The sequence below is a fragment of the Gallibacterium anatis DSM 16844 = F 149 genome (genome assembly GCF_000379785.1).
Lineage (GTDB): Bacteria > Pseudomonadota > Gammaproteobacteria > Enterobacterales > Pasteurellaceae > Gallibacterium > Gallibacterium anatis.
Map to the genome: position 1 here is coordinate 1 of NZ_KB903674.1, position 54,149 is coordinate 54,149.

55 protein-coding genes and 2 pseudogenes are annotated in these 54,149 nt (G+C 40.7%); 22 read left to right on the plus strand and 35 right to left on the minus strand.

Going from position 1 to position 54,149, the window contains the following annotated elements:
- Positions 1 to 161: 161 nt before the first annotated feature.
- From pckA to rplU, 4 genes are all read right to left on the minus strand, one after another.
- On the minus strand, positions 162 to 1,775 hold the full coding sequence (pckA, locus tag A3EO_RS0101485; protein WP_018345687.1) for a phosphoenolpyruvate carboxykinase (ATP): 1,614 nt from the start codon (positions 1,773 to 1,775) through the stop codon (positions 162 to 164).
- Between the two features lie 112 nt (positions 1,776 to 1,887).
- Complete coding sequence (gene mutM / locus A3EO_RS0101490; protein WP_018345688.1) at positions 1,888 to 2,745, minus strand: bifunctional DNA-formamidopyrimidine glycosylase/DNA-(apurinic or apyrimidinic site) lyase; 858 nt, start codon at positions 2,743 to 2,745, stop codon at positions 1,888 to 1,890.
- A gap of 89 nt (positions 2,746 to 2,834) precedes the next feature.
- A complete protein-coding gene (gene rpmA, locus A3EO_RS0101495) occupies positions 2,835 to 3,092 on the minus strand; it encodes a 50S ribosomal protein L27 (RefSeq protein ID WP_013745795.1) in 258 nt (85 codons plus the stop codon).
- Between the two features lie 20 nt (positions 3,093 to 3,112).
- A complete protein-coding gene (gene rplU / locus A3EO_RS0101500) occupies positions 3,113 to 3,424 on the minus strand; it encodes a 50S ribosomal protein L21 (protein WP_013745796.1) in 312 nt (103 codons plus the stop codon).
- 253 nt (positions 3,425 to 3,677) lie between these two features.
- Here rplU and ispB point away from each other — a divergent pair, with 253 nt between their 5' ends.
- From ispB to A3EO_RS0101515, 3 genes are read left to right on the plus strand one after another with little or no spacing between them, the layout of a single operon-like run.
- A complete protein-coding gene (gene ispB / locus A3EO_RS0101505; protein ID WP_018345689.1) occupies positions 3,678 to 4,649 on the plus strand; it encodes an octaprenyl diphosphate synthase in 972 nt (323 codons plus the stop codon).
- Positions 4,650 to 4,658: 9 nt separating this feature from the next.
- The gene (locus A3EO_RS0101510; RefSeq protein WP_018345690.1) at positions 4,659 to 5,375 is read left to right on the plus strand and encodes an epoxyqueuosine reductase QueH; all 717 of its coding nucleotides are present in this window, start codon (positions 4,659 to 4,661) and stop codon (positions 5,373 to 5,375) included.
- Between the two features lie 24 nt (positions 5,376 to 5,399).
- Positions 5,400 to 5,879 carry a hypothetical protein gene (locus A3EO_RS0101515; protein ID WP_018345691.1) on the plus strand — a complete coding sequence of 160 codons (480 nt, stop codon included), beginning with the start codon at positions 5,400 to 5,402 and terminating at the stop codon, positions 5,877 to 5,879.
- A gap of 56 nt (positions 5,880 to 5,935) precedes the next feature.
- Here the strand turns inward: A3EO_RS0101515 and rmuC are convergent, their stop codons facing one another.
- On the minus strand, positions 5,936 to 7,375 hold the full coding sequence (rmuC, locus tag A3EO_RS0101520; protein WP_018345692.1) for a DNA recombination protein RmuC: 1,440 nt from the start codon (positions 7,373 to 7,375) through the stop codon (positions 5,936 to 5,938).
- A 103-nt stretch (positions 7,376 to 7,478) separates the two neighbouring features.
- On the opposite strand from rmuC, the gene A3EO_RS0101525 reads away from it, so the two are divergent.
- A complete protein-coding gene (locus A3EO_RS0101525) occupies positions 7,479 to 8,057 on the plus strand; it encodes a Maf family protein (protein WP_018345693.1) in 579 nt (192 codons plus the stop codon).
- 68 nt (positions 8,058 to 8,125) lie between these two features.
- Here A3EO_RS0101525 and A3EO_RS0101530 read toward each other — a convergent pair whose 3' ends face one another.
- The 8 genes from A3EO_RS0101530 to A3EO_RS0101565 all read right to left on the minus strand — a co-directional run bounded on the left by A3EO_RS0101530 (position 8,126) and on the right by A3EO_RS0101565 (position 15,590).
- A complete protein-coding gene (locus A3EO_RS0101530; protein ID WP_018345694.1) occupies positions 8,126 to 8,689 on the minus strand; it encodes a DUF5358 domain-containing protein in 564 nt (187 codons plus the stop codon).
- A 12-nt stretch (positions 8,690 to 8,701) separates the two neighbouring features.
- A complete protein-coding gene (gene rlmB / locus A3EO_RS0101535; RefSeq protein ID WP_018345695.1) occupies positions 8,702 to 9,439 on the minus strand; it encodes a 23S rRNA (guanosine(2251)-2'-O)-methyltransferase RlmB in 738 nt (245 codons plus the stop codon).
- A gap of 13 nt (positions 9,440 to 9,452) precedes the next feature.
- Positions 9,453 to 11,807 (minus strand): ribonuclease R, encoded by a 2,355-nt coding sequence (gene rnr / locus A3EO_RS0101540; RefSeq protein ID WP_018345696.1) that lies wholly within the window; start codon positions 11,805 to 11,807, stop codon positions 9,453 to 9,455.
- Positions 11,808 to 11,841: 34 nt separating this feature from the next.
- Positions 11,842 to 12,630 carry a serine O-acetyltransferase gene (gene cysE, locus A3EO_RS0101545; protein ID WP_018345697.1) on the minus strand — a complete coding sequence of 263 codons (789 nt, stop codon included), beginning with the start codon at positions 12,628 to 12,630 and terminating at the stop codon, positions 11,842 to 11,844.
- 8 nt (positions 12,631 to 12,638) lie between these two features.
- Entirely contained in the window at positions 12,639 to 13,643 is a 1,005-nt protein-coding gene (gene gpsA, locus A3EO_RS0101550) for an NAD(P)H-dependent glycerol-3-phosphate dehydrogenase (protein WP_018345698.1), read from the minus strand.
- Between the two features lie 115 nt (positions 13,644 to 13,758).
- Entirely contained in the window at positions 13,759 to 14,277 is a 519-nt protein-coding gene (gene secB / locus A3EO_RS0101555; protein ID WP_013745810.1) for a protein-export chaperone SecB, read from the minus strand.
- Between the two features lie 23 nt (positions 14,278 to 14,300).
- Positions 14,301 to 14,744 (minus strand): rhodanese-like domain-containing protein, encoded by a 444-nt coding sequence (locus A3EO_RS0101560; RefSeq protein ID WP_018345699.1) that lies wholly within the window; start codon positions 14,742 to 14,744, stop codon positions 14,301 to 14,303.
- A 162-nt stretch (positions 14,745 to 14,906) separates the two neighbouring features.
- A complete protein-coding gene (locus A3EO_RS0101565; RefSeq protein ID WP_013745812.1) occupies positions 14,907 to 15,590 on the minus strand; it encodes a 2,3-diphosphoglycerate-dependent phosphoglycerate mutase in 684 nt (227 codons plus the stop codon).
- A 168-nt stretch (positions 15,591 to 15,758) separates the two neighbouring features.
- Between A3EO_RS0101565 and envC the strand changes: the two genes are divergently transcribed.
- The 5 genes from envC (at position 15,759) to ppx (ending at position 25,195) form a co-directional block, all read left to right on the plus strand.
- On the plus strand, positions 15,759 to 16,982 hold the full coding sequence (gene envC, locus A3EO_RS0101570; protein ID WP_018345700.1) for a murein hydrolase activator EnvC: 1,224 nt from the start codon (positions 15,759 to 15,761) through the stop codon (positions 16,980 to 16,982).
- Between the two features lie 15 nt (positions 16,983 to 16,997).
- On the plus strand, positions 16,998 to 17,819 hold the full coding sequence (locus A3EO_RS0101575) for a divergent polysaccharide deacetylase family protein (RefSeq protein WP_018345701.1): 822 nt from the start codon (positions 16,998 to 17,000) through the stop codon (positions 17,817 to 17,819).
- Between the two features lie 168 nt (positions 17,820 to 17,987).
- Positions 17,988 to 19,727, plus strand: a complete 1,740-nt coding sequence (tamA, locus tag A3EO_RS0101580) for an autotransporter assembly complex protein TamA (protein ID WP_018345702.1) — start codon at positions 17,988 to 17,990, stop codon at positions 19,725 to 19,727.
- On the plus strand, positions 19,724 to 23,698 hold the full coding sequence (tamB, locus tag A3EO_RS0101585; protein WP_018345703.1) for an autotransporter assembly complex protein TamB: 3,975 nt from the start codon (positions 19,724 to 19,726) through the stop codon (positions 23,696 to 23,698). Before tamA ends, tamB begins: the two co-directional genes overlap by 4 nt.
- 12 nt (positions 23,699 to 23,710) lie before the next feature.
- A complete protein-coding gene (ppx, locus tag A3EO_RS0101590) occupies positions 23,711 to 25,195 on the plus strand; it encodes an exopolyphosphatase (protein WP_018345704.1) in 1,485 nt (494 codons plus the stop codon).
- An 83-nt stretch (positions 25,196 to 25,278) separates the two neighbouring features.
- Here the strand turns inward: ppx and A3EO_RS0101595 are convergent, their stop codons facing one another.
- The 16 genes and pseudogenes from A3EO_RS0101595 to recA all read right to left on the minus strand — a co-directional run bounded on the left by A3EO_RS0101595 (position 25,279) and on the right by recA (position 36,694).
- Complete coding sequence (locus A3EO_RS0101595) at positions 25,279 to 26,184, minus strand: pirin family protein (protein ID WP_013745818.1); 906 nt, start codon at positions 26,182 to 26,184, stop codon at positions 25,279 to 25,281.
- Positions 26,181 to 26,702, minus strand: coding sequence for an NADPH-dependent FMN reductase (locus A3EO_RS0101600; RefSeq protein WP_018345705.1), 522 nt, complete (start codon positions 26,700 to 26,702; stop codon positions 26,181 to 26,183). Before A3EO_RS0101600 ends, A3EO_RS0101595 begins: the two co-directional genes overlap by 4 nt.
- A gap of 150 nt (positions 26,703 to 26,852) precedes the next feature.
- Positions 26,853 to 27,179 carry a thiosulfate sulfurtransferase GlpE gene (gene glpE, locus A3EO_RS0101605; protein ID WP_018345706.1) on the minus strand — a complete coding sequence of 109 codons (327 nt, stop codon included), beginning with the start codon at positions 27,177 to 27,179 and terminating at the stop codon, positions 26,853 to 26,855.
- Between the two features lie 59 nt (positions 27,180 to 27,238).
- Complete coding sequence (locus A3EO_RS0101610) at positions 27,239 to 27,535, minus strand: DUF5374 domain-containing protein (protein ID WP_018345707.1); 297 nt, start codon at positions 27,533 to 27,535, stop codon at positions 27,239 to 27,241.
- Entirely contained in the window at positions 27,516 to 28,169 is a 654-nt protein-coding gene (locus A3EO_RS0101615; protein WP_018345708.1) for a DUF2572 family protein, read from the minus strand. Before A3EO_RS0101615 ends, A3EO_RS0101610 begins: the two co-directional genes overlap by 20 nt.
- Positions 28,153 to 28,881: a PulJ/GspJ family protein gene (locus A3EO_RS0101620; protein ID WP_231113204.1), complete on the minus strand. Its 729-nt coding sequence runs from the start codon at positions 28,879 to 28,881 to the stop codon at positions 28,153 to 28,155. The genes A3EO_RS0101615 and A3EO_RS0101620 overlap by 17 nt, the downstream gene beginning before the upstream one ends.
- Positions 28,865 to 29,398 (minus strand): pilus assembly FimT family protein, encoded by a 534-nt coding sequence (locus tag A3EO_RS0101625; protein WP_018345710.1) that lies wholly within the window; start codon positions 29,396 to 29,398, stop codon positions 28,865 to 28,867. The genes A3EO_RS0101620 and A3EO_RS0101625 overlap by 17 nt, the downstream gene beginning before the upstream one ends.
- Positions 29,399 to 29,542: 144 nt before the next feature.
- Positions 29,543 to 30,004 carry a ClpXP protease specificity-enhancing factor gene (locus tag A3EO_RS0101630; RefSeq protein ID WP_018345711.1) on the minus strand — a complete coding sequence of 154 codons (462 nt, stop codon included), beginning with the start codon at positions 30,002 to 30,004 and terminating at the stop codon, positions 29,543 to 29,545.
- A gap of 9 nt (positions 30,005 to 30,013) precedes the next feature.
- Complete coding sequence (gene sspA, locus A3EO_RS0101635; RefSeq protein WP_013745826.1) at positions 30,014 to 30,652, minus strand: stringent starvation protein SspA; 639 nt, start codon at positions 30,650 to 30,652, stop codon at positions 30,014 to 30,016.
- Positions 30,653 to 30,792: 140 nt separating this feature from the next.
- Entirely contained in the window at positions 30,793 to 31,686 is an 894-nt protein-coding gene (locus tag A3EO_RS13600) for a sigma 54-interacting transcriptional regulator (protein ID WP_407919720.1), read from the minus strand.
- A 342-nt stretch (positions 31,687 to 32,028) separates the two neighbouring features.
- Positions 32,029 to 32,370, minus strand: a pseudogene (locus tag A3EO_RS13875) (ACT domain-containing protein); the annotation flags it as partial.
- A gap of 81 nt (positions 32,371 to 32,451) precedes the next feature.
- Positions 32,452 to 33,129: a pyrimidine 5'-nucleotidase gene (gene yjjG, locus A3EO_RS0101645; protein ID WP_018345713.1), complete on the minus strand. Its 678-nt coding sequence runs from the start codon at positions 33,127 to 33,129 to the stop codon at positions 32,452 to 32,454.
- The gene (dusC, locus tag A3EO_RS0101650) at positions 33,119 to 34,063 is read right to left on the minus strand and encodes a tRNA dihydrouridine(16) synthase DusC (protein ID WP_018345714.1); all 945 of its coding nucleotides are present in this window, start codon (positions 34,061 to 34,063) and stop codon (positions 33,119 to 33,121) included. Before dusC ends, yjjG begins: the two co-directional genes overlap by 11 nt.
- Positions 34,064 to 34,069: 6 nt before the next feature.
- Positions 34,070 to 34,942 (minus strand): co-chaperone DjlA, encoded by an 873-nt coding sequence (gene djlA, locus A3EO_RS0101655; protein ID WP_013745830.1) that lies wholly within the window; start codon positions 34,940 to 34,942, stop codon positions 34,070 to 34,072.
- A gap of 83 nt (positions 34,943 to 35,025) precedes the next feature.
- Entirely contained in the window at positions 35,026 to 35,469 is a 444-nt protein-coding gene (gene recX / locus A3EO_RS0101660) for a recombination regulator RecX (RefSeq protein ID WP_018345715.1), read from the minus strand.
- A gap of 157 nt (positions 35,470 to 35,626) precedes the next feature.
- Positions 35,627 to 36,694 carry a recombinase RecA gene (recA, locus tag A3EO_RS0101665; protein ID WP_013745832.1) on the minus strand — a complete coding sequence of 356 codons (1,068 nt, stop codon included), beginning with the start codon at positions 36,692 to 36,694 and terminating at the stop codon, positions 35,627 to 35,629.
- Positions 36,695 to 36,941: 247 nt separating this feature from the next.
- Here recA and mutS point away from each other — a divergent pair, with 247 nt between their 5' ends.
- From mutS to A3EO_RS0101690, 5 genes are all read left to right on the plus strand, one after another.
- Entirely contained in the window at positions 36,942 to 39,488 is a 2,547-nt protein-coding gene (gene mutS / locus A3EO_RS0101670; protein WP_407919721.1) for a DNA mismatch repair protein MutS, read from the plus strand.
- 27 nt (positions 39,489 to 39,515) lie between these two features.
- Positions 39,516 to 40,517 (plus strand): ornithine carbamoyltransferase, encoded by a 1,002-nt coding sequence (gene argF, locus A3EO_RS0101675; protein ID WP_018345717.1) that lies wholly within the window; start codon positions 39,516 to 39,518, stop codon positions 40,515 to 40,517.
- 25 nt (positions 40,518 to 40,542) lie between these two features.
- Positions 40,543 to 41,211, plus strand: a complete 669-nt coding sequence (locus A3EO_RS0101680) for an HAD family hydrolase (protein WP_202898880.1) — start codon at positions 40,543 to 40,545, stop codon at positions 41,209 to 41,211.
- Positions 41,204 to 41,593, plus strand: a complete 390-nt coding sequence (locus A3EO_RS0101685; RefSeq protein WP_018345719.1) for a RidA family protein — start codon at positions 41,204 to 41,206, stop codon at positions 41,591 to 41,593. The genes A3EO_RS0101680 and A3EO_RS0101685 overlap by 8 nt, the downstream gene beginning before the upstream one ends.
- A 188-nt stretch (positions 41,594 to 41,781) precedes the next feature.
- The gene (locus A3EO_RS0101690) at positions 41,782 to 42,939 is read left to right on the plus strand and encodes an iron-containing alcohol dehydrogenase (RefSeq protein WP_018345720.1); all 1,158 of its coding nucleotides are present in this window, start codon (positions 41,782 to 41,784) and stop codon (positions 42,937 to 42,939) included.
- A 67-nt stretch (positions 42,940 to 43,006) separates the two neighbouring features.
- On the opposite strand, the gene A3EO_RS0101695 is transcribed toward A3EO_RS0101690, so the two are convergent.
- Positions 43,007 to 43,924 (minus strand): lactate/malate family dehydrogenase, encoded by a 918-nt coding sequence (locus A3EO_RS0101695; protein WP_230587129.1) that lies wholly within the window; start codon positions 43,922 to 43,924, stop codon positions 43,007 to 43,009.
- Positions 43,925 to 44,108: 184 nt separating this feature from the next.
- On the opposite strand from A3EO_RS0101695, the gene A3EO_RS0101700 reads away from it, so the two are divergent.
- On the plus strand, positions 44,109 to 45,323 hold the full coding sequence (locus A3EO_RS0101700) for a sodium/glutamate symporter (protein WP_018345722.1): 1,215 nt from the start codon (positions 44,109 to 44,111) through the stop codon (positions 45,321 to 45,323).
- A gap of 53 nt (positions 45,324 to 45,376) precedes the next feature.
- Here A3EO_RS0101700 and A3EO_RS0101705 read toward each other — a convergent pair whose 3' ends face one another.
- Positions 45,377 to 46,285 (minus strand): LysR family transcriptional regulator, encoded by a 909-nt coding sequence (locus A3EO_RS0101705; RefSeq protein ID WP_018345723.1) that lies wholly within the window; start codon positions 46,283 to 46,285, stop codon positions 45,377 to 45,379.
- Between the two features lie 136 nt (positions 46,286 to 46,421).
- Between A3EO_RS0101705 and hchA the strand changes: the two genes are divergently transcribed.
- The 4 genes and pseudogenes from hchA (at position 46,422) to A3EO_RS0101725 (ending at position 50,079) form a co-directional block, all read left to right on the plus strand.
- On the plus strand, positions 46,422 to 47,288 hold the full coding sequence (hchA, locus tag A3EO_RS0101710; RefSeq protein ID WP_018345724.1) for a glyoxalase III HchA: 867 nt from the start codon (positions 46,422 to 46,424) through the stop codon (positions 47,286 to 47,288).
- Between the two features lie 113 nt (positions 47,289 to 47,401).
- A pseudogene (locus tag A3EO_RS0101715) lies at positions 47,402 to 48,428 on the plus strand (LLM class flavin-dependent oxidoreductase).
- A gap of 27 nt (positions 48,429 to 48,455) precedes the next feature.
- Positions 48,456 to 49,115, plus strand: coding sequence for an NAD(P)H-binding protein (locus tag A3EO_RS0101720; RefSeq protein ID WP_018345725.1), 660 nt, complete (start codon positions 48,456 to 48,458; stop codon positions 49,113 to 49,115).
- The gene (locus A3EO_RS0101725) at positions 49,102 to 50,079 is read left to right on the plus strand and encodes an NAD(P)H-quinone oxidoreductase (protein WP_018345726.1); all 978 of its coding nucleotides are present in this window, start codon (positions 49,102 to 49,104) and stop codon (positions 50,077 to 50,079) included. The genes A3EO_RS0101720 and A3EO_RS0101725 overlap by 14 nt, the downstream gene beginning before the upstream one ends.
- A gap of 41 nt (positions 50,080 to 50,120) precedes the next feature.
- Here A3EO_RS0101725 and A3EO_RS0101730 read toward each other — a convergent pair whose 3' ends face one another.
- On the minus strand, positions 50,121 to 50,450 hold the full coding sequence (locus A3EO_RS0101730; RefSeq protein ID WP_018345727.1) for a DMT family transporter: 330 nt from the start codon (positions 50,448 to 50,450) through the stop codon (positions 50,121 to 50,123).
- Positions 50,451 to 51,086 (minus strand): cation diffusion facilitator family transporter, encoded by a 636-nt coding sequence (locus tag A3EO_RS0101735; RefSeq protein ID WP_018345728.1) that lies wholly within the window; start codon positions 51,084 to 51,086, stop codon positions 50,451 to 50,453.
- A gap of 96 nt (positions 51,087 to 51,182) precedes the next feature.
- Between A3EO_RS0101735 and A3EO_RS0101740 the strand changes: the two genes are divergently transcribed.
- The 3 genes from A3EO_RS0101740 (at position 51,183) to A3EO_RS0101755 (ending at position 52,826) form a co-directional block, all read left to right on the plus strand.
- On the plus strand, positions 51,183 to 51,593 hold the full coding sequence (locus A3EO_RS0101740; RefSeq protein ID WP_018345729.1) for a MerR family transcriptional regulator: 411 nt from the start codon (positions 51,183 to 51,185) through the stop codon (positions 51,591 to 51,593).
- Between the two features lie 62 nt (positions 51,594 to 51,655).
- Entirely contained in the window at positions 51,656 to 51,835 is a 180-nt protein-coding gene (locus A3EO_RS0101745; RefSeq protein WP_018345730.1) for an ATP-binding cassette domain-containing protein, read from the plus strand.
- Between the two features lie 193 nt (positions 51,836 to 52,028).
- Entirely contained in the window at positions 52,029 to 52,826 is a 798-nt protein-coding gene (locus A3EO_RS0101755; protein WP_018345732.1) for a DUF4198 domain-containing protein, read from the plus strand.
- 173 nt (positions 52,827 to 52,999) lie between these two features.
- Here A3EO_RS0101755 and A3EO_RS12535 read toward each other — a convergent pair whose 3' ends face one another.
- Positions 53,000 to 53,419: an alpha/beta hydrolase gene (locus tag A3EO_RS12535; protein WP_018345733.1), complete on the minus strand. Its 420-nt coding sequence runs from the start codon at positions 53,417 to 53,419 to the stop codon at positions 53,000 to 53,002.
- Positions 53,420 to 53,436: 17 nt separating this feature from the next.
- Positions 53,437 to 54,147 (minus strand): IS3 family transposase, encoded by a 711-nt coding sequence (locus A3EO_RS0101765; protein WP_018345734.1) that lies wholly within the window; start codon positions 54,145 to 54,147, stop codon positions 53,437 to 53,439.
- Positions 54,148 to 54,149: the final 2 nt, after the last annotated feature.

Here is a 54,149-nt window from a genome sequence, read left to right on the forward strand (position 1 = left end):
TTTCCTCGTGTTGAAAGTAGAAATCTACCACTTGTTGTTTAAATGTTTGGTTATATTTAGTCATAAAAAATCTGCACCTTTGTCTGTTGGATAATAAGTCCAACTTTTGGGGTGCAGATCATTATGGCAAGGTGTTTCTCTTATTTCATCATTTAATTAAATTATTTTTTTGGACCTGCTGCAACAAGTGCTTTACCTGCTTCATTACCAGTATATTTCACAAAGTTCTTAGTGAAACGATCTGCTAAATCATCAGCACGTTTTTCCCATTCGCCTTTTTCTGCATAAGTATCACGAGGATCCAAAATTGCAGGATTTACACCAGGTAATTCAGTTGGCACTTCAAAGTTGAACACAGGGATTGTTTTTGTTGGTGCTTTATCAATAGAACCATCAAGAATTGCATTGATAATACCACGAGTATCTTTAATAGAGATACGTTTACCGGAACCGTTCCAACCTGTGTTAACCAAGTATGCTTTCGCACCGTTAGCTTCCATTTTCTTCACTAATTCTTCTGCATATTTAGTTGGGTGTAAACTTAAGAATGCAGCACCGAAACAAGCAGAGAATGTAGGAGTTGGTTCTGTAACACCGCGTTCTGTACCGGCTAATTTTGCAGTAAAGCCTGACAAGAAGTAGTATTTAGTTTGTTCAGGAGTCAAGATAGATACCGGTGGCAATACTCCGAATGCATCCGCTGACAAGAAGATTACTTTATTTGCCGGACCAGCTTTTGAAACCGGTTTAACAATGTTTTCAATATGATAAATCGGATAAGAAACACGAGTATTTTCTGTTACGCTCTTATCTGCGAAATCAATTTTGCCGTTTGCATCAACAGTGACGTTTTCTAACAATGCATCACGACGGATTGCATTATAAATATCAGGTTCATTTTCTTTAGAAAGGTTGATAACTTTAGCATAGCAACCACCTTCAAAGTTAAAGATACCGTCATCATCCCAACCGTGTTCATCATCACCGATTAATAAACGGTTTGGATCGGTTGATAATGTTGTTTTACCTGTTCCTGATAAACCGAAGAAGATCGCAGTTTCTTTACCATCTTTGCTGGTGTTTGCGGAACAGTGCATTGAAGCCATTCCTCTTAATGGAAGCAAGTAGTTCATATAAGAGAACATACCTTTCTTCATTTCACCGCCATACCAAGTATTCAAAATAACTTGCACTTTTTCAGTCAAGTTGAACACAACTGCAGTTTCAGAATTTAAACCTAATTCTTTGTAGTTTTCTACTTTCGCTTTAGAAGCGTTCATAATCACGAAATCAGGTTCACCGAAGTTTGCCAATTCTTCTTTAGTCGGACGAATGAACATATTGGTTACAAAGTGAGCTTGCCATGCAACTTCCATTACAAAACGTAATTTTAAGCGTGAGCTTTCATTTGCACCACAGAACGCATCAACAACAAATAGGCGTTTACCGCTTAATGCATCTGTTGCTAATTTTTTGATGCTTTTCCAAGCTTCAGGAGTAACTGGTTTGTTATCGTTTTTGTATTCGTCTGATGTCCACCAAATGGTATCTTTTGTTGTATCATCTTTTACGAAGAATTTATCTTTTGGAGAACGACCGGTATAAACACCTGTCATTACATTAACTGCGCCAAGTTCAGTTACTTGACCTTTTTCATAACCTTGTAAATTTGCTTTGGTTTCTTCTGCAAATAATTGTTCATAACTTGGGTTATGAATAATTTCAGCAACATTGTGAATACCAATTGAATCTAGATAGGCTTTTAAGTCTGACATAATATTTTCCTTCAAATTGAATATAAAAAAATCATGTTTTGTATTCTAATCCTTTTTCGGAAAAAAAAACGTTATCTAGATCAAATTTCCGCAATTAACTCCCTCAATAGAGTTACTTTTTTTTGATTTTTTCAATTTTTGTTGAGTGTTTAGTGCTTCTGATCGGCTGACAAATAGGGCAATAAAAACTGCTGCGTTGTCCGATAGTAACCATTTCAATCAAATGCCCGCAAGTTGGGCAATTTTCCCCTTTTCTGCCATAAACATTGAGCGATTGTTGGAAACATCCGGGACGACCATCCGGCTGGATAAAATCTTGCAATGTTGTGCCACCCTGTTTTATCGCTTGCTGTAAAGTCTGTTTAATATTAGCCACTAAGCGCTCACAATCTTCTTTGCTCAAAGAACTAACCGGAACATTAGGATAAATTCCACAATTAAACAGCACTTCATTGGCGTAAATATTACCAACACCGACAACCACGGCATTATTCATCAACCAGGATTTCACTGCTGTGTGCCGGTTACGACTCTTCTGATAAAGATACTCGCCATTAAACTCATCACTCAACGGTTCAGGTGCCAATTTTGAGAATAGTGGGAAATGCTCTATTGAGTCTGTCCATAGCCAAGCACCAAATTTACGCGGATCGTTATAACGTAGAATTTTTCCATTCGACAACACCATATCAATATGATCGTGTTTATCAATCGCATCCTTCGCCGTTACAACTCTTAATGATCCTGACATTCCCAGATGCACAATGATGTATCCATATTCCAATTGAAAAATCAGATATTTGGCACGACGTTGTACATCCAAAATCTCTTCATTTTCAATTTGATAAAGCTCTTTACTGACAACCCAACGTAATTTTTCCGTTCTAATCACCAACTTAACAATTTGTTGATGCTCCGTATAAGGCTGAATACCTTTTCTCGTGGTTTCAACTTCCGGTAACTCAGGCATTTTTAGCTACTCCCATATCGATTTCTGCACATAAAAAAACTGCACCTTTAAAAGGTGCAGTTTCTAAACTTGTTGGACTGATAAGCAAATTATTCAGTGACGATACTTACGTATTTACGACCTTTGTCGCCTTTCACTTCAAATTTCACTTTACCATCAGCTGTTGCAAATAAAGTGTGGTCACGACCCATACCAACGTTATTACCTGCGTGGAATTTAGTACCACGTTGACGAACGATGATATTACCTGCTAATACAGACTCGCCACCGAAGCGTTTAACACCAAGGCGTTTAGCTTCAGAATCACGACCGTTACGAGTTGAACCACCAGCTTTTTTAGTTGCCATCTACTTGATCTCCTCTGAAATTATGCTTGAATCCCAGTGATTTTCACTTCTGTGAACCACTGACGATGACCTTGTTGTTTACGGCTGTGTTTACGACGACGGAACTTAACGATTTTAACTTTTTCGCCACGACCGTGTGCTACAACTTCAGCCACTACTTTCGCACCAGAAACAACCGGTGCACCGATTTTAACATCTTCACCATTAACGACCATCAACACTGAATCGAATTCAACTGATTCGCCTGTTGCCACTTCAAGTTTTTCTAAACGAACAACTTGACCTTCGCTTACTCTGTGTTGCTTGCCGCCACTTTGGAAAACCGCGTACATAGAAGAAAACTCCGCTAAATAAATAGTGCCATCAAATCAAACCCGAAAGTTATCTAACTCGGCACTTGTAAAATTCACATAATAGGTGGCGAATTTTACGGAAAAAAAAACAAAATAGCAAGCACGGATTTTAAACAAAATAAAAAATCTGCTTAATTTCACAGTTTAATTTTAGAAATTAAATTTTTAAGGTAGAATTGAGAGCTTATTAAATAGTATTCACAATTCTTGCATCACAATTATGAAGGGAAGTATGGATTTAAACGAAATTCAAGCGCTGTCTGCTAAGGATATGCAAGCCGTCAACGCAATGATTTCACAACAATTGCAATCTGATGTAGCCTTAATCAATCAACTTAGCTTCTATATTATTAACGGCGGTGGCAAACGTATTCGCCCATTAATTGCGGTATTAGTGGCTAATGCCTTGAATTATCAAGGTGATCGGCATATTACTTGTGCAACATTTATTGAATTTATCCATACCGCCACATTACTGCACGATGATGTTGTTGATGAATCAACCTTACGCCGTGGTAAAGATACTGCAAATGCTATCTTCGGCAATGCCGCCAGTGTTTTGGTCGGGGATTTTATCTATACCCGGGCATTCCAATTAATGGCTCGCTTAGGTTCGTTGCCTGTTATGCAAGTGATGTCGGATGCAGTCAATGTTATCGCTGCAGGTGAAGTGCTGCAATTAATGAATTGTAACGATCCCGACACCACTGAACAGAGCTATATGCAAGTTATTTACAGCAAAACCGCACGTTTGTTTGAGGTTGCAGCTGAATGTTCGGCACTATTATCAGAAGCGACCGAACAACAAGTGCAAGCGATGAAATTGTATGGTCGTTATTTAGGCACTGCTTTCCAACTGGTTGATGATGTATTGGATTATTGTGCGGATGTAGACAAATTAGGTAAAAATCTTGGCGATGATTTGGAGGAAGGCAAGCCGACATTACCGTTGCTCCACGCAATGCAGCACGCCAGTGATGATGAACGCCAATTAATCCGTTCCATTATTGAACACGGCCACGGACGTAAATATCTTGCTGAAGTTCAGGCAATGATGGATAAATATCAATCACTTACTTACACAATAGAAAAAGCGAAACAAGAAGCTCAAAAAGCGATTGATTCGTTGTCCGTTATTGATGACAACCCCTATAAAGAAGCATTAATTTCTCTTGCAAAAATTTCTGTAGAACGTAATTATTAAGAAAACAATATGTCAGATATTCAACAAATACCTCCTATTTCTAGAGGGAGAAAAAAGAAAATTACTAAAGATCCGAATGCCCCCTTTGTTCGTCCAAAATTAACTTTGCCTGACGGACATAACAAACTATTGCTCCACTCCTGCTGTGCACCTTGTTCAGGTGAGGTAATGGAGGCTTTACTTGCTTCGGAAATCAATTTCACTATCTATTTTTATAATCCTAATATTCATCCTCAAAAAGAGTATTTAATTCGTAAAGAAGAAAATATTCGGTTTGCTGAAAAATATAACATCCCATTTATTGATGCTGATTATGATCGTGCGGAATGGTTTGAACGGGCAAAAGGGATGGAAGATGAGCCTGAACGTGGTATTCGCTGCACAATGTGCTTTGATATGCGTTTTGAAAAAGCGGCTCAATATGCACACGAACACGGTTTTCCCGTATTTACTAGCAGTCTTGGCATTTCTCGTTGGAAAGATATGAATCAAATTAATGGCTGTGGCCATCGTGCTGCTGAAAAATATGATGATGTCATTTATTGGGATTATAACTGGCGTAAAGGTGGCGGTTCTCAACGAATGATTGAAATTAGTAAACGTGAAAAATTTTATCAACAAGAGTATTGCGGTTGTGTTTACTCTTTGCGTGATACTAATAAGTGGCGTGAATCTCAAGGCAGAGCTAAAATTGAGATCGGCAAACTTTATTATTCTGCAGATTAATTTTTATTTAATAAGGACATATTTATGAAACAGTTAAAAAATTTTCTATTAATTGCTCTATTTTCTCTCTTTTTAGCCGCTTGTGGCGATAAAACTGCTGATATGAAAGCAGATGTTGATTTGCTTCAACAAACATTGAATACTGTGTTAAAACAGGAAAGCGGTTCTGCATTAATCCAGCAATTGGAAGCAGCTCAAACTGCTGAGGATAAAACCAAAGCATATGCAGCAATTATTGATCATTTCAAAATGGTAGTGAAATCTATCAGTGAACTCAAAATCAAAACCGAAGAAGCAAAAAAAGTACAAGCACAATATGATGCCGGTTTAAAATCTTTTATTGATTTAATGCAACAATCTTCCGATTATGTTACTCAACAACCTACACCGGAACAAATTAAGGCTTATACCGAACTTCAAGCCAAGACCACACAATCAGTTGCCGATGCTGAAAAAGCACTTGCTGATTTAAAAGCTCAAATTGAAACCACACAAAAGAAATAAATTTAAAAAAAATCACATTGAAAAAGCGATCTTCGGATCGCTTTTTTATCGCATAACTACACCTCAACAATCGCATTTAAACGTTCTATTTCAACATCAGCTGTTAATGGTTCCATTGATGGTAACTGCTTGCTAACTTTATTAGAGAGCGTCTGAAAACGCTCGACTTTACCATATAAACCTCGTTGTCCGGAAAGCGAAGTAACCGAATCATTATATTGTTTAACCACACTATTTAAACCATTACCTAATTTTTGTAGTCGCTCCGCCACCACACAAACTTGATTATAAATATCACCTGCTTTTTCGCTGATTTCTCGCGCTTCTCGGTTGCCTTTTTCAATACGCCATAAACTGGCAACAGTGCGTAGAATCGGCATTAATGTGGTATATGACACTAAAATCACATTTTTTTCATACGCATTATTAAACAGTGTCGGATCCTGTTTTAACGCTTCAATATATGCCGGTTCAATCGGAATAAACATCAACACAAAATCAGGGCTTTGAATCCCCTCTAAATGGCTGTAATCCTTTTCTGATAACGATTTGATATGCTGTCTAATCGCTTGAATATGCTCTTTTAAATGAAGTTGGATTTGAGCCTCGTCAGTCGCAGAAACCGCTTGTTCATAAGCAACCAATGACACTTTGCAATCAATCACGATATGCTTGTTATCAGGCAATTTAATTAAAAAGTCAGGATAGCGATGATTACCCTCATTATCTTTAAAATGAGCTTGGGCAACATAATGCTCATTCGTCACCAAGCCGGCAGATTGCAAAGCATTTTCCAACTGCATTTCTCCCCAGTTGCCCAATGTTTTTTTCTGCCCTTTCAATGCTGTTGTCAAATTATTTGCCTCTTTCGACATATTTAAGCCAATTTCCAACACTTTCTTAAGTTCCGCTTCCAAACTGGCATTCCCTTTTACCGTTTCGGAATGCACTTCATTCACTCGTTTTTGGAAACCTTCAATCTGCTCCTTAAACGGTTTTAATAGGCTATCCAACGCTATTTGATTAGATTGCGAAAAACTGCGACTTTTCTCTTCTAAAATTTGATTGGCGAGCTGCTGGAACTCCAACGTTAATTGTTTTTTATTATTTTCTAACAACTGCTGTTGTTCAGCAAAATGCGTCTCTTTTTCTGCTAAACTGGTGCGTAATGCCGCCAATTGTTGCGATAATTGCGTAATTTGTTGTTGTGCTGATAGATTTAGCTGTTCCAGTTCTTGTTGTTGTCGATTTTTCTCCTGTAGCAACGACTCAACGCCCTGTTTTTCCGTTTGGCTACGGATTTTTTCTTGTAACGCCAATTGATATTGCTCTGTTAATAACTCTGATTTCTGCAACAGCGCATTATACTGTTCCACCGTTTGTGCTTGTTGCTGTTGTAACGCCTGCAATGATTTTTGTTTCTGCAAATTCAATAAGATAAACACAACACAGGTCAAAGCTAATAACAACATAACAATATAAAGTACAAAATCCATAACTTCTCCTCAAAAAACAAATTGACTGATTCAGTATAACAAATGCTGATCTGAAATCCCGTAATCATTACAATATTAGCCAAACTGAATATAGGAATCTATTATGAAAAAAATTTATCTAGGATCTAACAGTCCACGTCGTTTTCAACTATTACAACAACTGGGTTTATCTGTCGAGGTATTAAAGGGTGAAATTGACGAAACGGTTGGTGAAAATGAAACAGCAAGTGATTATGTTTTACGAATGGCAATCAGTAAAAATCAGCAAATTCGCTATCTTTTCCCTAACAAAAGAAAATATCCACTTCTCACTGCCGATACCTGTATTGCATTTAATAATCAAATTTTAGGCAAACCCCATACAGAAGAAGAGGCTTTTGCAATGCTTTCAATGTTGTCCGGCAATACTCATCACGTATTAACAGCTATTTGCGTTTCAACACCCATCAAACAACATTATTGTCTGCAATCTAGCGAAGTCATTTTTAAATCGCTTTCGACAGAAGAAATTCACTCTTATATTGCCAGTGGAGAACCTTTTGATAAGGCAGGAGCATATGCGATACAAGGATTGGCTGCAAGTTTTATCAGGCATTTAAGTGGCAGTTATTCAGGTGTGATGGGCTTACCGTTGTTTGAAACGAGCGAATTATTAAAGAAATTTTCAACAAATATTCTCTAACTAATTGTATTTAAATAAAAAACTGCACTTTGTCGTGCAGTTTTCTGTTTCATTAACCACTTTTAAAATTACAACAATAACGCCGAGCCCCATTTGATAATATCAAAGAAGAATTTATTTTCATTGGTTGCAATACCATCCGGATTACTATTTTTACCGTCCGTTGCACTGTTTTTCGACTCATCCACAGCCATTCCGCTTTGATACTGTCCTTTCACCACTTTTAAATCATCACGTGCTTTAATTCTCAAGGTTGCACATTCCGCTGCCGGCATCGGATCAAATTCAGTTTGTTTGAACTTTTTATATTGATATTGGGCATATCCCATTGATTTTTCATCTTGTTGGATCATCTTCACATAATCTGCACCAATGATCTCTTCCAACGGATAAAAGAACACATATTGTGAATGAATATAAGCATCTTCTTTAGAAAAATGCTCTTGCTGAATACGCGTCAAATTCGGATAAATGCACTGCTCCGCCTGATGGCTCGCCGCCACCCAGCGTTGTGCATCACTATCACTTAATTCATAATCGGCATTGGCATATTCCGCCGGATAAGGCTCAACATTTGAACCGCACCCTGCAAGAAATAGGATTGTTGTTGAAAAAATTACTTTTTTTAGCATTATCATTTTCCATTAAGCTAAACGCTGTCTGACAATTTCAAATAAACAAACACCAGTTGCGACAGAAACATTCAATGAAGAAACAGAACCTTGCATTGGAATGCTCACTAATTGATCGCAATGTTCTCGGGTCAAGCGACGCATGCCATCGCCTTCCGCGCCCATTACTAATGCCAATGCACCGGTTAACTTACTCTGATAAAGCGAGCTGTCGGCTTCACCGGCTGTTCCCACAATCCAGACATTATAATCTTGCTGTAACGTTTTTAAAGTGCGCGCCAAATTTGTTACCCGAATTAACGGCACCACTTCTGCCGCACCGCACGCCACTTTTCTTGCCACAGAAGTTAATTGCGCAGATTTATCTCTTGGCACAATAACCGCATCCACACCGGCAGCATCGGCAGTACGCAAACAAGCACCTAAATTATGCGGATCCGTTACGCCATCAAGCACCAACAATAACGGCTGTTGCTGCTGTTGTAACAAAGCATATAGATCATTTTCTGTCTGCTCTTTTGGTGGTTGCACCTTGGCGATAATGCCTTGATGCACTTCGCCGTTCGCTTTTTTATCCAATGCTTGACGTGTTAAAAACTGTACTGAAATACCAAATTGGTGCAATTCATTTAATAAAGGCTGTAAACGTTTATCTTCACGCCCTTTTAACACAAATACTTCAATAAAACGTTCCGGCGTAGTGGATAATACTGCCGAAACTGCGTGAATACCGTAAATTTGTTCGCTCATACACACTCTCTAATTATTTTCGTTTTTTATTTTTACTACGTTTTGTTTTTTTCTTTTTCTCTCTACGTTTTTTCTCATCGGTATTAGCCTGTTTCCGTAACCGTTTTTGCAAACTTTCACTATAACGCAAGCTCTTTTTAACACGATCTTTTTCTGTTTTACCTAATCGTTGCGGTTTACGCTCACTTGAAATCAGTGTGAAATCTAATGTTTTTTCTTCCAAACTCACCGCTTCAACCCTGACCGTAACCTTATCACCGATACGATACAACATTCCGCTGTTCTCACCGATTAAACGCTGAGTGCTCGGATCAAAACGATAATAATCGTTATCCAGCGTAGAGATATGAACCAAGCCATCAATGAAAAGATCGTTCAATCTGACAAAAAAACCGAATCCGGTAACGCTGGAAATGGTTCCCTCAAACACTTCACCAACGTGATCTTGCATAAATTCACATTTAAGCCAATCTGCAACATCCCTCGTTGCTTCATCCGCACGGCGTTCTGTCATTGAGCAGTGATCACCCAACAGATCAATCTCATCCAATTTATAATGATAACCGCCCCCTTTAGTGGTGCGTTTAGTTGAACCGTGCTGTTTTGCTAATAAATACTTAATGCCACGATGCAAAGATAAATCGGGATAACGGCGAATCGGCGAAGTAAAATGTGCATATTCTGTCAAAGCCAAACCGAAGTGTCCAATATTATCGCCGCTGTATATTGCTTGACTCAATGAGCGCAGCAACATTGTCTGAATTAATTCTTTATCCGGGCGTTCATTCACTTTTGCCATTAATTTGGCATAATCCGCCGGTGTCGGTTTTAATCCGCCATCCAGCGTTAAACCGCATTCTCTTAAGAAGGTACGGAAAGCGGTGAGCTTTTCCTCGCTCGGCAAGGCGTGAATACGGAATAATGCCGGCTCTTGATGTTGTTCCATAAAATGTGCCGCACAAATATTCGCCAAAATCATACACTCTTCAATAATTTTATGGGCATCATTGCGTTGTACCGGCTCAATTCGTTCGATTCTGCCTTGATCATTGAAAATAAATTTAGTTTCTATCGTTTCAAAATCAATCGCGCCTCGTTTATGGCGAGCATTCAACAACACCTTAAACATTGCATACAACTCTTGTAAATGTGGCACTAAATCTCGATAACGTTCACTTAGCTCTTCATCGCCCTGCAAAATTCGCCACACTTTGCTGTACGTTAAACGTGCGTGCGAATTCATTACCGCTTCGTAGAATTGGTACTGTTCAATTCTGCCTTTTGCAGACAGTTGAATTTCACACACCATACAAAGGCGATCTACCTGCGGATTAAGTGAACACAAGCCGTTCGATAACACTTCCGGCAACATCGGCACCACTCGACTTGGGAAATAGACGGAATTTCCTCTTTGATAGGCCTCTTTATCTAACGCACTTTTTGGGCGCACATAGTAACTGACATCCGCAATCGCCACCCATAATTTCCAACCGCCATTCTCGCGTTTTTGACAAAATACCGCATCATCAAAATCTCGGGCATCTTCACCGTCAATAGTCACCAACGGCAATTGTCGCAAATCGACTCGCCCTTGTTTATCTTTATCATCAACGATTTCACTCAATCCTTGGATCTGCTGCTCAACCTCTTCCGGCCAAACGTGCGGAATATCGTAATTGCGGATAGCAATTTCCACCTCCATTCCTTTCGCCATATTGTCGCCCAATACTTCGGTGATTCTGCCGGTTAAACGGGAAAGCCCTTTTTCTTTAGGTTTCAGTTCCACCACCACAACTTGCCCCATTCTGGCGCCGGCACGATATTCATTCGGAATTAAAATATCGTGATTAATACGGCTATCATCCGGCACCACATAACCGATGCCATCTTCTAAGAAAAATCGACCGACAATCTGCTTCTTACGGCGCTCCAGTACTCGAACAATTCGCACCTCTTTGCGTCCGCGATGATCTACCCCGTTCGGCTGCGCCAATACATAATCATCGTGCAACACTTTTTGCATTTGGCTATTCGGAATAAACCAATCATCTTTTACGCCATCAACTTGCAAAAAGCCATAACCATCTTTATGACCGATTACCGTGCCTTTCAAAAGATCCAAGCGTTCAGGTAAGGCGTAACATTTGCGCTTAGTAAAAACCAACTGTCCGTCATTTTCCATTGCTCGCAAACGGCGGCGCATTCCCTCCTGCTGCTCCGGATCGGTAATTGCCAATGTTTGCAAAATAGATTCCCGACTCATCGGTTTATTGTGATCCCGAATAACTGTGAGGATCAACTCTCGGCTCGGGATCGGATTTTCATATTTTTCTGCCTCTTCCGCATAATGCGGATCTTGATATTGCATTGATGTCTCCTTAATTCTTTTTTATTTATTACTGTTATTCACAAGTAAAATATTGATTCATTTCTAATGCCGGCTTTGCCTTTTTATCCTGTCCAATTAATTTTGCCGGCACGCCTGCCACAGTGGAATAAGCCGGCACCGGATGCAGCACCACCGAGCAAGCGCCTATTTTGGCATATTCCCCTACCTCAATATTCCCCAAAATTTTTGCGCCGGCACCAATCATCACCCCTTTGCGCACTTTCGGGTGGCGGTCGCCAACCTCTTTTCCGGTACCCCCCAAAGTAACATCCTGCAAAATAGAAACATCATTTTCAATCACGGAAGTTTCGCCGACCACAATGCCGGTGGCGTGATCTAACATAATACCGTGTCCGATTTTTGCCGCCGGATGAATATCAACATCAAACGCCACCGAAATTTGATTTTGTAAATAAATTGCCAATGCTTTGCGTTGTTGCTGCCATAAATGGTGCGTGATGCGATAGCTTTGCAAAGCGTGAAATCCTTTTAAATAAAGTAACGGTGTAGAATAAAGCTCTACTGCCGGATCGCGCACCCGCACAGCTTCAATATCGTGAGCGGCACTTTCAATAATTTTCGGATTTTCCCGATAAACTTCATCAATAATTTCACGCAATGAAATCGCCGGCATTGTCGAGCTGGATAATTTATTCGCCAAAATATAACTTAGCGCCGTACCTAAATGTTGATGCGTTAAAATCGTTGAATGAAAAAAGCTCGCCAATGAAGGTTCTTGTTCTGCGAGTAATTTTGCTTCATCTCGAATGCTTTGCCAAATCCGTTGTAATAGTACCGACATAGATACCCCTATTCACTTTTCTTTTCTCTTGATAATAAATTTGCTGCTGCTTCAGTTGCAGTTAACCCACAGAATAGCATTTGATAAATTTGCTCAACAATCGGCATTTCTACCTGCTGTTGTTGCGCCAAACGGTAGGCTTCCTGTGTGTTGAAATAGCCTTCCACAACCTGCCCGATCTCCTGCATCGCCTGTTCAACGGAATAACCTTTGCCTAACATCATTCCAAAACGGCGGTTACGCGACTGGTTGTCAGTACAAGTAAGCACCAAATCCCCTAAACACGCCATTCCCATAAATGTGTGCGCTTCCGCACCTAAAGACGCACCTAACCGGGAAATTTCTGCCAAACCGCGCGTAATCAATGCCGTTCTTGCATTCGCACCATAACCGATACCGTCCGAAATACCGGCGCCAATCGCTATCACATTTTTAATCGCACCGCCCAACTGCACGCCAATCATATCCGGATTAAGATAAACACGAAAATGTTTACTGCAATGAATCCGCTCTTGTAACGCTTTGGCGAAAACCTGATCTGTTGATGACAACACAATAGCGGTCGGCAATCCTGAAGCCAGTTCTTTAGCGAATGTCGGCCCTGATAACACCGCTAATGGCACATCATCACCTAAAATCTCTTTCGCCACCTGATGCAATAAACGGCCGCTATTATGTTCCAAACCTTTACTTGCCCAAATAATACGATGTTGCGCTTTTAACAGCGGTTTAATCTGCTTTAACACATCGGCAAAAACGTGACTCGGCACGACAATCAATATATCTCGGCTGTTTGCAACTGCTGTAGCCAGATCAGTTTCGATTTGCAGTGCTTCCGGAAAAGTAATACCGGGCAAAAAACGTTGATTTTGTCGCTGTTGCGCCATTTTCGTCATCTCTGCCGTATTTCTTCCCCACAACATTGTCGGTAAACCATTTCTTGAGAGTGCGATTGCTAATGCCGTTCCGTAAGAACCGGCACCAATCACGGTAATGGGTAAAAATTCTGTCATAACTATCGCTTTTATTTGATTAATATTAAACAAAGAATAGACGAAAGAGAGAGGATTTCAATAAGATTTTAGGAAAGAGATGAAAAAGCATCTCCAAAGAGATGCTTTTCAGAAATTAATTTACGGTTTCCGCTTTTTGTTGTTGTTCAGCTTCTGCTTGCGCGGCTTGTTGACGTTGTAGATATTCAACGAATAACGCATCAAAATTGACCGGTGCTAAATTTAATGCCGGGAATGTACCACGGTTGACTAAATTTGAAACCAATTCACGCACATAAGGGAACAGCATATTCGGGCATTGTGAAGTTAATGCGTGTGCTAACTGCATCTCTTCCAAACCGCTAATAGCGAAAATACCTGCCTGTTTTGCTTCACAAATAAAAGCAACGGTATCGGTACCTTCCAATTTGGTTTCAATGGACACATTAAGCACCACTTCATAAAGGTTTTCTGCCAATGCGGTGGTTTCGGTATCTAAATCAAATTTTAATACCGGTTTCCACTCTTGCTGGAATAAATGAGGTAAATTCGGTGCTTCAAATGAAACATCTTTCACATAAATGCGTTGAATCTGCAACATTGGTTGTGCTTGTTGTTCTGAACCTTGTTCTGCTGCTTTGTTTTCTTCTGCCATCGCTAATTTCCTTTTCTATCTGATTAACTTTTCTTAACAAGAGGTAAATTTGCTGCACGCCAACCTTGAATTCCCTCTTTTAATGAATAAACCTGCTTAAAGCCTTGTTTATATAACTGTTCTGCTGAACCGCGTGAAGTCATTCCTGAAGCACAAACGACAATGACCGGTTGTTCTTTGTATTGCTCCAATTTACCAAGATTATGCTGTTTAATATCGATTGGTAACACATTTTGACTGCCTGCGATATGTCCACGCAAAAACTCTTCAATACTACGTAAATCAATAATAACGGCATTCTGTTTATTAACTAATTGTGACAAAGTCGCTTGATCAATCTCTTTTGCACCGGAAACGGCACTTTTTACAAACACATAAATTGTCCCGATAAACACGACAACCCACGCAATCACCATCACAGTATGTTGAGAGGCAAATGCTATTGCCTTCGGCATAAATTCTTCCATTTATTCTGATCTCTTATTTATTAATGTTAAAAAGTCGAATAAGTATAACCTTACTCAATAGAATTAAACAATCGAAACATCATTTTTCCGGGAAAAATCTCAACAAAAATAAAGCACTTCTCTACATAATGTAGAAAAGTGCCTATTTCTTTTAATTAAGCATTAAAGATAATATTTTTTGATGACTTTTAAATCATCGCTTAATTCATACACTAAAGGCTGTCCGGTTGGAATTTCTAAATCCATAATGCCTTCATCGGAAATGCCTTCAATGTGTTTCGCCAAAGCGCGAAGTGAGTTACCGTGTGCCGCAACCAATACTTTTTTACCGGATAATAATGCCGGTGCGATTTGATCTTCCCAGAAAGGTAACACACGATCCAAAGTCACTTTTAAGTTTTCGCAATCAGGCACGACATCCGCCGGCAAATGTTTATAACGGCGATCATTATGTGCTGAATTTGGATCATCTTTTGCTAATTCAGGCGGCAATACATCATAAGAACGACGCCAAATGTGAACTTGTTCATCACCAAACTCTTGTGCAGCTTCTTTTTTATTTAAGCCTTGTAAACCGCCGTAGTGACGTTCATTTAAACGCCAAGTTTTGATTTGCGGAACCCATAATTGGTTAGATTCTTCCAAAACAAGGTTACAGGTTTTAATCGCACGAGTTAATACAGAAGTAAATGCGATATCGAATTCAAAACCGGCTTCTTTTAATTTACGTCCTGCCGCTTTTGCTTCTTCAACCCCTTTTTCACTTAAATTAACATCGCGCCAACCGGTGAAAAGGTTCAATGCATTCCACTCACTTAAACCGTGACGAATAAACACTAATTGCATAATGATTCTCCTAAAAATTAGATCAAAAAACTGCGCTCTTTATAACAAAATTTGATTACTTTTAAAATAGAACGGCTTCGCTTTTATCAGAATTGCTGATCTTTAACAAAAAAAACTCTAAAATAGCGCAGAATTATTCTATTTTTTATCATCATTATTGTTTGAATTATGTTCAATATTCGTTTTACTGTTCACGTTTTATGCCGCTTAATCTTGTGTTCGTTGTTACTCACGAGCAGCAATAACGGCTATGCAGTAAATGATCTTGCGGCAATTCAGAAACAGATAAAACAACAGGAACAAAAAATTGCTAAACAGCAACAAGAAAAAAGTCAGTTACAATCACAACTAAAACATCAGCAACAAAAGATTGAACAGATTAGTGATCAACTGCAACAAAGCAGAGATGAGCTGAAAACCATTCAACGCAATATTCAAAACAGTCAAAAACAGATTCGCCGTTTACAACAGCAAGAACGGGAACAAAAACAGCAGTTGGCACGATTGCTTGATTCCGCTTATCGTAAAAACTTACAACAGCACGAAATTGAGAAAATGTTCTCGCAAGAAGCGCGCGACAGTGATCGAATGAACACCTATATGAAGTATGTCAATCAGCAGAAAATTGCATTAATTCAAGATCTTAAACAGACTCAAGAACAGCTGAAACAGCAACAGCAGTTGGTTAAAGAACAGCAACAACAGCAACAACAAGAAATTAATAAACAACGCCAACAGCAACGTTCACTACAGCAAGTTAAAAACGAGCATCAATCCACATTAGCTAAATTAAATCGAAGCCTAACCGCCAATCAGAATAAATTGGCGCAATTAAAAGAGAACGAAAACCGGCTACGCCAAGAGATCGCCGCTGCGGAACGCGCCGCTAAACAACGTGAGCAACAGGAACTCGCCTCTTTGCAGAAAAAACAGAAAAAAGCGGAACAGGAACATCAAACCTATAAACCGACAGAAAAAGAACAGCAGCTAGTGGGAAGAGGAAATGGTCTTGGCTCGGCACGCCGACAATATATAATGCCGGTTTCCGGTCAGGTAAGTAACCGCTACGGATCAATCCAAATGGGCGAAATCCGCTGGAAAGGTATTGTGATTCAAGCCAATCGGGGTGCGAATGTGCGAGCAATTGCGCCGGGTAAGGTGATTTTAGCGAATCGTCTTCAAGGCTACGGTTTGGTGATTGTGATAGATCACGGTCGAGGGGATATGAGTATCTACGGTTATAACAGTGCATTAAGAGTACGAAACGGTGATGTTGTCAGTGCCGGTGAAACCATTGCACAAGTCGGACAAAACGAAGACGGTCGTGCTGCGCTCTACTTTGAAATTCGCCGTCAAGGCGAACCGGTCAATCCATCGCGTTGGTTAAGGTAAATCCGGGAGTTCACAGTGAAATTTGGCATAAAATATCTGTTGGCGTTATTAATGCTGTTGAGCTTGTCGCTCAATGCGGCTCAATTGGCGATTGTGATCGATGACATCGGTTATCGTGCACACGAAGATAATGCCATTTTTGCACTGCCTTTAGCCGTTAATGTCGCCATTATTCCTTCCGCACCTTATGCGCAACAACGTGCCAAACAGGCTCACCAGCAAGGTCGTGATGCGTTAATCCATATGCCGATGCAACCTAAAAGCAATATAAAATTGGAAGCCAATGGGCTAGTACTTGGACTCACACCGGCTCAAGTTTCACATCGTATTGATTTAGCACAAAATATTGTTCCAAACGCCATTGGGATGAATAATCATATGGGCAGTGCCGCCACTTCCGACAGTGGTTTAATGCATATTCTAATGCAACAGTTAGCGCAAAGAGGGCTATCATTTCTCGACAGTAAAACCATAGGTAGCAGTGTTGCCGGTAAAATTGCCAAACAGTATGGTGTCAGTGCATTAGAGCGCAATATTTTCCTTGATGATAATAATGAATATGCCAATATCCGGCAGCAATTCCAGCAAGCTATTCAATATGCCAGAAAACATCAAACCGCTATTGTTATCGGGCACCCACGAAAAAATACCATTGCCGTGCTGCAACAGCAATTATCTCAGCTGCCGGCTGATATTGAATTAGTGAAAATCAGCCGGCTTTGGCAACAAGTGCCTCAATTACTACAACCGTTTAATTTCTGGTTTAGTGATCTTCCGGCGCCGACTTCACAACCGCCATTTCATTTTCAAGAAAACTTGCGTGGAATTCCGCAGTAAATTTAGGCTTAATCCTTGAAAATTCAGTCATATATTGTTACCGTTTACGCTATTTTAAGTCGTAATTTTATAATCCTTATTTGTTGGGTTAATGCTATCTAAAATAGAGATAGCCCTTAATATTAAGCGATTACTTTCGATAGTTAACAATAATCCAGAGGTTCGGTGATGATGAAATGGCAAAAAATAACTTTCTCTCTTACAATTTTATTTGCCGCACTATCCGCTTTTGCCGATAAACCGATAACCTTAAAAGTGGAAGGGATCAAAAATAAAGCCGCCTACAATAATGTGATGGTACATCTCTCCTCACTGAAAACGATTCCGGTAGAAAATTCGGATCGTTATTATTATTTGGCCAGTAAAACCATTGATGAAGCATTACGTGCTGTTGGTTATTTTAACAGCAAAATTGATTATCAATTTGTGCCTCAACCTAATGCGAAACAGGATCTTCTGATTGCCAGCGTTGCATTAGATGAACCGGTTAAAATTGCTGAAATTCAAGTGCAACTATTGGGTGATGCAGAAAAGGATGAGAATTTCCTTGCGTTACAAAAACAAGTGCCTAAATTAGGCACTGTCCTCAATCAAGGTGTTTATGATGATTACAAAGCGGAATTAGAAAAAGTGGCGCTTGCAAAAGGCTTTTTTGATTATCAATTTTTAACGCATCGTTTAGCCATTCTACCTTCTGCTCACGAAGCTTATTGGCAGCTGGCTTTCGACAGCGGTAAACGTTATCGCTACGGTAACATTCGTTTCCAAGGCTCACAAATTCGAGAAGATTATCTGCGTAATATTCTTGCCATTCAAAGCGGCGATCCCTATTTAATCAATGATCTTTCTGAATTAAGTACCGATCTCTCCGCCAGCAACTGGTTTAAATCCGTTTTGGTTCAACCTAACATTGATAAACAGAGCAAAAAAGTCGATCTTGATGTTTTAGTTCAGCCTCGTCTAAAAAATAGTTATGAGATCGGGATCGGTTACGGCACAGATGTGGGGCCGCGTTTACAATTCGGCTGGAATAAACCGTGGATTAACAGTCGGGGGCAAAGTTTTTCTTCCAATTTTTATATCTCCGACCCGAAAAAAACAATTGAGGCAACTTATAAAATTCCTCTGCTAAAACAACCGCTTAACTATTATTATGAAATTTCAACCGGTTATGAAGAGGAAAAGAAAAACGACACTGACACCTCCGGCTTAACCCTAGCTATTCTGCGTTATTGGAACCGAGAAACCGGTTGGCAAAACTCGTTTGGTGTAAGAGCACGTTATGATAACTTTACCCAAGCAAATGTTTCCAATCGCACTTTATTAATTTATCCAACTGCCGGCTTTAACCGTACTCGTGTTCGTGGTGGATTGTTCCCTTATTGGGGCGATTCACAGAAAATCACGCTTAACTGGGGAAATAAAGCTGTCGGTTCCGATGTCGATTTTTATTCAGCTATTGCCTCCACCTCTTGGATTCGAACTTATGCCGAAAATCATCGCTTTTTAACACGCGCAGAAATTGGCTATCTTTCAACCAATCAATTCGACAAAATTCCGCCGGCACTGCGTTTCTTTGCCGGTGGCGATAGAAGTATCCGCGGTTATGGTTACCATAAAATCTCACCGAAAGACAAAAATGGTGAATTAACGGGGGCAAATCGACTTTTTACCGCCAGCATCGAATATCAGTATCAGGTTAAACCAAAATGGTGGGGGGCTATTTTTTATGACACCGGTTTTGCTTCCGATCGTTTTGCTTTCAATGATTTACGCAAAGGTGCCGGCATCGGTGTACGCTGGAACTCGCCTATCGGTGCAGTCAAATTTGATATTGCGACCCCGATTAATGATAAAGACGACAGTAAAAATATCCAATTTTATATTGGCATAGGAGCAGAGTTGTGACAGATAATTCGAAACATTCCGAAACAGAAGCTAACAATAACGAACAAACTGCTTCAACTGCGATAAAGAAAAAACCGTTCGTTAAATTGATTAAATGGTCTGCAATCAGCCTGTGTGTGATTGTGATTTTACTGTTTACCACGATTGTCTCGTTGCTAAACAGTGAAACCTTGCAGCACAAACTGCTCGCACTGCTCGATCAGCAAATGGAACCGCTACAAATTGCGGAAGTAAAAGGGAATTTGCAGCAAGGATTAACATTATCCAACCTCACTTATCACGCTGACGGCATTGCGATTACCCTGCCAAAAACGCAGTTACAGCTGACAGCACAATGTTTATGGCGGATGACTGTTTGCATCAATCAGTTCAGCCTGCAACAGCCACAAATTACGATTGATACGGCATTGCTACCGCCGAGCGAACCGGATGACAATCAATCCAATAGTGGTTTTGCAATGCCGATTGGCTTAAATCTGCCACAAATTGAGATCAATCAACTTGCACTTAAAATCGACAATCGCTTGATCACACTCGATCATTTTTCTACCGGCTTGCAAGCAAACCGCAGTAACCATTTTCATCTGTTACCGACACAAATCAATGGTTTAAACGTTATCGAAACTGTGGAAAATCAGCTTTTGCAAAAATTGGAACAACTTGATGTTACAGATAAGCCAACGCAAGAAAAAGAAGTTGAAAAACCAATGGACTGGCAAGCATTAAAACAGGCTTTAAATCAGCCATTATTGGATAAAAAGCAAACACTAAAACTGCCTTTTAGTGTTGAAATCGATATCATTTCCGCCAAAAATTGGCTTTATCGCCAACAAAATGCCAAAGGAAAACCGTTATCGGAGCAGAAACTCAGTGAATTGATGTTGAAGGCAAACAGCGATGATCAACAATTCAATTTAGCTAAACTCTATTTACGCAGCACTATTGCCGATCTTGATGGTCAGGGGCAGCTACAATGGCGCGATCATTATCCGCTTCAATTCACGCTGAAAGGAGAATTTCATCAACAAAAAATCCGCGATGAAAAAGGTGAACAACACACATTTCCAAACAGCCATTTAACCGTCACTGCCGACGGTGAACTGTACGCTAAAACCAACATTAACGCCACTATTAGCGGTGTGGCGGATGCCTCGCTATCATCACAGCTTGAATTAACCGCAGCAAAAACACCGTTTAGCTTGGATTTAGTGATTCAACAGGCAAAATATCCGCTGTTCTTAAGTAAAAGCGAAAATCCGGCAACGGATCAGATCCGTTTAGTGAAAACGAAATTGAATGTTGTCGGTGATCTGTTGCACTATCAGGCGAATCTACAAGGCAACGTTGAGGGAATGCATTCGCCAACGGTTGATCTGGAATTGAACGGTGAGGGTTCGATTGGTGATTTTCGTATCCAATCCGCACATCTGTCCGGTTTAGGCGGCAGTGTTGATTTACAAGGTTACACCTCTTGGCAAAATGAGGTCATTTGGGATAGCCGGCTGCAATTAAAAAACCTTAATGTTTACCGCTATTTTCACAGTGTAGATTGGTTGGCAACCCTCTCCGGCGAGTTGGCTTCTTCCGGCAAAGTCGATGCTCAAGGCTGGCAAGTGGATATTCCGGTTATCAATCTCACCGGCAGTGCCAATAATCGCCCAATTAACATTCAAGGCGATCTTGCCCTCAGCAATCAAATTCCGCTTCTTAGTAAAGGATTTCAATTCGATTATGGGCAAAATCATCTCCTTTTAAAAGGCAAATTGGCGCAAGATTCACAATTTGATTTAACGCTTAATGCACCTGATTTTAGCGGACTTTATCGAAGTTTAGATCTTGCCGCACAAGGTGAGATCCGGATCAGCGGTGATATTCAGCAGCCGGAACTGGATCTCAACCTTGATATTGCGAAGCTCAACTTTGATACGCTTTTACTACAAAATGCTGATATCAAAGGTAAAATCCAAAGCGATCAACAAAATATTCGCGGCAATCTTGCGTTAAAACTGGCGCAATTTAAGTTGGGAGATGCCGTGCAACTGACGCAATTACAACTCAATGCTAAAGGTGATGAAAAAAATCATCAGCTCAATTTGCGTTCTCAAGGCAAACCGGCTGCGTTAAATGTTGATTTACAAGGTAGTTTTGATCGCAATGCCGAACGCTGGCAAGTCAATCTTAAAAACGGCAAAATCGACACACTCATCGGACAATTCAATGCCGATAAAACCATTAATGTCGATTACCTCAATCAAAAACAGCAGGCAACCATTTCCGCACATTGTTGGAATAACAGCAGTTTACCGCTCTGTTTTCCGCAAACCTTTACCGCTGGAGTGAACGGTCATCTTCCGTTTAAATTGCAACAGGCGGATTTACGCTTCCTAAAACCATTTCTTGGCGACAATACGCAGCTGAATTCTCGTTTCAATCTTGATGGTGAGGTAAATTGGTATCAGGATAAACCATTTGATGCCAAACTGAATTTAGACAGTAATAGATTGTCATTAGTGCAAAAACTGGATTATCGCCGTTTTGCATTGAATTTGGACAGAATATTGCTGAAAAGCACGATCAAAGATAACAATTTGAAACTGAACAGCGATATAAAAATTCGTAATAACGGCGAAATCAGTACCGAACTCACCTTAACCGATCTGTTGGACAGCAAAAAATTGGGCGGGAAGGTGCAATTCAAAGCCTTACAATTAGCACTGATTAAGCAGTTGTTAAATTCCGGCGATCAGCTTGACGGCAGAATTAATGCGGATTTGAGTCTGGCAGGAACGGCTTACTCACCACAATTACACGGCAGACTGGCATTGACGCAATTAACCAGTTCAATGCCGGCATTGCCGTTTAATATTAAGGATGGTTTTGCCAATCTGAACTTTAACGGCAACCGCTCCACAATGAAGGGTGAAATCATCACTCAAGAGGGTACATTGCACTTAAAAGGCGATAGCAGTTGGCAAATGTTAGATCACTGGCAAGCTAATTTAAGTGCGAAATCCGACGGACTGTCACTCAATATTCCAGAAATCGCAAAATTGACCGTAGTTCCCGATATTCATCTGCACGCGCAACCACAACACTTGAATATTGAAGGCAAAATCGATATACCTCGAGCTAATATTGACATTGAACAATTACCGGAAAGTGCGATTACAGTTAGCAGCGATGAAGTGATTTTAGAACAGAAACCTAAACTTTCTGCGGATCAGCGTTTAAATAGTTTCAATCAAAAAACAAATGCATTTTTATCCACTAATATTAATATCAGTTTAGGAGAACGCGTTTTAATCAAAGCTTACGGCTTAAAAAGCCGTTTGAGCGGTGTGCTCAATTTACGTCAACAAGATAACCAGCTCGGTCTTTATGGACAAATTAAGTTATTGAACGGGCGTTTTGCCTCTTATGGACAAGATTTGCTCGTGCGTAAAGGTGAAATTATCTTCTCTGGATTACCATCACAACCAACTTTAAATATTGAGGCAATTCGTAACCCAACCGCAATGGAAAATAGTAATATTACTGCAGGCATTCGTGTTACTGGTTTAGCAGAATCGCCTACCATTCAAGTATTCTCCGAACCATCAATGTCACAGGATAATGCGCTGTCCTATTTACTCACCGGAAGATCGCTCTCTTCTGACGGCGGCAACTCAGGTGCTTCGCTCGGTGCGGCACTCATCAGTATGAGCCTCTCGAAAACAGGTAAAGCGGTCGGGCAAATTGGAGAAACATTCGGTATCCGTAATTTAAACTTGGAAACTCAAGGGCTTGGCGACCAATCACAAGTGGTGGTGAGCGGTTATTTAACACCGCGTTTGCAGGTAAAATATGGGGTAGGATTATTTGAACCATTAGCTGAATTAACACTTCGCTATCGCTTATTACCGAAATTATATTTACAATCCGTATCAGGGACATCTCAAGCTGTTGATCTCTTATATCAATTTGAACGTTAAAGGATAGTTACTATGAAAGAAATTGCTGTCGTCGATCTTGGATCAAACAGTTTCCATATGATTGTTGCCCGTATTGTGAATGGTTCCATCCAGATACTTTCTCGTCTTAAGCAGAAAGTGCAATTAGCCGAAGGGCTCGATCAAAATCAAATTCTCAGTCAACAGGCAATGGATCGTGGCATTGCTTGTTTAGCACTTTTCTCTGAACGTTTACAAGGATTTCCGGCGGAAAATGTGCAAGTTATCGGCACCTATACTTTACGTCGAGCATTAAACAGTGATCAGTTCCTGCAACAGGCGGCTCGGGTTTTCCCTTATAAAATCAATATTATTTCCGGTCAACAAGAGGCGAAATTAATTTATGCCGGCGTGTCACATACACAACCTGAAAAAGGGCGAAAACTGGTGATTGATATTGGTGGCGGTTCGACAGAAATGGTGATTGGTGATGATTTCACTCCATTGATTGCCGAAAGTCGTCATATGGGTTGCGTCAGCTTTGCTAAACGTTTTTTTAAAGACGGTGTTATCAGCAAACAGCGTTTTCAACAGGCAAAACAGTGCGCGTTAGAAAAAATTGAGGATCTCGCTTGGGAATATCGCCAACTCGGCTGGGACTCAGCTCTCGGCTCATCCGGCACAATCAAAACCGTCAGTGAAGTGCTGTTGGCGCTGCATTTTAAAGATGGGCTGATTACGCTTGAACGTCTTAACGATCTGATTGATCGCACCCTTAAAGTTACTCATTTTACACAGCTGCATTTGCCGGGTCTGCACCACAATCGCATTGATGTTTTTGTGCCGGGGTTGGCAATTTTAGTCACCCTATTTGAAACGTTTCAAATTAAAAGTATGCGTTATTCCGATGGCGCAGTGCGTGAAGGCGTGATGTACAATTTTGAAGATAAATTCCGTGTCAGTAATATCCGCGAACGTACGGTAAACAGCCTCAACCAACAATTTAATCTGGATCGGCAACAAGCACAGCGGGTTTCAAAAACTGCACAAATGTTGGCAAAACAGTTTAAATTATGGAAAGAACCACAATACAGCGATGAAATGCAACAAATTTTATACTATGGCGCATTAACTCACGAAGTGGGGATCGTCATAAATCATCGTTACGTGCAAAAGCATTCAGCCTATATTTTACAAAACACCGAATTGCCCGGTTTTGATAATGAACAACAACGTTTGTTGGCGATTTTGGTGCGTTTTCATACCGGCACTTTCCGCATTGCGGATATTCCTGACTGCTATCGTTACAACAATGACGATGTGCTAGCACTGATTTTATTGTTACGCTTGACCGTTATTTTTAATAAAGCACGTCAAGCAACGGAACCGGCGGAAATCGGCTTGCAAAACAAAAACGCTCAACAGTGGCAATTAACTTTTCCTAAGCATTATCTTGAGCATAATCCACTGCTAAATAGCGATCTTCAACAAGAACAAAAATTCCTCGCCTCTTTGGGGATCATTTTTAATTATCAATAAAATATAAGGGTACTTTTCACTGATCTGTACCCTTATGCATTTCAATTCATCTGTGTCATAAAACAGTTAAACATCACACTGAATTATCTTTTTAATCTTGCCGGAATTGCCGGTGCAGTCAAACGAGATAATTCCGTCCCTTGCAAATCAATCGTACCAAATCGTGGATGCTGATTATTCCAATCATTAACTGCTTGTTCCAAATCTTCTACCTTGTCGGCAACAAAATTCCACCAAATCACGGTCGGGTGCGGCAACGGCTCACCGCCCAACAACATAATATGCGTTCCCTGTTCCGCCCACAGTGTTAATTCTTCTTGCGCCGCTGCACAATCGGATAAAATCGCAATTTCATCTTTGGCATAGCGTTCACCGTTAATTTTAATCGTGCCGTTTATCACCAAAATCGCATATTCAAATTTATCCTGACGCTCAATTTCAAAGGCTTGCGCCTGTTGAAAACGCATATCTACGCCCACTAACGGACTAAATTGACTGGTCGGTGCTTGACGACCTTGATAACTACCGGTTGTCAAAATGTAATCAATGCCCTGATCCGACCATTCCGGCAACTGCGGATAATGCTCAAAATTAGGCTCGATCTCTTGATTCATCGGCAAAGCAATCCATAACTGTACCGCGTGCAGATTTTTGACACCGGCTGGTGTCTGTTCGGTATGACTGATGCCACGCTGGTTACCGGTGCCGGCAGTCATCAAATTGACCTGTTTCGGACGAATTAATTGACGATTACCTAGGCTATCCTGATGCCAAACTTCCCCCTCCAACATCCACGTGAAAGTTTGTAAATTGGTATGCGGATGCAAACCGACTTGCATTCCTTTATTTTCTTGGCTAAATGTTGCCGGACCGGCGTGATCCAGAAAACACCACGCTCCTACGGTTCTATGCTTATTTTGAGGCAAAAGACGGGCGACAGGAATGCCGCCCACATCTTTGGTTTTCGCTAAAAATTTATCAACACTCATTTATTTTCTACCCATTGAAAGAAACGTTGTGCAAACTGTTTTAAGAAGTTGGTTGTGCGCTCATCCAGATCGAAACTCGCTTTACTCAAATAAACTTCGGGTTGAGCTAATACTTCAGCTCCAACAAAGGTTAGCACTTTTCTTAAATCCAATCCGGCATTAATGCCGCCGTAGACACCCGGAGAAGCGGTAACAATAGCGACTTTCTTATTTAACCAAACATTTTGTCCGTAAGGTCGAGTGGCAATATCAATCACATTTTTTAATGCGGCAGGAATGGTTCGATTATGTTCTGGAGACGCAATTAGAATAGCATCGGCACACTTTATCTGTTCTCTGATACGATTATAGGATGGAATGTCTATTTCATCTAAATCCTGACTATACAAGGGCAAATTACTAATATCAATCTCTTCAATTTGAACATTTTCCGGCGCACATTTTAAAATTTGCTCGGCAATATGCCGATTTAATGACTGTTTACTTAAACTTCCAACAATTAATGCAACCACGCTCATAAGATTTCTCCAATAAATGATTGAAATAAAAAAACAGGGTGCGTTCACACCCCGATATTAGATGATACAGAATACAGTTTAGTTTCTTTCAGAATCAAGTTGTTCATTATTATGTTCAATTTCACATACTTTTAAATATGATCTTTAGATTCACAAGCCCGACTCTATTGGTAACTCCGCTTTGCACCAAGCATCGAAGCCGCCACGAACACTGTAAACCTCATCAAAACCTTGCTTGACTAAAAATTGTGCCACATTACGGCTGCTGTTGCCGTGATAGCAAATGACGACGATCGGATCTTCAAAATCGCAGCGCTGGCAAAATTCACCATAACTTTGATTGGTTAAGTGAAAGGCAGCTTGCGGATGGCTATAAGCAAATCGCTGTATATCGCGCACATCGACCAGAAATGCCTGTCGATCCTGAACCAGCTGCCACGCGGTTTGTGCATCAATTTCTTTAAAAGTGTCTGCCATAAATCCTCCCATAAAAATGAGCCGATATTATACAGAGTTTCACTCGATTATTAACAATGTTACAACACAATTTTTCCCAGCGGATAATGCACCACTACCTGATTGCCGCTACATTGAATATTAAAAACAATGCCGTTTTGTTGTACGTTTTTTTCACAATTTTCACCGATGACTCTTAAATTCCATTGATTTTCAGCAATTTGCAAAGCTTGTGTCGCCTGCCACAAAATTGCTGTTTGCTGCTGTTGCCGCTTAATCCAATGCTGTGTCGACAGTAATAACAGTGACAAAAACATCAGCGTCACCAAGACATTGATAATCGCACTGCCTTTCAGATTATGTTGCGCCAAAATCACGCCAACCGCCCCTCATTTTCCAACTTGAATATCGTTTTGATAAATTCTGAATGATCTCTACATCAAAGACTATTTTGATATTTTCGCTATAACGCAATCCTCGTTCATAAATAATTGCACCAAAAATCGTACCTTGCCCTGAAATTTGTAAGTCATTGAGCGCAACAATCACACCATAAAAATCCTGATCTAACGTAATTTCATTCTGTTCTACCTTCCATATTTGCGGCTCAGTCGCTGAAGCGTTTTCTATCGATGGTGCAGACAGCGGATAATCGATATTAAAGTATTCTTTTAACGGCGAATTTAAGCTTTTTTTCGGTTCCTGCACAAAAATCTGTTGCCGTTCACAATCAATAAAATGACTTATGCCGCTACCATAAGAGTATTCTTCTGCGCTTAAACGTTCAGTATAATTTAATCTATCTGTATGATTAGATTGACAAAATGCAGCATATTGCTGTTGATATTGTTGATATAACTGTGCTTGCTGCAAGGCATAATCTTGTCTTACTGATAGATTTTGACGATAAAGCGATAAATCATCCTCCGTCACCAACAGCAGTAACAGCACAAGAGCGTTAATAAACAACAAGGTTAATAAATTGAGATAACCATTATGGTAATGCTGCATTTTGTACCTCATTGAGTAATGGCACTAATGCGGTGGCTTGATAAGCGATCTGTTTTTGCTCATTTAGATGCACTTTTAACGTTATCTGAATCCCTTTTTTCTCTGCTAACCAATTAAATTTCAACGTTTCCACTACATAACTTTCCGGCAGCAATTTATACCAACGTTTAGCAGTACAATTCGAATTATTGAGATGTCGTTGACACTCATCAGCTCTGCATTGTTCAACAAAACTGTTTTTATCCATAAACAACATTTCAATATTGTTATTACCGTAACGATAACCGAACAGCTCTTCGTCCAATCTGGAACTGCTGTTGCGTTCATTTTCAATACAGGCTTGATTGCGCCGCTGACTCCCGATACAACCATCCATATTCAGATCATAAAAAAACATAACACATTGAAAATAACCGGATTTTTCCTGATTTAACTGAATACTCTTACCCTCTATCTGAAACAATGCCAAATTATTTTCCCGTTTTGCTGCGTGATAGCCGGCACGGCGCAAATCTTTACTCATCAGCTGTAACGCTTTATGTACTTGATTTTGCAACTGTAACTGCTGTTGTTGTTGCTGGCGATATTGATAAACCATCATCAACAATGAAACCAATATGGATACAATTAACATCGAGATCATCAATACAATTAACATTTCGGGCAACGTTGCCCCGACAAAATAAGTCCTATGCTTAATTTTCATCTTCATATTTCAAACAGGCACTTTCTGATATGTTTTCATTGATTCTTACCTCACCGAGTCCGCTATATTTGAAAAATGCTCTTTGCTGACCTGCTTGCAATAGAAAACACTTATTTTTCATTGTGTTACGTTCCGGTTTAAAGGTCGTCAACGCTTTTGGATAATAATCTTTCGCGATAAAAGTGATACTTTGCGGTGAATGCGGCATATAGACCATTCTTTCCTGGTGTTTCTCGCAGCCTTGTAAATACAGACAATTACAAATTGCCGCACTTTTTGGTTGTGCGATTAAACACCAATTATTCACTGATTTATTGGCGATTAACTGCCAGCTCTCTAAAGAATGGTTGATACGTTGTTGTACTAAAGCTAAATAGTGCTGCAATCGATTCTGCTCGACATAAAGCAGAAATTGTTGCTGAATATTACGCCAATCAGGTGCAACCCATAACAACGACAAAGAGAGAATAAAGATCACGACTAACAATTCAATCAAAGTAAATCCCGGTTGATATTTAGACATTACAAAAATCCAAAACACTTTTTTGAATGAGATTAATCGTTTCTAATAACAATGAGAAAAAGAGTGCTTGTTTTTGCGATCAGGATCGAAAAAAAGAAAATTAAAATAAAAAAAGTGCCGCATCAGGTGCGGCACAATGGAGGATTAATCTAGAATTCTAAGATGAGAAGTTTTTTTCTGCGCTTGGCTTTGTTCTTTAGACTTCTCTTTATTTTCGTCAGGTGGCGTGTCTACAATATCGGCAAAACCAATCGGCTGATCATCATTGATTTCAGCGATTTCATATACTTCTTCATCTTCAAACATCACACCGTCGCCATTTTCACGCGCATAAATCGCTAACGCTGCCCCCAATGGAATCACAATATGCCGGATAACGCCATTAAATCTGGCACTAAAACGAATTTCCTCATTACCAAGTGAAAGATTACCTACCGCATTTGGCGATAAATTCAGCACAATCTGCCCATCTCTCACATATTCAACCGGCACATCAACGTGTGGATAATCCGCATTCACCACTAGATAAGGCGTAAGATCATTATCAACTAGCCAATCAAAATAGGCTCTGAGCAGATAAGGACGTTTCGGTGCTAATACTGTCATTATTTATCCTTATTTGTCATCCATAATATTTAACGCGCTGCTGTTGCCCAATGATTTAGCAAAGCTATCACGTGAGAACACTTTATTCATATAATTTTTAATGGCTTTGCTGCCGGCACCACTGAACTCAATGCCCAATAACTGAATGCGCCATAATAACGGTGCTAAATAGCAATCCACCAAACTGAATTCATTGCTCATAAAATATTCATATTGAGTAAAAATCGGCGCAACCGCTAATAATTCTTCACGTAGCTGCTTACGAGCAGCGATTGAGTCCGGATTGTTTTCATCCACCGCCTTCGCAAAAACAGGATACCAGTCATTTTCAATACGCTGCATTAGCAAACGACACTCGGCTCTTGCAACCGGATACACCGGCATCAAAGGCGGATGAGGGAAACGTTCATCCAGATATTCCATAATAATTCTAGAATTAAATAAAACTAAATCTCTATCCACTAAGGTCGGTAAACTTCCGGTTGGATTAAGTTCCAATAAATCTTCTGAAATTTCTCCCGGCTCGATATTTTCAGTTTCATAGGCGACGCCTTTTTCAGCCAACACAATTTTCACTTGGTGACAGTAAATATCGTTTTTGTCGGCAAAAAGTGTCATAATCGAACGTCTATTGGCTGCTATCGTCATTTATTCCTCCGCTAAAAAGTGGGTATAAGCCAGTTACCCGGATAATAATGTAAAAATTTGACCGGTAATTATAGCACATTTTGTCGTCATACTGTTATAAATTTAAAAAAATTGGATGTAACTATTTAATATATAAAGATTTATTTTGTAATCCCATACTGTCTTAGTTTATTGGCAACCGCAGTATGTGAGATACCTAAATGTTGCGCCAATTTTCTGGTACTTGGATATTCGGCATAAAATTTTTGCAAAATTGCCGCTTCAAAATGTCCCAGCATCTCTTCCAAAGTTGCTCCCTGCAACTGTTCAAGATTAAATTGAGAACACCATTGCTGTTGCAAATGCAATCCGCTAATCGTCAATTTTCCATTCTCCGCCAATGAACAGGCACGATATAAGGCATTATACAATTCACGCACATTCCCTGACCAAACATGTTTCTGTAAAAATGTAATAAAATCATTATCATAGTATGGCTGAGGAATGCCTAAACGGGCGGAAATCTGTTTCACAAATTGCTGTACCAAAAGAGGAATATCCTCTTGCCGCTCTCGTAGCGGTGGAATATTTAACGTCAGTACATTTAAACGGTGATAAAGATCTTCCCGTAATTTTCCTTGCTCAACATAAGCGGATAAAGGTTCTTGTGTAGTACAAATAACACGCACATTAACATAATGTTCCTGCTCCTCGCCCACTCGGCGAAAAGAACCATCATTCAAAAAGCGCAACAATTTAGCCTGCATCGGCAAAGAAAGTTCGGCAATATTATCCAACAACACCGTACCGTGATTCGCATACTCAAAAAAGCCAATGGTTTTATGCCCATTAGCGTTATAACCGAACATTTCGGCTTCGGCATCTTCCGGCGGCAAGCCGGCACAATTTACCGCAATAAATTGTTGATCTCGCCGATTTCCCAAGTGATGACACGCCTTTGCAATAAATTCCTTGCCTGTTCCGGTTTCACCTTGAATCAATAATGGTGCGTCAGAAAAAGCGAATTTTTTTGCCATCGAAACCATTTCTGCCATTCTTTTACTTTTTGCCACCACCTCATCAAAAGTATTGCTGTGATAAATATTGAATTGCTGGACATCAATACGCAACATATCAAAAGATTGTAACGTCACCACGCTGCCGATAAATTGTTGTTCATTTTCTGCCAAGGTTAACGGCAATAAATCAAAACGCCAATGTTGGTCATCCAGCTGAATATGATGAGAAATCGCTAACGGTGCGGAATATTGTTTTGACTGTTTTAAAAATGTTTGATACCAACTTGATTGTTGTAATGCCGGAATTGCATCAAGCAGAAATTGATCTTGTAATGAGCTGATCTTCGGCTTTTTTTCTTGTAGATAGGGTAACAATAATTGGGTGGCGTGCTGATTGGCAAACTCAATTTTCCCTGAAAAATCAATGGATAAGATCGGGTGAGGCAGAGCTTCAAACAATGCATTGAGTTCTATAGTTTTACGCTCGTAAGGCAAATAATCCAATTTTGTTACTGCCTTTACCCCATCAATTCGGCGTAATTTATCGCTAAGATAATCAATTTGAAAATTGGCAATTTTTTCAAATTTCAGATAAATAATTCCGTTCTGATCAATCTTTTTTAACTCAATGCCTTCTAAATTAATTTGCTCTTTAGCCAATAAATCCAGGACTTCTTTCGCCACCCCGATTCTATCAATGCAGGTTATCGCAAAACGCATCTTTTATCTCCTCATATTCGTATACTGACGGCTATAATACCCGATAGTTCGTATAGAAATAAAGACAGCGTAAAGAAAAGTTTACGATTTTTTTTCCACTAACGGTAACAATTCGGCAATCGTTTCTATTTGATAAGTCGGCGATATCGCAGTTTGGTTATCTCTACCATAATGCAACCAACAGGTATCCAAGCCAGCATTATTACCGCCAAGAATATCCGATTCCAATGTATCGCCCACAACTAACACCTCCTCACTATGTCGAGGTTTTGCCAACTGCAAAGCGTGATGGAAAAAATCAGGATGTGGCTTAGAAACGCCGATCTCTTCAGAAACCACCACAAATTCAAAATAATCGCTTAACCCCGTTTTCTGCAAACGTAATTGCTGCATTGCGGTAAAGCCGTTGGTAATAATGGCTAATTTAGCACGATGTTGTAACTGCTGTAATAACTCCACCACGCCTTCCAGCGGACGACAAACTTCCGCCATTGTCACTAAAAAGCCGTGATTTAATTCCGCCGGTTTCACCGACAAGCGTTTACCCCACTCACTGAAACGTTGCTCCTGTAAGGTTTTCGCATCTATTTTTCCATCTTGATAAGCCACCCAAAGCGGTTTATTAAGTTGTTGATATTCAATAAAATCTTCTTGTGTAAAATCAACATTATAGTGAGTGAAAAGTTGTTTTAACCCTGAAAACGAATCAAAAGAGAATAATGTTTCATCCGCATCAAAAAGAATCCAGTTATATTTCATTACATTCCTTATCCAATAAAGTTTGCAACTCCACATTGTTTTGACAATATTTCAATTTTGCAAACAGTTGTTCCGCTTCAATAAAATGGTTCAATAAAAACCTAAGCCACTGCTTAATGCGAGCCAAATGATACCAGCCGCTATCCCATTGGTTATCAACACGGCTGTAATATTGCAATAACATCAAAATGTTCCGCCACGACATTACCTCGCTATTGTCTTTAATCACATAGCTCAAATTAGGAATTTGCAATGCGCCGCGAGCCACCATTAAATCCTCACAACCGGTAACGGCAAGGCATTCCTGCGCCTGCTGCGCATTAAAAATTTCACCATTGGCAATGACCGGAATCGATAATTTTTGTCGCACTTCGCCAATTTTCTGCCAATCAATTTTATCAGCCCGATAACCATCCATTTTGGTTCTACCGTGAATCGCAATCTCATCGGCACCGCCCTGCTGTACAGCGTCCGCAATTTCCAGTGCTTTTTGTTTATCATCCCAACCTAAACGTACTTTCACACTGACGGTTTTTTCGGAACTTACTGCTTGGCGAATGGCTTTGGTTGCTTGATAAATCAGCTCCGGCTGCTTTAACAAACTTGCTCCGCCACAACTGCCGTTAACGGTTTTTGAAGGGCAACCGCAATTAAGATCGATACCGTGCGACCCCAACTCAAGCGCCAAGTTAGCATTTTCAGCCAACCATTGCGGATGTTGTCCTAACAACTGAACTCTTACCGGTGTGCCGCTATCAGTGTAACCCTGCTGATATAATTCAGGACAAAGCCGATAAAAAACCTTCTTCGGTAATAACTGGTCAACAACCCGCACAAATTCGGAAACACAAAGATCATAATTATTGCAAGAGGTTAAAAGCTGACGCATAAACGGATCCAGCACCCCTTGCATCGGTGCTAAAATTAAACGCATTCTATTTTATTTCTTCCAACCTTTGACCTTACAGATCAAATCATAGGCAGCTTGAATTTGTTGGGCTTTCTCTTTTGCCATCTCCATCATCTGTTCCGGCAATCCTTTCGCAATCAATTTATCCGGATGATGTTCATTCATTAATTTACGATAAGCTCTTTTCACTGTAGCACGATCATCTTCTGCTGATACGCCTAACACACGATAAGCATCCTCTAGTGTCGGCCCGGAAGAACTTTGTGCCGCATTTTGGTATCCGCCGTAGGATTGTTGATATTGATAATCACCATTTTGTTGTTGGTATTGACGATAAAAACCGCCTTGAGAAAATTGACGTGCCGCATAAATCATCGCCAGCATCTGCTCAAATTGCATTCTTGAATAGCCCAACTCTTCGGCAACAATGAACAAAACTTCTTTTTCATTCGGGTGCAATTCTTGATCTGCCAGCGCCGTTTGAATCTGAATTTCCAAAAACATACGCAACAGGTCTGTACGCTGTCCACATCCGGCTCTAAACTCTCTGATGGCTTGACGAATAGGGAAATCAGCCTCTTTTCCTCGTGTAAATGCCGCTTTTGCTAATTGTCGATGCGCTTCATCAAGCTGCATACGATCCATAAACATATTGGCTAATTGAATGTCTTCTGCCGTAACCCGACCTTTAGACTTGCTCAAATGTCCCATCACCGCAAAAGTGGTCTGCATAAATAGAGATTGACGTGAAACGGAACGCCCGAATAAAGAGGAACGTACGCTGCCCAACTCATATAATTTTTTATCGGCTAAATGCCCTAAAATAGCGCCGAAAATTGCGCCAAAAAAGCCGCCGAATTTAAAACCGACAATGATCCCGATTAACTTACCGATAAAATTCATCTCTTATCTTTTCCCTTCTATCTAGGTTAAAAAATCGGTCTATTCTACCGCACAAATAGGGAAGTCGCGAATGGATTTCAACGCTAATCCTGCGCTTTGAACGCTTCTGAAATTTCTTCTTGAGAAAAACCGCGTGATAATAAAAAACGCCACATTTTTTGCTTGGTTTTAAAATCGGAAACTATGGCGTAATCAGGAAATTTTTTTGCTAACGTCTGCTGTGCTAACGCATACCAATCAATATCGGCTTGTTCCAATGCGTGTTGCATCACTTCATTTTGAATGCCTTTTTGTTGTAACTCCTGTTTAATGCGTTGTAAGCCATAACCTTTGTGCACTCTTGAAAGTAAGAAATACTCACAGAAGCGGAAGTCATTTTGCCAATTTTTCTCCTGACATTTTGCAATAGTTTGTTCTATTTCCTGTTCCGAAAAGGCTTTTGCTTGCATCTTACAACGTAATTCATACTCGCTGTAATCTCGAATTGCCAACAATTTCAATACATAATTAAGGGCAAGATTTTCCATAATTCAATCGCTGTTAATTTATTGAATAGAGAACATAATCATAATGAACAGACAATAAAATAAATAGTTAAAATAACCGAGCTGTTCAGATGTTATCTATAATTGAAAAAATCCCTGCCGATCAAACTTTTGATTTTAGGCAGGGATATTGAGGGTATTATTCACCGAAATTTAATGCGTCATCTTCCGGTTGTTTTTCTGTATCATCCGCAACTAATAACTGCTCCGGATTGGAAAGCAACTCTTCACGTAATTTACGTTCCAACTCGGCAGCCACCTCCGGATGTTCGGCAAGCCACTTCATTGCATTGGTACGACCTTGACCAATCTTTTCATCATTGTAGGAATACCAAGCACCTGATTTATTAAGCAATTTATGTTTCACGCCCAATTCGATTAATTCACCGTTTTTCGAAATACCTTCTCCGTAAAGAATTTGGAATTCTGCTTGTCTAAATGGCGCGGCAACTTTATTTTTCACCACTTTAACTCTGGTTTCGTTACCAATTACTTCATCGCCATCAGTAATTGAGCCTGTGCGGCGAATATCCAAACGCACTGAAGCATAGAATTTTAAGGCATTACCACCGGTTGTTGTTTCTGGATTACCAAACATAACCCCAATTTTCATACGAATTTGGTTAATAAACACCACTAAACAGTTTGCAGTTTTGATATGACCGGTAAGTTTACGCAATGCCTGAGACATTAAACGTGCCTGTAACCCCATATGGGAATCACCCATATCACCTTCAATTTCCGCTTTCGGTGTTAATGCTGCTACAGAGTCAATAATAATGACATCCACCGCTCCGGAACGTACTAAAGCATCACAAATTTCCAACGCCTGTTCGCCGTTATCCGGTTGCGAAACTAAAAGTGATTGTACATCAACCCCTAATTTAGAGGCATAAATAGGATCCAATGCGTGTTCCGCATCAATAAAGGCACAGGTTTTACCCTCTTTTTGTGCTTGCGCAATCACAGATAAAGTTAATGTGGTTTTACCGGAAGATTCAGGCCCAAAAATCTCAACGATGCGCCCCATTGGCAAACCACCAATACCTAACGCCACATCTAATGCCAATGAACCGGTAGAAACCGCTTCCACATCCAATGTTTGTGTATCACCAAGGCGCATAATTGAACCTTTACCGAATTGTTTTTCAATTTGCCCTAATGCTGCTGCCAATGCTCTTTCTTTATCTTCATTGTTTGTTGTCATATTCATTGCCCTTTTATTCATAAACTACGAGGAAATTTTCCGCTTATTATACTGTATAGTTATACAGTATCAAGCATTTTATGTTACCAATAATTAAAACTGTGAACTTGCTTCCAAATTTTACACATATTATAGCGCTGACTGTTTGTAACTTTCGCTTTGTTTCATCATCTTTTATACTATTCATCCGGCAAAAAGGATAATAATTATGACTTTAGAGAGCAATCTTTCTTCTTTTACCCCGATGATGCAGCAATATTTAAAAATTAAAGCGGAACATCCCGATATTTTGCTGTTTTATCGTATGGGTGACTTTTATGAACTGTTTTTTGATGATGCCAAACGAGCATCACAACTTTTAGATATTTCATTAACCAAACGCGGCAAAACCGATGGCGATCCAATCCCAATGGCGGGTGTACCTTATCACGCTGTAGAAGGCTATTTAGCAAAACTGGTGCAATTAGGCGAGTCGGTTGCGATTTGTGAACAGATTGGTGATCCGGCAACCAGTAAAGGGCCGGTTGAACGCAAAATTGTCCGCATTGTCACACCGGGAACAATCAGTGATGAGGCATTGTTGCCGGAAAGACAAGATAACCTTATTGCCTGTGTTTACTACGAAAAGAAAATTTTTGGTTTAGCCACGCTTGATATGAGTTCCGGTCGCTTTCAAATTAGTGAACTTGCGGACGAAGCTGCCCTCACCACCGAGTTGCAACGCATTATGCCGGTTGAAATTCTCTATCCGGAAGATTTTGCTTATATCAGACTGCTTGAACCTTACAAGGGATTACGTCGCCGTCCAACTTGGGAATTTGAACTGGTTACCGCAATCAAATTATTGACTAAACAATTCGGCACTCAGGATCTTAAAGGTTTTGGCGTGGATAAAGCGATTGTTGCCTTATGCGCTGCTGGTTGTTTATTGCAATATGCGAAAGAAACTCAACGCACCGCATTGCCGCATATTAATGCGATTTCACTTTCTCAAGAGCGTGACTTTATTGTGATTGATGTCGCTTCCCGCCGTAACTTGGAATTAACGCAAAACCTTGCAGGCGGTACAGAAAACACATTGGCTTCTGTACTTGATTATTGCAGCACGCCAATGGGCAGCCGCTTGCTTAAACGCTGGATTCATCAGCCGTTGCGCCACAAACAAACATTATTAAACCGTCAAAATGCGGTTAAAAATCTGATTCAACAGGAACGCTATTCTGATTTTAAACCGCTGTTGCAACAGATCGGCGATATGGAACGCATTTTAGCGCGTATCGCCTTGCGTTCTGCGCGTCCGCGTGATTTAACCCGTTTACGTCAGGCATTAGGGCAATTACCGCAAATTATCCAGCTTTTACAACAACATAATCAACATCAGCAGTTTGATATGCTGTTGTCGAAGTTGCAGGATTTTAGTGAATTATTTGCCTTGTTAACACGAGCAATCATTGAAACACCGCCATTATTAATTCGTGATGGCGGTGTGATTGCCCCCGGTTATCATCAAGAGTTGGATGAGTGGCGTGAGTTGGCGACCGGTGCAACGCAATATCTGGAAAATTTAGAAATAAGAGAACGGCAACAAACCGGCATTGATACCCTCAAAATCGGTTATAACGCCGTTCACGGTTATTATATTCAAATCAGCCGAGGTCAGGCAGAACGTGCACCAACGCACTATATTCGCCGCCAAACCTTAAAAAATGCGGAACGTTTTATTATTCCGGAATTAAAAGATTACGAAGATAAAGTCTTAAAAGCAAAAGGTGCTGCGTTGGCATTGGAAAAACAGCTTTACGATGAGCTTTTCGATTTGTTATTGCCGCATCTTTCCGCATTGCAAACCACCAGTCTGACCTTAGCCGAATTGGATGTATTGGCAAATTTAGCGGAGCGTGCGGAAACGTTGAATTATGTTGCTCCGACCTTTAGTGAACAAACATTAATCAGCATTGAAGCAGGGCGACATCCGGTGGTGGAAACCGTTTTGCAAGACCCATTTATTGCCAATCCGCTCGATCTCAATCAAAAACGTCATCTGTTGATTATTACCGGGCCGAATATGGGCGGTAAAAGTACCTATATGCGCCAAACCGCATTGATCACCTTAATGGCGTATATCGGCAGTTTTGTGCCGGCACAACAGGCCGTTATTGGCCCGATAGATCGTATTTTTACTCGTATCGGTGCCTCTGATGATTTAGCCTCCGGTCGCTCCACTTTTATGGTGGAAATGAGCGAAATGGCGAATATTCTTCATCAAGCCTCGCCACAAAGTTTGGTGTTAATTGATGAAATTGGGCGCGGCACTTCCACTTATGACGGTCTTTCCCTTGCTTGGGCGTGTGCGGAATGGTTGGCAACGCAGCTCAAATCCTTAACGCTGTTCGCCACCCACTATTTTGAATTGACCTCTTTACCGCAACAGTTGCCGGGTTGCCTCAATATTCACCTTGACGCTAAAGAGCATAATGATACGATTGCATTTATGCATTCGGTGCAGGAAGGCGCAGCCAACAAAAGCTACGGTATTGCGGTGGCACAACTTGCCGGCGTGCCAAGACCGGTGATCCAACTGGCGAAACAGAAATTAAAACAGTTACAAAAACTTTCGTTGCAGAACAGCCAAATTAATGATTACCAAACCGAGCTGGATTTCAATCCGGAACCGGAATTTGATGCAAACAGCGAAGCGATTTTGCAACAATTAGCACAGATTGATCCGGACGATTTAACGCCGAAACAGGCACTGGCAATGTTATATCAGCTTAAAAAATTACAACAATCTTAACCATTTAACACAACAGAGGGAAACGTTATGCCAATCAATTTACGTCAACGTCATTTTTTACGCTTAATGGATTTCACACCACAAGAGATCCAGTTTTTGCTTGATTTAGCCGCCGAACTAAAAAAAGCAAAATATGCCGGCACCGAACAGCCGCGCTTAAAAGGTAAAAATATCGCATTGGTGTTTGAGAAGACCTCAACCCGCACCCGTTCCGCATTTGAAGTAAGTGCGTTTGATCAAGGTGCCAATGTTTCTTATATCGGTCCAAGCGGTTCACAAATCGGACATAAAGAGAGTATGAAAGACACCGCGCGCGTGTTGGGCAGAATGTATGATGCCATTCAATATCGTGGTTATGGTCAAGAATTGGTCGAAACATTGGCAAATTATTCCGGCGTGCCGGTTTGGAACGGCTTAACCGATGAATTCCACCCAACACAAATTTTGGCAGATTTCTTAACGATGTTGGAACACGGCAAAGGTAAACGCCTTGATCAAATGAAACTCGCCTATCTCGGTGATGCCCGCAATAATATGGGAAACTCCTTTGTGGAAGGTGCAGCGTTAATGGGATTGGATTTACGTTTAGTCGGTCCGAAGCAGTTCTTTCCGGAACAGAAGCTGCTTGATGAAGTAGCTGAAATGGCTAAACAGACAGGAGCAAAAATTACCTGTACTGAAGATGTTGAAGCCGGCGTAAAAGATGTTGATTTTATCTACACCGATATTTGGGTTTCGATGGGCGAACCGGAAAGTGCGTGGGCAGAACGCATTGAGCTAATGAAGCCATATCAGGTTAATGCCAAATTAATGGCGCTTACTGGCAATCCTAATGTGAAATTTATGCATTGCTTGCCGTCATTCCACGATAAAAATACCGTTATCGGCAAGAAAATGGCAGAAAAATATGGAATGAATGGGTTAGAAGTAACGGATGAAGTCTTTGAGTCCGAAGCATCAATTGTCTTTGATGAAGCAGAAAACAGAATGCACACCATCAAAGCGGTAATGGTAGCAACTTTAGCTTAAATCATATCGGTAAATATGGAGAAAAATGATGATAGACACGCTTATTTTTGATATGGGCAATGTCCTTATTGAATGGGAGCCGGATAAATTTCTCCATTTTATCGAAACCGATCCCGATCGCATTCGGGCATTACATCAAGCGATCTTTGCCTCCGGAATCTGGGCAAAACAGGATAATGGTGAATTTAATGCTGCACAGGCTTATCAAAGCAGTCTATCACTACTGAATTCCAGTTATGCCGACAGTTTATCCACCTTCTATTTTCATTGGTTCAGGTATGCGCAACGTTATTTAACATTGCAACAGATTGCGATCGAATTAAAAAATATTGGCTATAAACTCTATATTCTCTCCAATACATCCGCTGTTTTCGATGATTTGGTAAGTGCCGATTTATTGCCTATCACAGATGTAATTGATGGCAAAGTGCTCTCCTATCAGGTAAAACTGGTTAAACCCGATAATGCTATTTATCAGCATTTATTGGATAGCTATCAACTCAACGCGGCAAATTGCCTTTTCCTTGATGATGTAAATGAAAATCTTGAAGCGGCTCAACATTGTGGCATTCATACGCTTAAAGTAACGAACCAGCAACAAGCAATAGCAGATCTGTTATCCATTCTCGAAAGAAAAGGTAAATACCGTATTGATTCACTTTTAACTCTTAATAAAGGAAAAAACGATGACTAAAATTATTCACACAGAAAAAGCACCGGCGGCGATTGGTCCTTATGTACAAGCGGTTGATTTAGGTAATCTTGTGCTTACTTCAGGACAAATTCCGGTTAATCCGCTCACCGGTGAAATTCCAAGCGATATTGTGGCGCAGGCTCGCCAATCATTGGAAAATATTAAAGCGATTGTTGAACAGGCAGGTTTAAAAGTGTCTGATATTGTGAAAACAACCGTATTTGTTAAAGATTTAAACCAATTTGCCGTTATCAATGCGGAATATGAACGTTTCTTCCAACAAAATAATCACCCAAGTTTTCCGGCACGTTCTTGTGTTGAAGTAGCACGTTTACCGAAAGATGTTGGCTTGGAAATTGAAGCGATCGCCGTAAGAAAATAACTGTTAAAGCGGGGCAATCACTCCGCTTTTCCGCCCATTCTCACTCAATTCCAAAATCAATTTTGGAAAATTAAGTTACTATAACTTGCATAACAAACACAAGACGTAATAAATTTAGCCTCATCACAAATAATATAGAATTATGATTCAATTCCTCTAACAAGGATGCTAATAATCAAGGAGTATTTATGAATAATTTTACATTACACCTCCCAACTAAAGTGTTATTCGGCAAAGGTCAAATTGCTGAAATTAAAACCCAAATTCCTGCCGGCGCAAAAATCTTAATGACTTATGGTGGCGGCAGCATTAAAAGAAATGGTGTTTATGATCAAGTGCTGGAGGCATTAAAAGGTTTTGAAATTGTTGAATTTTCCGGCATTGAACCTAATCCACAATTTTCCACATTAATGAAAGCGGTCGAGCTTGGTCGCCGTGAAAAAGTCGATTTTCTGCTTGCTGTCGGTGGCGGCTCCGTGTTGGATGGCACAAAATTTATCGCTTCTGCAATGAATTTCCAAGGTGATGAATGGGAGATCGTGAAAAGCCACGGTACAGTCATTAAAAGCGCATTACTAATCGGCGCAATCCTTACACTGCCGGCAACCGGTTCGGAAATGAACGGCAATGCGGTGGTCAGTCGTAAAGAAACGCAGGATAAACTCGGCTTTTTCTCGCCATTTGTAAAACCACAATTTTCTGTGCTTGATCCGACCACAACATTCTCTTTGCCGCCAAGACAAACCGCAAACGGTGTTGTTGATGCTTTCGTTCACACTTTTGAACAATATATGACCTATCCGGTCGATGCCAAAGTTCAAGATCGCTTCGCCGAAGGTGTGTTCTTAACCTTGATTGAAGAAGGTCCAAAAGCATTGGCAGAACCGGAAAATTATGATGTGCGTGCCAATATTATGTGGGCAGCAACAATGGCATTAAACGGCATTCTTGGTGTCGGTGTGCCGCAAGATTGGGCCTCACACGGCATTGGTCACGAACTGACAGCACAATACGGTTTGGATCACGGTCAAACTTTAGCGATTGTAGTGCCGGCAATAATGTGGCATCAACGTGAATTTAAAAAAGAAAAGTTGGTACAATTCGCACAACGTGTTTGGGGTTATCAAGGCAACGACAGCGAACAAGCGATTCGTATTGCTATTGATAAAACACGAACTTTCTTTGAACAAATGGGAACACCGACCCGCTTATCAGCTTACGGCATTGATGACAGCCAATTCCCAAGCGTATTAAACAAACTCAAAGAACACAAAACAGAAAATCTCGGCGAACATAAAAATATTGATATTAAAGCCGCAGAAGAGATTTTGCGTTTAGCGTTATAAATCAGTTTATAAGCTATTAAGGGGCAGATCCCAAATTGCCCCTTAAATCCTTAATATTAAATTATTTTTATAACGCTTCCCTTGTCTTTTCCGCAATCATTCTAGCGGAAGTTGCCAGTAATTGTTGTTCATCTGCGGTCAGTGCAAGTGATCTGATCCCAACGATGCCTGATCTCGCCACTACCGCCGGATAACCGACATAACATTGATACTGTTCAAGATAAACGGATACCGGACAAGCTAAATAAGCGTCTGAAATAACCGCTTGAGCTAATTTTACCGCACAAGTGGCAATCGCATAGCTCGTATATTTTTTACCATTAAATACCAACCATCCGCCTTCACGTGCCGCTTTATCTAAATCGGCTAAATTGAGCGATAATTTTTCAGCAATTTCTACAATCGGTTCACCTTGCACCGTTATGGTTGACCAAGCAGCAAACTGTGATTCACCGTGCTCTCCCAAGACATAACCTTCAATATTATGCGGATTTTGCGCTAACGCTTGCGAAACCGCGCGCTGCATTCGTGCCGTATCCAAAAAAGTGCCGGTGCCAAACACCTGTTGTTTTGATAAACCGCTATGATGTTGCAGCAATCCGGTAATCACATCGCACGGATTGGAAATATTGATAATCACGCCGTTAAAACCGACCTGTTTTAACGCACTGCCCACCTGTTTCGCTTGTACTTTATTAAAGTGATATTCAAGAAAACGATCTCCGCCTTCTGCCAATGCTTTAATATCACCAAAGGCAGTAATCACCACATCCGCATCCGCCAGTGCCTGATAATCCTGCATTATTAATTTGGTGTAATTTTCTAATCTTCCCAAACTATCCAACAGATCATAGTATTCAGCCGTACATTTTTCCTGCTTACTATCTATCAACACCAATTCATCCGCCAGCCCTTTCGTTACAATCGTGTAAGCCACCGTAGCGCCGACATTTCCTAAACCGATAACACCAATTTTCCGCATCATTCTCTCCTTGTTGTTCCAATGATTTTCAAGCCTAAATGCACCTTGATCGCTACTATTTTAGCGAAGCAATGTTAAAAATTTTTTGGCATAGCTCACATTTTTTAAAATTAACACTTGTATTACATTTAATTAACACTAATATTTCCCCCTTACTTTATATTCCTTTGCTAGGAGATGCTTTTCTATGGTAACTATTAATGTTGGTATGTTCCAGACACTTGCGTTGTCTGTGGTCGCCATTTATGTCGGTGAATTTATCCGTCAACAATTCCCAATCTGGAAGAAATACTGTATTCCGGCACCGGTTATCGGCGGAACATTATTCGCCATTATGACAACCTGTTTATATTCGCTTGATCTACTCACCTTTAAATTTGATTATAAAACGATCAACACGTTCTTTTATAACGTCTTTTTCGCCGCAATGGGCTTCGCCGCCAGTTTTGCCTTGCTGAAAAAAGGCGGCAAATTAGTGATTATTTTCAGTATTTTGGCTGCAATACTTGCCATTTTACAAAACGTGTTATCACTCGGGCTAGGGGTTTTATTAAATATGGATCCGCTGATTGCACTGATGTCCGGCTCGATTCCATTAACCGGCGGACACGGCAATGCAGCTGCCTTTGCGCCGATAGCGGAACAAATGGGCGCAAACGGTGCAATTGAAGTCGCCATTGCTGCTGCCACCTTCGGTCTGGTCGCCGGCTGTATTTTAGGTGGGCCTTTGGGCAGACGTTTAATTCAAAAACATCAACTTAGTGATCAAATCAGTACAGAACAGCCGATAAACGAAGAAGATAACAGCAAATTGCCACGCATCAGTTATCGCCGTTCCAGCCAAGCCGCCTTTTTATTGCTGTTAGCGTGCGGTATCGGTCAAACACTCTTTGTCCTTTGTCAGGCAATTTTCCCTCAAGTGAACATTCCTATTCACGTGATGAGTATGTTAGGCGGTTTAGTGTTACGCTTAGTGTTAGATTCCACTAAACGTGATCACCAAGCACTTTATGAAAGTATCGGGATTATCGGCGAGATCTCATTGGCGATTTTCGTTTCTATCGTCATTGTCACAATGCAATTATGGAAATTAGCAGATTTAGCCTTGCCGTTAATCATTATCTTAACTTTGCAAGTGGTGCTTTGTTATCTGTTCTGTGTCTTTATTACTTTCCGCCTTTGCGGCAAAAACTATGATGCGGCAATTATTGCCACCGGTCATTCCGGCTTCGGCTTAGGTGCAGTGCCGGTTTCAATGGCAACAATGACTGCGGTTTGTTCAAGTTATCATTATTCAAAAATCGCTTTCTTTGTCGTGCCGTTAATCGGTGGCTTTATCAGTAATATCAGCAATGCCTTGATTATTACTTTATTCTTAAATATCGCACAGGGAATGGCATAAATTGTGCAAATCAGGCTTCGCTTGAACGGCGAAGCCTATACTGCTCACAACAGTTACATTTCATCGCTGCCATACAATCGCAGCAAACTCTGTTTTAACTGTTCAAACACAAAGGTCACCCGATCCGCAACCAAACTTTGATACGGACGATAAAGGTATAAATGCCACTGCTGTTTTTCTATTTCCGGAAATAATTCCACTAATTGCCCTTGTTGCAGATAAGGTTGACAAAACGGCGTAATAATTTGCGTGCAGGTTCTGCCGGCTAAAGCAGCTTGCAACTCATAAACAGCATCGCTACTGATGAATCTGGTCTGTGCCGGAAAAAAATGAATGTCATTATTCACTCGCCAGTCCCAAATCCGTTGTAATTTAGGGTTCATTAAACCACTTAATGGATAATTTTGTGCCAAATCGGCAATATCTTTCGGCACTCCCAAACGTTCAATTAATTTAGGCGAAGCAACAATTTTCTCGTGAAAAGTACAAATATGCTGTACAATCCAATGCGGCTCCGGTTCCAAACAGAGACGTAAACCGATGTCGATTTTATGATCAATGGCTTTTACTTTATCAACAGACTGCTGCCAATCCAGCACAATGTCCGGATAAGGTTCCAGCGCTGTCAACAGTTCGCTTAATAACCTCTGATTAAGTGGCAACGGCGGCAGTGTAATGCGCACCATTCCCTGCATCGCTTTTTTATTCAGCTTATTGTTCGAAAACAAGCGCTCTTCTTCCAATAAAAACTGCTGTGCCTGCGGCAAAAACTGTTCGCCGAACGCAGTCAAACGGATATTTCGAGTATTGCGTTTAAACAGACTTTCGCCCAACAAACTTTCCAATTCAGCAATCATTCTGGTCACCGCTTGCGGCGATACCGCCAATCGTTGCGCCGTTTCCCTAAAATTCAGGGTTTCACTGGCAACACAAAAATAACGCAGTGCTTCCAATTTATTCATTATTATTCCTTTTTTTAGAATAGTTTATTCCAATTTTATTCCTTTTTTATTACTTAATACAACGATAGAATACGCACCATCAAAACGATACCGTTGTTTAGTATTAACGATTTCACTTTTATTTTGGAGATTTATTATGACTGAATTAAGCAAAAAACCTGTTGCTGACCGTGCGGAACATAACGCATTTTTCCCATCAGATTACTCTTTAACGCAATACACCAGCAAAGTTACCGACTTTGACGGTTTTAAATTTGATAAAGCCTACAACGGCGGTAAATATAAAGTGTTGATGATTGCTACCGATGAGCGTTATATCGAGATGAAAAACGGCAAATTATTCTCAACCGGTAACCATCCGGTAGAAATGTTGCTACCAATGTTGCATATGCACCACGCCGGCTTTGAAATTGATGTTGCAACCTTATCCGGTAATCCGGTCAAACTTGAAATTTGGGCAATGCCGGAAGAAGATAAAGCTGTAATGGATTTATACAACCAATATTTACCAAAATTGGTCAACCCGAAAAAACTAGCAGATATTTTGCCTGAAGTCTTATCTGAAAATTCGCCTTATATTGCGGTCTTTATCCCGGGTGGACACGGTGTTTTAGCCGGCATTCCTCACAGCAAAGAGGTGAAATCTGTTTTAAATTGGGCATTAAATCAAGATAAACACATTATTACTTTATGTCACGGTCCTGCATCATTATTGGCGGCAAGCATTGATGAGAAAGCGGAAGATTATCCGTTTAAAGGTTATGAAATTTGTGTATTCCCTGATGCATTAGATGAAGGTGCGAACCAGGATATCGGTTATATGCCGGGTAAATTACAATGGTTAGTAGCAGAAAATCTAGAAAAATTAGGGGTTAAAGTTTTAAACAAAGGCATTACCGGTCAAGTACATAAAGATCGTAAATTATTAACCGGTGACAGCCCGTTAGCTTCAAATGCACTTGGTATTTTAGCAGCGGAAGAGTTATTGAAAACTGTTGCCTAAAGCCTAATTAAATATTAACAAACATTGTAGGGAAGCGCTGACTTCCCTATTTTCTTTATAACTTCGATATAACTTTGATGATGAGCGAGGTTTAAACCACTAAGGAGTTTTTGATGAAACTATCTATCCTCAATCTTGTTCCGGTTCGGGAAGGATCAAATTACCAACAAGCCATTGGCGCAATGATCACCTTGGCACAACACGCCGAAAAAATCGGTATCGAACGTTATTGGATTGCAGAACATCACAACACCAGAAATTTAGCCAGTTCTGCCACCGCATTGCTTATTCAACACACGCTTGCCAACACCCACAAACTTCACGTCGGTTCCGGCGGGGTAATGCTGCCGAATCACAGCCCTTATGTCGTGGCTGAACAGTACGGTACTCTAGAAACCTTATATCCGAATCGGGTTGAACTGGGTCTAGGGCGAGCGCCGGGTACTGATATGCACACTGCAGCCGCTTTACGGCGTGGACGTAACCAATTTGATTTTGCGACAGAAATCGCCGAACTTCGAGGCTATTTTGAGGATTGTAATCCGGTTTCCGCTTACCCTGCTGCCGGTTTAAACATTCCTTTTTACATTTTAGGATCCAGTACCGAAAGTGCTTATTTAGCCGCCGAGCTTGGCTTACCTTATGCGTTCGCCTCTCACTTTGCGCCACGAATGATGGAAATGGCAGTCGACATTTATCGCCGTAACTTTAAACCTTCCCAATATCGACAAACACCGTATGTCATTTTAGGCGTTAATGCGATTGTGGCACCAACTGACGAAGAGGCGCAGCATCTCGCCCCAATTTTTCTTAAATGTGGTGACTAACGCCCAACAGAAATTACAGCCGCCTGTTACATCAGACGATGAAATTTGGAAATGGCACGCACAAGCAAACAGCACCCCACATTTCGGGCCGGTCGATCTGCACGATATTCCTATCTATCATCAGGAACGTGCGGTGGTTGAACAAATGACCGCCTGCTCTTTAATCGGCAGTCCGGCAACAGTGGAGTTTCAATTACAGCAATTACGCCAAAATGTGCATTTCGATGAAATTATGGCAGTAAGCTACATCTTTGATCCGCAAAAACAGGCAGATTCTTACACAATGCTGAAAACGATTGTAGATAAGCAATGATATTGGCGTTTTTATAGGAGAAATAGGATGAAAACGGCATTAATTGTCGGCGCAAACGGCGTGGTCGGCAGAGAGTTGGTTAAACTGTTATCTGAAGATGAGCGATATGCCCACATTATTGTTTGGGCACGCCATCCTTTATCATTTTCTCATCCAAAATTAACCACGCAAATTATTGATTTTGAGAAACTTTCACAACAAAAACTGGCGAAAGTTGATGAAGTTTTTTGTGCCTTAGGAACAACCATCAAAAAAGCGGGAACAAAAGAAAATTTCTTACGCGTTGATGTGCAATATCCGACCGAAATTGCCAAACTGGCGAAAGCCGCCGGTGTCGCACGTTTTATTCTGATCTCTGCTTTAGGTGCTAATCCGCACGCTAAAATTTTCTACTCTCGCGCCAAAGGCACGGTTGAGCAAAATCTGAGAAATTTGCATTTCCCAAGTTTGCACATTGTGCGTCCATCTTTAATTATTGGGCAACGCAACGATTTCCGTTTAGGCGAAAAACTGTTTGAACATCTTTTTCACTGTTTGCCCAAACATTGGCTGCAATCTTATCGCCCAATGACAGGAAAAGAAATTGCACAAATAATGATTGAACAGGCTCAATCTTCACAATTAGGAGAAATGGTCTATTCACCACAAAAAATTGCGAATAACAAGGAAAAAAATGAAACAAATTAATATCAAACATCCGGGAGATTCGGATGTACTGTTTATTGAAGAGGTTGAAATTCCGCAACCGAAAGAGAATGAATTATTGGTTAAAGTCGCTTATGCCGGTGTAAATCGTCCGGATATTATGCAACGACAAGGGTTATACCCGATGCCGGCAGGCGTTACGCCAATTATGGGGTTGGAATTATCCGGCGAAGTGGTGGCAGTCGGTCGCCAAGTAACACAATTTAAAATCGGTGATAAAGTTTGTGCCTTAACCGATGGCGGTGCTTATGCACAATATTGCACTGTGCCGGACTCACAAGCATTGCCGGTGCCGAACAATTATAGCTTAGCCGAAGCGGCGGCATTGCCGGAAACCTTTTTTACTGTTTGGGTAAATCTGTTTATGCATCAACAGGTTAAAGCAGGCGAAACACTGCTCGTTCACGGCGGCACCAGTGGTATCGGCATTACCGCGCTCGCTATTGCAAAAAGTTTAGGCATTAACACTTTTGCCACTGTTGGCAATGCTGAAAAAGCAAAAGTGGTTGAACAACTGGGAGCAAGCGCCATTAATTATAAAACGGATGATTTTTGCCAAGTTATCCAAGCCGAAGGTGGCGTTGATGCCATTCTTGATTTAGTCGGTGCAAATTATTTCCAAAAAAATATTGCCTCGTTAAAACAGAATGGTCGCTTATTTCTGATCGGCTTTATGGGCGGCACAATCGCTCAAGATGTTGATTTATTACAAATTGCGGTGAAAAGATTGCACATCACCGGCTCAACAATGCGCAGCCGCACCACTGCGGAAAAAGCGGAAATTGCGCAATCGTTATTAAGCCAACTTTGGCAGAAATTGGCAAATAATGATGTGGAAAAACCGATTATTCATAAAATTTTTCCTTTTAGCCAAGTGAAACAGGCTCACGATGAGATCGATAAAGGCACACATATCGGCAAAATTTTGTTGTCTTTTGAAGCGTAAAACAAAGGGCAATGATTTTGCCCTTTTTTATTCGATTCAACTTAATGCCTCGCCATTTGCGAAAACAGGCTTAAAACAATCACACCGATTAAGATAAAACTGATGCCGATTAAACCGCCAACATCCACTTTTTGCCCAAAAAAGAAAACACTGATTGCCGCCGTTAAAATAATGCCGATGCCGGACCAAATCGCATAAGCGGCACTTAATGGAATGCCTTTCAATGCTAAACCTAGTAAATAAAAGGATAAAACATAACCAATCACCACACCGATTGAGGGATATAATCGACTAAAACCATCACTGACTTTCAACATACTGGAAGCGAACACCTCTGCAACAATCGCTATCCCTAAAAACAACCAATACATTTAATCTCTTCTCTCCTGTAATGCCTTTATTGCCTGTTTTACCACCGATAAGCCGCTGCGTAAAATCAACACACTCAAAACGGCACTTGCTGCCAGATCCACCCATTGCCAATCCAATAACCACGCACTTAAACCGGCAACAATCGCCACCACCGATCCGAACAGATCCGCCAGCACATGCAAATAAGCCGCACGAATATTTAAATTATCGTGATCGCTTTTCAGCATAATCCACGCCACCACTATATTCACCAGCAAACCGATAACGGCAACGCCCAGCATCGGTAACGCCTCCATTTTAATTGGTGCGTGCCAACGTTGAATCGCTTCCCCTAAAATCATCAATGCCACAAAAATCAAGGAACTACCGTTCAATACCGCAAACCGTTTTTGCATATTTTCACTTAAAAACAGCGCAACTAACGCTAGCAACAACGAAAGCGTGTCATTTGCCATATGTCCGGCATCCGCCATTAAGGTTAAACTGTGGAAATAGTATCCGCCCAAAAACTCCACCAGCATATAGCCAGCAATAATCACAAGACTTATCACCAGAATGGTCTTATTTTTAGGAATATGATGATGATCGTGATGATCGTGATGATCGTGATGATCGTGATGCAAATGATTGCTCATTTTTAAGCCTCTATAAATGCTTGATTCTTCATTTGCGACATACTATAAAGTCTGTAGCGACTACAGAGTCAATCCTTTTCATAAAGGTTATTTAATATGAAAATTCACGAAATCAGCAAACTCAGTGGCATTAATCTAGAAACCATCCGTTACTATGAAAAAACGGGCTTATTACCCGAACCTCAACGCGGTAGCAATGGTTATCGCTATTATGATCAAGCAAGCCTTTCATTATTGAAATTCATTAAATCCTGTCGTTCATTAGGTTTTTCTTTGGAAGATATTAAACAGCTTATTCAGCTTCGTCATAAACCGACAGAACATTATCACGCCGATCAAATCATATTAAAACAGCTAGAACAGGTAGAACAAAAAATCCAACAATTATTGGAAATTCAGACATTTTTGAAACAGTTAAGCTGTCAAGAAGAACACAATGAAGACGAGTGCAAAGCCATTTCTGGATTAGAAGAGGTTGGAAATATCAAAGTACAAAATATATATTGAAATGATAACCGTTATCAATTAAAATCCATCCCCCTTGCTCGTTAGACCATAGGAAAAATACAGTGTTTGAATTAAATGCAGTGTCATTCACCTTACCTGAGAAAGTGTTGTTGCACTCTATTTCATTGCAATTCAACACAGGAAAAATTTACGGCATTATCGGAGCAAATAGCTCAGGGAAATCCACGTTAATTAAGATCCTTGCCCGTCAGCAGGTGGCGAACACTCTCGTGAGTGGCTAGCAATGTTATTGGCACAGCCTCGCTGTTATGCAACACATTGATCCGAAAGCTAAAAAAGTTATCGCCGTTTGCTTTCAACGGTTGAAATTGAACGGTAATATGGCGGAATTTTACACCGCACTTTGAAAATAAGAGGTAGAAAAGTGCGGTCAGAAAATTCCACGTTTTTTATTTACAAAATAGGAGGCATCAAATGAAAAAACTGACTCATCTCGCCTTAGTATGTGGCTTGGCGTTCCCTCTAGCAGGGCAGGCACACGATTTATGGGCATATGCACAACGAGCGGAAGCGGGCAAAGATTTGCTTGCGGTGCTTGGCTATGGCGATCGTTTTCCTGAAGGGGAAAAAATTGCTGAGGGGCGTTTAAATATTTTAAACCCGCTGGTGTTGCACAGTGCGGACGGCAAAAGCACTACCCTCACCCAAAAGGGCGAAAATTTTCACTATGTAACCACCAGCCCGTTGGCGAAAGCGGAATACAAAATTTCGGGCAGCTATAAACCGACATTTTGGTCGAAAAATGACAACGGCTGGAAGCGTGAAAATCTCACTCAAATGAAAGATGCCAATTACTGCGAAGAATCCAGTATGTTCGCTTCAACCTATGTGAACACAGGTGTTGATGTGAGCGATTTCGCCATTGCTCCAGTGGGATTACCATTGGAAATTGTGCCATTGGTTGATCCAACCACGCTAAGCCCAATGGATGTTTTCCCCGTACAAGTGTTGTATCAAGGTCAGCCAGCGAAAGGCGTGAGCGTGATCGGCACAACCAACGAATTTACCAAACTCGATGAGAAAGCCGTTTACGATCACCGTGAACCACAAGCCTTCTCTGGTAAAACGGACGCACAAGGCAAAGTGAATTTCATTCCTGCCTTAGCAGGCACTTGGAAAATCAAGGCAATTTATGAAATGGATTACCCAGATCAAAAAGTGTGCCAAAAACGTAAACTTTATAGCACTTATACCTTTAAAGTGAACAAATAATTTTATTCTCGTGGGGCGGATCAAAACGCCCCTTATTTAAGCTGTAATTTGTAGTAAATTAAGGACTATTTATAGCAAAAGCTGTTTTTAAATTATCCCTAAAATATAGGAACATACTGCATCTGAATACAATAGGGTTTAAAACTATTTACTTATCCAACTGCTTGTAAATATTAACGTTGCTGTTGCCAAAATTTAACAGCCTGTTTTTCCCAGCCTTCTGCTGTTGTTCCCGTGCCTAATGCGAAACCGTGCCCAAGATTTTTATAAAGATGAAATTCTGTTGGCACGCCCATTTCGTTGAGTTTTTCAAGACGGCGTTTCATCACATTTGGTGATGCGATGCCGTCTTGTTCGCCGATAGCAACAAAGGTTGCTGGTTCGCCTTGGCGGTTGTAATCGTTGTGTCCTGTGTAGAGCATAATCACGCTGTTGGGCTTGGAGTTTTGTGTTGTGCCAAACGCTTGTGTGCCGTATGAGCCTATATAGGCTGCCATTCTTGCCCCAGCAGATGCTCCCCATACGGAATAGTTGTTAGGATCGACTTGTAACATTTTGGCATTTTTGCGCACAAATTCGACCGCTTGTGCCATTGTAGTGATCCACTAAATCAGCAGTCCCTAATAGGTTTTTTCGCTAAAACTGGCGGTAATCCCTGATTATAGCTATGCGGTCTCACCCTGTTATAGTAAAACACATACTGTTTAATATCTTCCTTGGCTTCATCTAATGAAGAATAACCGCCNTTTAACATCCATTCATATTTAAAACTCCTAAACCANCGTTCCATCGGTGCATTATCCCAACAATTTCCTCGGCGACTCATACTTTGTATCAAACCATGCTGTTTCACACATCGTATAAATGACNCACTCCCATAAATACTGCCTTGGTCTGAGTGAAACAACATCTTCCTCGTTCTTTCCGTTGTCAGCATCGCATGATTTAATGCCTCCACCACTAACGTTGAATCGTGCTGTTTCTGCAATCGCCAACCAACCACTTGACGCTGCGCCAGGTTCATCACGATTGCNAAATAATGCCATTCCCCCTGNACCTTCAAATAGGTGGTATCACCNCATAACACCGTTNTGTCAGCGCATGGACTAAATTGCCGATTTAACACATTATTAAACAACGTGGACGCTTGCTCTGACGTGCCTGTCCGCCAACGTTTTTGCGGCTGTTTACTGACTAATCCTTGCTGTTTCATCAGCTGTCGAATCAAGGCTAATCCTACCTCAATACCCTTACTTTTTAATCTCGCTTTTAACGTCCGCTTTCCGGCTGAACCACGACTTTCATCAAATAATGCCTTTATCT

Coding starts and splice junctions, on each gene's coding strand:
- A3EO_RS0101740 (WP_018345729.1), top strand. CDS start 51,183: ATGAAAATTCACGAAATCAGCAAACTCAGTGGCATTAATCTAGAAACC.
- A3EO_RS0101560 (WP_018345699.1), bottom strand. CDS start 14,744: ATGGAAGAATTTATGCCGAAGGCAATAGCATTTGCCTCTCAACATACT.
- A3EO_RS0101700 (WP_018345722.1), top strand. CDS start 44,109: ATGGTAACTATTAATGTTGGTATGTTCCAGACACTTGCGTTGTCTGTG.
- A3EO_RS0101695 (WP_230587129.1), bottom strand. CDS start 43,924: ATGATGCGGAAAATTGGTGTTATCGGTTTAGGAAATGTCGGCGCTACG.
- cysE (WP_018345697.1), bottom strand. CDS start 12,630: ATGTCGGTACTATTACAACGGATTTGGCAAAGCATTCGAGATGAAGCA.
- A3EO_RS13600 (WP_407919720.1), bottom strand. CDS start 31,686: ATGGCAGAAATGGTTTCGATGGCAAAAAAATTCGCTTTTTCTGACGCA.
- A3EO_RS12535 (WP_018345733.1), bottom strand. CDS start 53,419: ATGGCACAAGCGGTCGAATTTGTGCGCAAAAATGCCAAAATGTTACAA.
- rmuC (WP_018345692.1), bottom strand. CDS start 7,375: ATGGATTTTGTACTTTATATTGTTATGTTGTTATTAGCTTTGACCTGT.
- A3EO_RS0101620 (WP_231113204.1), bottom strand. CDS start 28,881: ATGAAGATGAAAATTAAGCATAGGACTTATTTTGTCGGGGCAACGTTG.
- ppx (WP_018345704.1), top strand. CDS start 23,711: ATGAAAGAAATTGCTGTCGTCGATCTTGGATCAAACAGTTTCCATATG.
- pckA (WP_018345687.1), bottom strand. CDS start 1,775: ATGTCAGACTTAAAAGCCTATCTAGATTCAATTGGTATTCACAATGTT.
- A3EO_RS0101630 (WP_018345711.1), bottom strand. CDS start 30,004: ATGACAGTATTAGCACCGAAACGTCCTTATCTGCTCAGAGCCTATTTT.
- argF (WP_018345717.1), top strand. CDS start 39,516: ATGCCAATCAATTTACGTCAACGTCATTTTTTACGCTTAATGGATTTC.
- yjjG (WP_018345713.1), bottom strand. CDS start 33,129: ATGAAATATAACTGGATTCTTTTTGATGCGGATGAAACATTATTCTCT.
- A3EO_RS0101565 (WP_013745812.1), bottom strand. CDS start 15,590: ATGCAATTAGTGTTTATTCGTCACGGTTTAAGTGAGTGGAATGCATTG.
- ispB (WP_018345689.1), top strand. CDS start 3,678: ATGGATTTAAACGAAATTCAAGCGCTGTCTGCTAAGGATATGCAAGCC.
- A3EO_RS0101730 (WP_018345727.1), bottom strand. CDS start 50,450: ATGTATTGGTTGTTTTTAGGGATAGCGATTGTTGCAGAGGTGTTCGCT.
- hchA (WP_018345724.1), top strand. CDS start 46,422: ATGACTGAATTAAGCAAAAAACCTGTTGCTGACCGTGCGGAACATAAC.
- djlA (WP_013745830.1), bottom strand. CDS start 34,942: ATGAATTTTATCGGTAAGTTAATCGGGATCATTGTCGGTTTTAAATTC.
- A3EO_RS0101690 (WP_018345720.1), top strand. CDS start 41,782: ATGAATAATTTTACATTACACCTCCCAACTAAAGTGTTATTCGGCAAA.
- dusC (WP_018345714.1), bottom strand. CDS start 34,063: ATGCGTTTAATTTTAGCACCGATGCAAGGGGTGCTGGATCCGTTTATG.
- A3EO_RS0101625 (WP_018345710.1), bottom strand. CDS start 29,398: ATGTCTAAATATCAACCGGGATTTACTTTGATTGAATTGTTAGTCGTG.
- A3EO_RS0101685 (WP_018345719.1), top strand. CDS start 41,204: ATGACTAAAATTATTCACACAGAAAAAGCACCGGCGGCGATTGGTCCT.
- A3EO_RS0101720 (WP_018345725.1), top strand. CDS start 48,456: ATGAAAACGGCATTAATTGTCGGCGCAAACGGCGTGGTCGGCAGAGAG.
- A3EO_RS0101725 (WP_018345726.1), top strand. CDS start 49,102: ATGAAACAAATTAATATCAAACATCCGGGAGATTCGGATGTACTGTTT.
- A3EO_RS0101530 (WP_018345694.1), bottom strand. CDS start 8,689: ATGCTAAAAAAAGTAATTTTTTCAACAACAATCCTATTTCTTGCAGGG.
- A3EO_RS0101510 (WP_018345690.1), top strand. CDS start 4,659: ATGTCAGATATTCAACAAATACCTCCTATTTCTAGAGGGAGAAAAAAG.
- A3EO_RS0101600 (WP_018345705.1), bottom strand. CDS start 26,702: ATGAGCGTGGTTGCATTAATTGTTGGAAGTTTAAGTAAACAGTCATTA.
- A3EO_RS0101705 (WP_018345723.1), bottom strand. CDS start 46,285: ATGAATAAATTGGAAGCACTGCGTTATTTTTGTGTTGCCAGTGAAACC.
- A3EO_RS0101680 (WP_202898880.1), top strand. CDS start 40,543: ATGATGATAGACACGCTTATTTTTGATATGGGCAATGTCCTTATTGAA.
- sspA (WP_013745826.1), bottom strand. CDS start 30,652: ATGACGATAGCAGCCAATAGACGTTCGATTATGACACTTTTTGCCGAC.
- rplU (WP_013745796.1), bottom strand. CDS start 3,424: ATGTACGCGGTTTTCCAAAGTGGCGGCAAGCAACACAGAGTAAGCGAA.
- A3EO_RS0101595 (WP_013745818.1), bottom strand. CDS start 26,184: ATGAGTGTTGATAAATTTTTAGCGAAAACCAAAGATGTGGGCGGCATT.
- A3EO_RS0101755 (WP_018345732.1), top strand. CDS start 52,029: ATGAAAAAACTGACTCATCTCGCCTTAGTATGTGGCTTGGCGTTCCCT.
- A3EO_RS0101735 (WP_018345728.1), bottom strand. CDS start 51,086: ATGAGCAATCATTTGCATCACGATCATCACGATCATCACGATCATCAC.
- tamA (WP_018345702.1), top strand. CDS start 17,988: ATGATGAAATGGCAAAAAATAACTTTCTCTCTTACAATTTTATTTGCC.
- A3EO_RS0101515 (WP_018345691.1), top strand. CDS start 5,400: ATGAAACAGTTAAAAAATTTTCTATTAATTGCTCTATTTTCTCTCTTT.
- mutM (WP_018345688.1), bottom strand. CDS start 2,745: ATGCCTGAGTTACCGGAAGTTGAAACCACGAGAAAAGGTATTCAGCCT.
- rpmA (WP_013745795.1), bottom strand. CDS start 3,092: ATGGCAACTAAAAAAGCTGGTGGTTCAACTCGTAACGGTCGTGATTCT.
- glpE (WP_018345706.1), bottom strand. CDS start 27,179: ATGGCAGACACTTTTAAAGAAATTGATGCACAAACCGCGTGGCAGCTG.
- A3EO_RS0101615 (WP_018345708.1), bottom strand. CDS start 28,169: ATGCAGCATTACCATAATGGTTATCTCAATTTATTAACCTTGTTGTTT.
- mutS (WP_407919721.1), top strand. CDS start 36,942: ATGCAGCAATATTTAAAAATTAAAGCGGAACATCCCGATATTTTGCTG.
- envC (WP_018345700.1), top strand. CDS start 15,759: ATGTTCAATATTCGTTTTACTGTTCACGTTTTATGCCGCTTAATCTTG.
- secB (WP_013745810.1), bottom strand. CDS start 14,277: ATGGCAGAAGAAAACAAAGCAGCAGAACAAGGTTCAGAACAACAAGCA.
- A3EO_RS0101525 (WP_018345693.1), top strand. CDS start 7,479: ATGAAAAAAATTTATCTAGGATCTAACAGTCCACGTCGTTTTCAACTA.
- gpsA (WP_018345698.1), bottom strand. CDS start 13,643: ATGACAGAATTTTTACCCATTACCGTGATTGGTGCCGGTTCTTACGGA.
- recA (WP_013745832.1), bottom strand. CDS start 36,694: ATGACAACAAACAATGAAGATAAAGAAAGAGCATTGGCAGCAGCATTA.
- rlmB (WP_018345695.1), bottom strand. CDS start 9,439: ATGAGCGAACAAATTTACGGTATTCACGCAGTTTCGGCAGTATTATCC.
- recX (WP_018345715.1), bottom strand. CDS start 35,469: ATGGAAAATCTTGCCCTTAATTATGTATTGAAATTGTTGGCAATTCGA.
- rnr (WP_018345696.1), bottom strand. CDS start 11,807: ATGCAATATCAAGATCCGCATTATGCGGAAGAGGCAGAAAAATATGAA.